The following is a 52,158-nucleotide window of genomic DNA, read 5'->3' as shown; positions in this document are numbered from 1 at the left end:
GATGTGCTTGCACTTGTTGACGCTGACTCTGATGCTGATGTCGATGCACTTGTGCTTGCTGATTCAGATGCTGATGTCGATGCACTTGTTGACGCTGACTCAGATGCTGAGGTCGATGCACTTGTTGATGCTGATTCAGATGCTGATGTCGATGCACTTGTTGATGCTGATTCAGATGCTGATGTGCTTGCACTTGTTGACGCGCTTGTGCTTGCTGACTCAGATGCTGAGGTGCTTGCACTTGTTGATGCTGATTCAGATGCTGATGTCGATGCACTTGTACTTGCTGACTCAGATGCTGATGTCGATGCACTTGTTGATGCACTTGTTGATGCTGATTCAGATGCTGAGGTCGATGCACTTGTGCTTGCTGATTCAGATGCTGATGTCGATGCACTTGTTGATGCTGACTCAGATGCTGAGGTCGATGCACTTGTGCTTGCTGATTCAGATGCTGATGTCGATGCACTTGTGCTTGCTGATTCAGACGCTGATGTTGATGCGCTTGTGCTTGCTGATTCAGATGCTGAGGTGCTTGCACTTGTTGACGCTGATTCAGATGCTGATGTCGACGCGCTTGTTGACGCTGATTCAGATGCTGATGTGCTTGCACTTGTGCTTGCTGATTCAGATGCTGATGTTGATGCGCTTGTGCTTGCTGATTCAGATGCTGATGTGGATGCACTTGTGCTTGCTGATTCAGATGCTGATGTCGACGCACTTGTTGAAGCTGATTCAGATGCTGATGTGCTTGCACTTGTTGATGCTGATTCAGATGCTGATGTTGACGCGCTTGTGCTTGCTGATTCAGACGCTGATGTGCTTGCACTTGTGCTTGCTGATTCTGACGCTGATGTTGATGCGCTTGTGCTTGCTGATTCAGATGCTGAGGTGCTTGCACTTGTTGACGCTGATTCAGATGCTGATGTCGACGCGCTTGTTGACGCTGATGTCGATGCACTTGTTGATGCTGACTCAGATGCTGATGTCGATGCACTTGTTGACGCTGACGTGCTAGCCGACGTACTTGCGCTTGTGCTTGCTGACTCAGAGGCTGATGTGCTTGCACTTGTGCTTGCTGATTCAGACGCTGAGGTGCTTGCACTTGTTGACGCTGATTCAGATGCTGATGTCGACGCGCTTGTTGACGCTGACTCAGAGGCTGATGTTGACGCGCTTGTTGATGCTGACTCTGACGCTGATGTCGATGCACTTGTTGATGCTGACTCAGAAGCCGATGTGCTTGCTGACTCTGACGCACTTGTTGACGCTGATTCAGATGCTGATGTCGATGCACTTGTTGACGCTGACTCAGAGGCTGAGGTTGACGCGCTTGTTGAAGCTGATGTACTTGCTGACGTACTTGCACTTATTGACGCTGACGTGCTAGCCGACGTACTTGCGCTTGTTGAAGCGGACGTGCTTGCTGACGTACTTGCACTTGTTGAAGCCGATGTGCTTGCTGAAGCACTTGCGCTCGTTGATGCCGATATGCTTGCTGAAGTACTTGCGCTTGTTGAAGCGGACGTGCTTGCTGAAGTACTTGCGCTTGTTGAAGCCGATGTGCTTGCTGAAGTACTTGCGCTTGTTGAAGCGGACGTACTTGCTGAGGTGCTTGCGCTTGTTGAAGCGGACGTACTTGCTGAGGTGCTTGCGCTTGTTGAAGCGGACGTACTTGCTGAGGTGCTTGCGCTTGTTGAAGCGGACGTACTTGCACTTGTTGAAGCAGATGTACTTGCTGAGGTACTTGCACTTGTTGACGCTGACGTACTTGCACTTGTTGAAGCAGATGTACTTGCTGAGGTGCTTGCACTTGTTGAGGCTGATGTGCTAGCCGATGTACTTGCGCTTGTTGAAGCGGACGTACTTGCTGACGTGCTTGCACTTGTTGAAGCCGATGTACTTGCTGAAGTGCTTGCGCTTGTTGAAGCGGATGTACTTGCTGATGTGCTTGCTGACGTGCTTGCGCTCGTTGAAGCTGATGTACTTACACTTGTCGAAGCAGACGTGCTTGCCGATGTACTTGCGCTCGTTGAGGCAGATGTGCTTGCTGACGTGCTTGCACTTGTTGAAGCCGACGTGCTTGCTGAGGTACTTGCGCTGGTTGAAGCCGATGTGCTTGCTGATTGGCTCGCACTGGTCGATGCTGACTGGCTAGCTGATGTGCTTGCTGATTGACTTGCGCTTACTGACGCTGATGTCGATGCACTAGTCATTGCACTTACTGATGCACTGGTTGAAGCAGACACTGACGCACTGGTTGAGGCTGATGCTGACTTATGATCCGAATCTGACAAATCAGGAGTTACTGTGTTTTTGGTTCCATCTTTGTAGGTAATCGTTACAGTGCCATTGCTAGCAATCTCATACGATTTAATACGGAAATCTGACGCTGGATTAGACGTCTTCACTGCATCTAGAATCTTATCAAGATCTTTTTGAGTCAAGGAAGTTAAATTAGAAACTTGAATAACTCCGTTTGGTTTAATACCTGGGAATTTTTCATTCAGTTTACCTTGTGCAACTACAGTTGTGACTCTACCTGTATTATCTGATAAATCTGTAGCACTAGTTCCACGGGTCCATTTGTTTTTATCATTATATTGGACATTTTCTCCGTAAGTAGCCGTATACTCCAATACTTTTGGATTTGTTGCTGAAGCTTCAGTAGGTGTATCCTTAAGGCCTTCTGCTGTATCATCTGAAGAATAACCATCTTGGAAAATACGATTTATATCAGAAATTCCATCATTTAATTTTAGAGTTTTAATCTTACCACTATTATCTTTAGCAGTTAAAACAACTTTAATCTTGTCGCCTGCGAAGACTTCGTAACCACTGACTCCTGGACGAACATTATTCTTGATCGTTTGTTTTTCCCATTGGCCAGTCTTATCATTCTTAATATGAAGTTCAAAAGTTACTTCAGGTGCTACAGTTTCTTTGGTAATAGTTGCAGTCGTTGTAGACGAACTCAAGGTTTCAGTTCCACCACTTGGAAGTGTTACTGTTTTTTCTTGCTTAGCTGTCACATCTCTAGTCGGAAGGAGACCATTGTTGCCATCATAAGCATCCTGCAATTTTGTTGGTTCAAATGTGACGCTTGTTTCATTGTCCTTAGCAGTCTTGGTGAATGTATGACCAGCTAATGTTAATGTTACAAGAGCTCCAGGTGTGACATTCGTAACAACGATCGAACGATTTGGCAAGCCGCCAGTTTCATTGGTAGAATTAACTGAGATAGCTGGCGCTTGTGGGTTTACCTTAATAGTCACGTCTACTGTTCTACTATTTCCAGGAGCTCCACTATAGGAACCTTGCGGAAGAGTGACTGTAACTTTTTTCGTATAAACCCCAGGGTTTGCCAGCATAGCGTCATCAGGAGCCTGGACCCAACTAAAGGTTGTTCCTGTTGGGAAAGCTACACTTGTATTCGAATTTTTAAGCGCCTCTCCTGGCTTCGCAATAATATTTGCTAATGGAGCCTTATTTCCCACAGTTGTAACATACTCTTGTTTAGCTACAGGATCAACAACTGTATAATCAAAGCTTGTCTGACTTGTCAAGGCTGGATTGCTTGTTGAAACATCCCCAAAACGTCCTTTTGGATATGTGGCAATTAGCGTATAGGTTGTATGGTGACTGACAGGTTCCAGATTCACAACCTCTTTAGTCGTATACCATACTTCACCAAAAGTCGGGGTTCCAACAGCAGTTGTTTGCTCAGCCCCTGTGTTATTTAACTTATATTTATAAGACCATTTGGTTCCTGTTGGAAGTTCATTAAGATTGGTATACAAATAAGAATCTCTACCAATATTATTAGCCCAATCTCCTCCAGAAACTTTACTTAGCTTATCACCTAGCGTTCCTTTAAAGGCATAGAACTCCCCTGTCACACCATTGTAAGTCTTGGCTTCAACTTTCGGATAAACAGTATAGTTAACTGTTACATCATCAGTAGAGCCATCAGAATAAGTAACCCGTGCAACTGCACTTTTTGTCCCAGCAGATGTGTTGTCAATGCGACTAACCCATGAAACAGTCGTTCCTTGAGGGAGCTGTCCTCCACCATCAAGCTGGACAAAGTTCGTAGCATCGTTTAAATCTGTTGCCGTTTCACCAGTATAGGTATAAATAGTCGACGCCTTCGCTACAGCAGTATATTTATCAGTCTGGCTTTTGATTACAAACTTGACATAACCATTGTCGGTAATACCATTTTTAGCATGGTCACTATCAGATGTGTTTTTATCATCTGTTGCCATTAAATAGCGTTCAAATGACCCTAACGGTACAGTTTTACCTAGAGTTCCTGTAAGGGTAATCCTTGCATCCGCTTGATTCGTTAAGCTAGTGATCGGATTTGAACGATTGAGACCAGTATATCCTGCGTAGTTGTTTCCGTTTGCACTATCCGCAGTTCCTTGCATTTCAAACTTCAATGAAGAAATCTTGCCAGAATCATCAGTTGCTCTAAAGGTTACATTAACTTCTTCCCCACGGTATAGATAGATTTCCTTAGTTGTAGCATTATCATAATGAATCTCCAGTTTTGGTCGTTCATTGACTGTAACATCTCGAGAAATAGTATTGCTTGTTAAATCCTTATAAATAATCTTTGCAGTTCCATCGCTTGCAACTTCAATGTCTTTGATGCGGTGAACTGTCTTATCATTCTTAGCGTAGATGGCATTCTTGACATCTGTCTTTTCGTTATCTGTTAAACTGTTTTTATTTACTACAGGTGTAAAGTCAGGATTTGTTACTTTAAGACGGTCTTTCAGTTGTCCTTGGGTGATACGAACATTGCCAGTACCATTCACTCTGTTGAAGTTGCCTACTTGGTCAGTTGCAACTGCATTCCGTTGCCAAGTATGTCCTGAGTTCCACTCCAGATTATCATTCATATGAGCGTCGACTGTGATAGTCGCAGGACTTTCTGGCGTAGCTGTGATATTTCCTGTCAAGAGCCCTACAGTTCCTGTACCATAGTTAGAACCTTCAAAGTAGTTTTCTCTCAACCCTGGTTGGTTCCCATCTGCTCTAGGTACAATCTTGAACTCTCTTAATTTACCACTATTATCAGTCGCAGTAAATTTAACGGTGAAATCATCACCTGCATAGACAATATGTTCCATCCCACGACTAGAGTCGGGACTTTGAGTAGCTGTAATCTGCTGACCACCACGTGTCACGGTTACAGCAGGTACAGGCACCTCAGTTTCCGCTCTTACGTTAGCTCGAACGACATCCACAGTGTTATCACGATAAGTAATAGTGATTTCACCCGTATTAGACACCGTTATTTCATGATTACCTTCAGAATTTTTCTTGTAATCAGAACTGTTGAGGATAGTGGCATTTTTACTATTGTTCCTAAAGTTTGCAAGGATTTGAGTTTTCTCAGTCTCGCTCAAAGATGACGGATTATTTACCGTAACAGTATCACCACTCACAGGCTCGTTACGCTCGTTGAAACCTTTGATGGTGAGAGTCATATGTGCCGTATCTGTTTGACCGTCACTATCTGTTACAACATATTCAAGAATGTGCGCGCCAGTAGCAAACGGCTTCCATGTTCCTTTGTCTCGACCAATGGTACCTTGCATATTTACCGTATAAGTAGTTGGATAATAGGCAAACCTACCATTTTGATACACACCAAAATCACCAACGACATTTCTTGCATTTCTTGGATAATCAGGCGCATATAAGCCAGTGATAATTGTATTATTAGATCCTGCAGCTAATGTTTTCAAGCCCCTATCATCACTCATTTTCATCTTGATTGTGGTAATAGAGTCGTCATTATAGTAGGTAACATTTGCAGGCAAAGTAATCGTAGGGCGCTTAGATGTTCCACGGTTATGACCAGCTTCTCCAGTCGAAACAGTTGAGCTCATTGAGCCACTATAATTCCCAGAAGTGTTGGCGCTTGTGAACGGTTGACTACTTGTCGCCACTCGCGCACTCAAAGTAGCTGCATTAGACTTATTGTTCACAGTCGCATAAACCAATATAGTCGCCTCAAGGTTTCTATTCAAGTCATGGTGCTTGTTGAATATATACTCATTACCAGAACCACCACGTTTTTCCATTGGTTGTCCATTAAAAAGAACACGAGTGATGGTTGTATTTCTATCCACTTGCGCGATCAGACCAGCATAATTAAGCGGACTCTGCGAGTGCATTTTGATTTTCCAGACAACCTCACGATTAGAACTTGAATAACTTCCTTGCCCAAGTTCAGCTGTGGTGTGACCGTTTATCGAAACACCTCTGAGATTTCCCCCTGTTGGCATCGCTTGCCCGTTACGGCTGTCACGTTGACCAGAGGTTGCACGTGAAACCGCATTAGCGATAGAGTTGCGAGCTGAAGTGGCAGAATTGATCACTTCTCCTAGATCTGCGTTTGGATCCTTGAGAGCAGACTCAATCTCAGCAACCACGGTTTTAACCTTGATAATTGCTGCATCTGTATCAGGTAAATTAACTGCTTTAGCTAGATATTCACCCATTTCTGCTGAAAGAGTTGCCAGTTTCTTACGGTCTTCTGCTTGCTTTTTAGCGCTTGTTTCTGCTGTCGTTGTCGCAGCAAGAGTCGCTGTTGTCGTAGCTGTCAGACTCGCATTTTGACTTGTAAAGTTTTCTGCTGTTGAAAGAGCACTAGAAAGATTAGGATTGACCTGAGCATCGCTAGCCTTAACTGTGGCTCTGGATGTTCCGTCATTACTGATAGCATCTTCGCTAGGAGCCGTCTGTGAACCTTCTACATGCGAAGTCTCAGAGTGAGAACTGCTTGCAACAGTTGAAGCACTATCTGATGTTGAAGCAGAATCGTTCAATGAAGACGAGGTGCTAGCTGAAGTTGAAGATGAAACACTGGTGCTCGTGCTAGCTGAGGTCGAAGCACTTACGGACTCAGATAGACTTGTTGAGACTGAGGTCGAGGCACTTGTAGAATCTGATAGCGAGATACTCTCACTGATAGAGTTAGATGTTGAAACAGACGTTTGCTGCTCCTCATCTTTATTGACAGTTCCCAAAACAACCTGATCAGAATTCACTAGATTGTCAGTACCATCCACGACTTTCTCTACAGCCAGCTGTTCATTGGCATGGACTTGCGTATGAGTGACCACTCCACCACCAACAACAGCCCCCGCGGCAGCTATCCCCTTGAGGACATCTATCCCGGTTAAAGAAGTTGAGACACGATCTTCCACAACTTCAGTTGTCACCTGAGCAGTATCAATACCACCACGAAGAACCTTAAATAGCCCGAATAAAGACGTTGAGGCACGCAACCAATGTTTCCCTGACTTAATCAGTTTGTATCTAGTTACACGATCGGTTTCTCGATACTCTCCTTCTTGACGTCTAAAAAACATGTTTTTCTCTCCTTGAGTTCAATATTTATAAAAAACTAAATACCAAAATAATGTATAAGATACACAGCCATGTTACATGGATATTTTCTCTTTTTTCACCCTGACAAGCAATGGTCTACTCTTCAAAAATTTTGATATAAAGCTCAATCTATAACATCTTATTATAGCACATTAGAGCCTGCTTTGTCCAAAGATTTGTGTAAAAAATATATTAATACAAATGACTTGTTCTTTTTGTAGATTTTACCTGAATTTAAGATTCTTTTTTTATCCAATAATCATCTATTTAGCTTTAAAAAATCAAATATTATTGTAAAAAATCAGTAGGATGAAATAAAATATAAACAAATTGACCAGAAAGAAAAGTCAGATCAATTTATAGCAATGTTTTAAAATCCGTAGCGTACTATTCTAGGTTCAATCTACTATATATCGAATCATCGCTCCATCAAAAAAAAGCCGCCTGATTGGGCGACTTAATTTTTTTATAGGGAGATTATTATGAAAAAGTTTTAGGAGTATAAGTTAAGGTCTTTTTAACTTATGAGATAAGTATACAGCTCCTATCTTAAAGTTTCCTTAAGTATTTTTAAATGTGAGATTTTTCCATTTCTCCTGCCAATTTTTCTTTGCTAAACGCTTTTGATAGAGCTTCATTCGGTCTTCATTTTCTAAGAAATGAGGAGTTGGACGAACCTGAAAGTTCAAAATATCCTCTAAACCATAAGGAGAAAAGAGCTCTAAAGTTGCGTCAGCATGCAAGCGAAGTCCTATCGCCGTACAACGTTCGGGATACTTACTCATGGCATCGCAGGAATTCACATAGGGAGGCGTATGGGGACTATGCTGATGCATATAGACTTGATTCTTCAGCTCCCATTGATACTGGGGAAAATCCTCTCTCAACTTACTTTCTATAGCCAGCGTTTCTTCATAACTCACCTCTGGGTCAAAGAAAATCACATCCACATCCGTTTCACGGTCAAAGAATGGCTTATCTGACAAGAGATTCCAGATGAAATTTCTGACAGAACCTGCTGCCAACCACGAGTCTTTCAGACCAAGGTTTCGGATGATAGTCAGAATAGCCCTCATGTCAGGATTTTCTCTGAAAGAGTCTAAGATTTCAGCCTTATTTTTCAATGTATTCATATCCTAAATGCTCATAAGCCTTGGCTGTCGCAACTCGTCCTGAACGAGTTCGCATGATAAATCCTTTCTGGATCAGGTAAGGCTCATACATATCTTCGACCGTCTCACGCTCTTCTGCGATATTCACCGAAAGAGTTCCTAAACCAACAGGACCCCCACCGTACATCTCAATCATGGTGCGGAGAATTTTCTGGTCCACATAGTCCAAGCCCTCATGGTCTACATCCAGCATAGTAAGAGCCTTATCCGTAATGACATCATCAATCAAGCCATCGCCCATAATCTGAGCAAAGTCACGCACGCGCTTGAGGAGACGATTGGCAATACGAGGAGTTCCACGACTACGCAGGGCTAACTCAGACGCTGCCTCATGAGTGATTTCCATCTCAAAAATATCTGCCGTCCGCTCGACAATCTCTGTCAAATCATCATGGGCATAATACTCCATATGCCCAGTAATCCCAAAACGTGCCCGTAGAGGATTGGAAAGCATACCAGCCCGAGTCGTCGCACCAATCAAGGTAAAAGGTGGCAACTCCAAATGAACACTGCGACTGCCTTCACCAGCCCCAATCATGATATCAATGTAGAAGTCCTCCATGGCACTATAAAGCACCTCTTCCACCGACATAGGCAAGCGATGAATCTCATCAATAAAGAGCACATCTCCAGGCTCCAAGTCATTTAAAATCGCTACCAGATCGCCCGCTTTTTCGATGACAGGACCAGACGTTTGTTTGAGATTGACTCCCAGTTCATTGGCTATGACAAAAGCCATGGTTGTTTTCCCGAGACCTGGAGGACCAAACAAAAGAACATGGTCCAGCGCCTCATCACGCATTTTTGCTGCCTCGATAAAGATTTGAAGCTGATCTTTGACCTTGTCTTGTCCGATATATTCACGTAAATATTGGGGACGGAGGGTACGTTCTACCAACTCCTCATCGCCCATGATTTCATTATCTAAAATTCTACTCATGTTCCTATTATAGCAAAAATCCAGCCTACAAACAAAAAAGCCACCTGATTTGGTAGCTCCCGAGTTTAGATATAATATTCTACGGCACTGCTACACCGCCTGCGAAAGGAGATAAAATAGTCCATGATGGAACTAGTACTCAAAACTATCATCGGACCAATTGTGGTCGGTGTCGTTCTTCGCTTAGTTGATAAATGGCTAAACGAGGATAAATAGTGTCAAAAAAGACCCCAAGCTTAATGTGGAAGTTAGCTTGGGGTCTTTTCTAGTCCATGATATAGAACTAATCCTTAATTCCTCTCCATTATCGCACAGTTCGCGATTTTTGTCAAAGTTTTACTCCCTTGTCCAATAAGACTTTCAACATTAAGAGAACCTTAGGAATTATCAAAGAAAACAAAAGATTACATCACTATCAATGAACATGGACGCTCATCAACTCAAATTAGTCAAACCAACATTTTAATCCATTAAATGAAACGACAGACTTTCATATGATGTACCACTTCCTCACATTATTTCACGAGTTCCAACCTAGCAGTTCGGTCAGGCACTAGGTCATACAAAGATCTATATGACAGATCGTTATAACCAAGTTGAGGATAACTCGCTGAAACGACTACAGACCTATTTCTTAGTCATATTCGCTAAAAAGTCCCCGACAATTCCCCGACCAAAATCCGAAAAATACCGAAATTTATCGGAAAACGACGTTTAGGAAACTCTCTAAAAGCCTGAAATAGAGCAAAAAAACTCCACCTGATTAGGTGGAGTTAAGGGAGATTATTATGAAAAAGAAAAGTTTAGGATTTCTATTAAATAAAGTTAGGAGGTCTTTATTTAATGATTACATAATACACAAGCAAACTTAAAGTTAGCTTAAGATTTTCTAGTTTTTACTTTTGTTCAAAAATAATAAATACTAATTAAAAACTGCTAAAAGCAAACAAGAAAAAAGCCACCAAATTGGGTGACTTTATTAGGAGATTATGATGAAAAAAAGTTAGGAGGTCTTTATTTAATAACTAAATGATACAGGATAATACTTAAAGTTAGCTTAAGATTTTCTTGTTTTTACTTTTGTTCAAAAATAATAAATACTATTTAAAAGTTGCTGAAAGTGAACAAAAAAAGCCACCAAATTGGGTGACTTTATTAGGAGATTATTATAAAAAAGAAAAGTTTAGGATTTCTATTAAATAAAGTTAGGAGGTCTTTATTTAATAACTAAATGATACAGGATAAGACTTAAAGTTAGCTTAAGATTTTGAACTTTTTTTATTGTCTTTTTGTAGCAAGGTGACATAGTCACTCTTGGTATGAAATAAATGGGAGAGAAAAACAGTCTGTTGTGTCTGATCAATAAAGTAAAGCAAAACGTATTGATCTATAATTTTTCCTCGTGTAGGATACTTACTATTAATCTTTACACCGATTTTCACATCAGCATCAAAACCAGCCTCAGGAAAGACTTCTAGACTTTTTAAGCCATCTAAAATTTTTGTCACAGTATTTTTAGCAGATTGAGGGGATAAAAGTACCGTAGCTATATAGTCGTGTATATTGTCGATAGCTTGTTCAACTTCTTTTGAAAGGATCACTTTATAAGCCATAGCGTGCCCTCACATTGTCTAGAGAAGCTCCTTCGCCTGCCTCATATTCTCTCAAGGAACGTTCAGATTGGGCTTGTAATTCAGCAATTAACTGCTCTCTATGCAAATCTTCGGCCGTCTTAATAGGCAAATCTTGCTCTAGGACTATTTGCTCTACAAATAAAGAAATAGCATCTGTCATTGTCATGCCCTTTTCCTTGATAATATTTCGAGCTTGTTCCATAGTAGCTTCATTCAGTTTAAAATTGTATTGTTTCGACAAGTTTATAGCCATGATATATCTCCAATCTATACGTTATAGATTGATTATATACTAGATATAGATTTTCATCAAGAAAAAGTGTTTTTTCCATAATCTTACTTCCTCACGAAATACTATATTGTTACACGAGATTTCCTCGACAATCTTCTTTTTGAAAAATTTAATTGTTTCATATTTCGATACCTTTTGATAAAACCACGATAAATCAGATACTTTTTATCAGGATCACAAGTAGGTCATTAAAAAGTTTAATAACACCAATTTTAAAGGCATCAAGTTTCTAAACAATAGAAGATACGGCGATCTTTGTATCATATGGATATCCGCATTACCCTTGACACGAACTTTTACTTTTGTTCAAAACAACGAATACCAATGAAATATCGCTGAAAGTCACATAACAAAAAAGTCACCAAATTGGGTGACTTCATTAGGGAGATTATTATGAAAAAAAGGTTAGGATTTCTATTAAATAAAGTTAGGAGGTCTTTATTTAATGGTTACATGATACAGGACAAGACTTAAAATTAGCTTAAGAGAAAAAAATTATTGTAATTTTTTTCGATTTACCCAAATCATGCCCGTACACTGGAAGCTAGACAAGGTTTCAAACCCCAGAGAACGATAAAATTCCAAGGTTTTTTCTGTTTGTTCTGTCGCTAGTTGTACTTGGTAGGTATCCTTATAATCAGCTAAGGATTTTTTCATCAAGTGACTACCAATCCCTTGGCGCTGATAGGTAGGCAAGACGATCAAATCCTGGACAAAAACCGAAGAAAAACCGTCTCCAATCAAGCGAACTAGACCAACGATTTCCTCACCATAACGCGCTAGATAAATGGCCAGTGAATGAGATAAAGCTCGGGACAACATTTGGGGCTGATTTGTATAATTTGTCCAACCAACTGCCTGGTAGAGATGCAAAACATCATCAAGTGAAACAGATGTTTCTTTTGTAATCTTAATCATAGCAAACCTTCCTAACATTCTCGTAGAGATTTAATCTGTTGTCCATTTTCATCAAAATTATCTTGCTTCAACCACGATTCAAAACGAGCTTTAACCCTTGGCCAGTCCTTATCAATCATAGACATCCAGTCCGTATCCCTAGTACGCCCTTTATAAATAACAGCTTGGCGAAAGGTGCCTTCGTAGATAAAACCCAAACGTTCTGCTGCTTTTCTAGAAGGTAGATTTAGTGCATCACATTTCCACTCATAACGGCGATAGTTAAGCTCTTCAAAGACATAACGAGCAAGCAAATAGTGGGCTTCTGTTCCCATCCTGGTCTGTTTGAGAGACGGAGAAAAGGTCACCGCGCCAACTTCAATGGTGCGATTGGCTTGATCAATACGCATGAGAGAAAAAGTCCCCAACACCTTTCCAGTCACTTTATCGATAATCGCATAATAGAAACGATCCTTACGCTCAAGCATTTGCTTCAAAGCTACGATTAATTCTTCGAGATTTTCTACTGGCTCCTGAAAGAGATAGGTCCACATATCACGAGGGCTATCTGGACCATAAACAGCCAGCAAATCCTCCGCATGCTTTTCCACCGAAAGAGCTTCTAGAATCGTATACTTTCCTTCTATCCGTACAAGCGAGGGTAAAACTCCAGGTGTATTATCTACAGGTTCACCAATTATCTGACCATATTCATTTACTGGCATAGTATTCTCCTTATCTCACTTTTATAAGTTTAAAGATGTGAATAGTATATCACATCTCACAGGTAATCTACAAAAAATCCTCCAGAACTTAGCTCTGAAGGACTTTTAAATTTATTTCACAACAATATTTACAAGTTTGGTTGGCTTCAATAGTCCAGTGGACTATTGAAGGTGGCAGATAGGGCTAATAAACTCGTTATTTCACAACGATATTAACGAGTTTGTTAGGTACCGCAATCACTTTTACGATTTCTTTGCCATCAATCTCTGCTTTAACTTTGTCGTTAGCCAGAGCCACTTCTTGCAATTCTTCGCGTGAAAGGTCTTTAGCGACCATAAGTTTAGCACGGACTTTCCCTTTGATTTGGACGACGATTTCGACTTCGTCTTCAACCAATTTGCTTTCGTCCCATGTTGGCCAAGCCACATAAGAGATAGACTCGCCAGTTGCTGCGACTGTTTGCCAGAGTTCTTCTGCCAAGTGAGGCGCAAATGGAGCGATCAATTGTATAAAGCCTTTGGCGTAGTCTACATAAAGTTTATCTTCCTTGTTAGCCGCATTGACAAAGACCATGAGCTGAGCAATGGCTGTGTTGAATTTCATAGACTCGATTTGCTCAGTGACAGCCTTAACAGTTTCGTTGTAAACCTTGTCTAGAGCGCCATTGTTTTCCGCAACGATTTCTTTACTTGTAATCAAACGGTAAACACGGTCAAGGAATTTACGGCTTCCTTCCAAGCCTTCTTCAGACCAAGCAATGGAAGCATCGAGTGGTCCCATGAACATTTCATAAACACGAAGGGTATCAGCACCGTATTGTTCCACCACATCGTCTGGATTGACAACGTTCTTGAGAGATTTAGACATCTTGGCTGGGGCTTGCTCCAGCTCTTCCCCTGTTTCCACATGGAAGAAGGAACCGTCACGTTTTTCAACCTTGTCAGTCGCCACAAGAGCTCCACGGTGGTCACGGTAGCTAGTTCCCAAGATCATTCCTTGGTTAAAAAGTTTTTGGAATGGCTCCTTAGTTGGAACGACACCGATATCATAGAGGAATTTGTGCCAGAAACGAGCGTAAAGCAAGTGAAGCACAGCGTGTTCAGCACCACCCACGTAGATGTCTACTGGCAACCATTGTTTGAGGAGGTCCTCATCAGCCAATTTTTCTGTGTTATGTGGATCGATATAGCGGAGGTAGTACCAGCTTGAACCTGCCCATTGTGGCATGGTGTTGGTCTCACGACGACCTTTGACGCCATCTTCACGCGTCACTTCAAGCCAGTCTGTCAAGTTAGCTAGCGGACTCTCACCAGTACCTGAAGGGCGGATGTCCTTGGTTACTGGCAAGACAAGTGGCAATTCACTTTCTGGAACGGCTGTTGAAGTTCCATCTTCCCAATGAATAATTGGGATTGGCTCACCCCAGTAACGTTGACGGCTAAAGAGCCAGTCACGAAGACGGTAGGTAACCTTTTCTTGACCAAAGCCTTTTTCTTCTAGCCAAGACACGATTTTAGCAATCGCGTCTTCTTTGTTGAGACCGTTCAAAAAGTCAGAGTTGACGTGAAGTCCATCTTCTGTGTAGGCAGCCTCTTCAACGTTCCCACCTTCAAGTACTTCTACGATTGGAAGTCCAAATTGTTTAGCAAATTCCCAGTCACGCTCATCGTGGGCAGGTACAGCCATAACAGCACCTGTACCATAGCTAGCAAGAACGTAGTCCGCAATCCAGATTGGAATTTCTTTACCGTTAACAGGGTTGATAGCATAAGCACCAGTCCAAACCCCTGTTTTTTCCTTGGCAAGGTCTGTACGAGCTAGGTCAGATTTCAAGCTAGCTTGGTGTTTGTAGTCAGCCACAGCCTCAGCTTGTTCAGGTGTCGTGATGGCATCTACTAGTTCATGTTCAGGCGCCAAAACAGTGAAGGTAGCACCAAAAAGGGTGTCAGGACGAGTGGTAAAGACTGTGAATTCCTTGTCTGTTCCTTTCACCTTGAAAGTGACATTGGCACCAGTTGATTTCCCAATCCAGTTGCGTTGCATGTCCTTGATAGATTCTGGCCAGTCAAGGTCATCCAAGTCATTGAGCAAGCGCTCTGCATAGGCCGTGATTTTAAGCATCCATTGGCGCATTGGTTTACGGACAACTGGATAACCACCACGCTCAGATGTTCCATCTGGAAGAACTTCTTCGTTGGCGATGGCTGTTCCCAATTCTTCAACCCAGTTTACTGGCACTTCAGCTTCATAAGCTAAGCCTTTTTCGTAAAGCTTAGTGAAAATCCATTGAGTCCACTTGTAGTAGTTTGGATCTGTTGTGTTGACTTCACGATCCCAGTCGTAAGAGAATCCAAGCGCATTGATTTGGCGTTTGAAGTTGGCAATGTTTTCTGCTGTGAATTCCGCTGGGTCATTACCTGTATCCATAGCGTATTGCTCTGCAGGCAAACCAAAAGCATCCCAGCCCATTGGGTGAAGGACATTGTAGCCTTGCGCACGTTTGAAACGGCTGAGGATATCAGTCGCTGTGTAGCCTTCTGGGTGTCCTACGTGAAGACCCGCTCCAGATGGGTAAGGGAACATATCAAGCGCATAAAACTTAGGTTTTGAAGCGTCTGTTCCTGTCTTAAAAGTGTGATTGTCAGCCCAGTAGCCCTGCCACTTAGGCTCGATTTCTTTATGATTGTAAAAACTCATAGCGTCTCTCCAATTTTCGTGATGCTCCTATTATACCATTTTTAGGGGGAATATTGTTTCTCTTTTCGTGATTTTATTGTTTTGACCCATGAACACCCTATTATTCTACTGTCATTTTTTCAATTTCTTTCTCAGATACATAAATAGTCTGACAAAAATTTCTTAATGAATTCTATAGATGCATGATAGGGCTTTTTATGGTAGAATATAAGAAAGTGCTTTCTCAGAAGGAGGAAAATATGGACAAACAAACCATCGCTGTTTTAGGGCCTGGTTCATGGGGTACTGCACTGTCACAAGTTCTTAATGACAACGGACACCAAGTGCGTATCTGGGGAAATATTCCTGATCAAATTGACGAAATCAATACACAACATACTAACAAACGCTATTTTAAGGATACTGTATTAGACGAAAAAATTGTTGCCTATCATGATTTGGCAGAAGCCTTGAAGGGTGTTGATGCTGTCTTGTTTGTGGTGCCAACCAAGGTGACCAGATTGGTAGCTCAACAAGTGGCTGCTGTTTTGGATCATAAAGTGGTGGTCATGCATGCTTCAAAAGGCCTCGAACCCAATAGCCACAAACGCCTTTCAACCATTCTAGAAGAAGAAATCCCTGAAGAATTGCGTAGTGAGATTGTGGTTGTATCTGGTCCTAGCCATGCGGAAGAAACGATTGTACGTGACATCACCTTGATTACGGCTGCATCCAAGGATTTACAAACTGCTCAATATGTTCAGACACTCTTTAGTAACCACTACTTCCGCCTTTATACCAATACGGATGTGATCGGAGTGGAAACAGCTGGTGCTCTTAAAAATATCATCGCTGTTGGTGCAGGTGCCCTTCATGGACTTGGATTTGGGGATAATGCCAAAGCTGCTATTATCACGCGCGGGCTGGCAGAAATTACCCGTCTGGGAGTTAAACTTGGAGCAAATCCATTAACTTACAGTGGACTTTCTGGGGTTGGAGATTTAATCGTTACCGGAACTTCTGTCCACTCACGTAACTGGCGTGCAGGAGATGCTCTTGGGCGTGGCGAAGCCTTGGCAGATATCGAAGCAAATATGGGAATGGTCATTGAAGGAATTTCAACAACCAAAGCTGCTTACGAATTGGCGCAAGAACTCGGAGTTTATATGCCTATTACCCAAGCCATTTACCAAGTTATTTATGAAAATGTTAATATTAAGGATGCCGTTTCTGAACTCATGAGCAATGAGTTCAAGGCAGAGAACGAGTGGTCTTAGTCACCGTTAGAAAGGAAGCTCATGAAGCAAAAAGTTAGAAAAGCCGTTATCCCTGCTGCGGGACTTGGAACTCGTTTCCTACCTGCAACTAAAGCTTTGGCCAAAGAAATGTTGCCAATCGTGGATAAACCAACCATCCAGTTTATCGTTGAAGAAGCTCTCAAGTCTGGAATTGAGGACATTCTTGTGGTAACAGGAAAGTCAAAACGTTCTATCGAAGATCACTTTGACTCAAACTTTGAACTAGAATACAACCTCAAGGAAAAAGGAAAAACAGACCTTTTGAAGCTAGTTGATGAAACAACTGGTATGCGTCTTCACTTCATCCGTCAAACACACCCACGTGGACTCGGAGATGCCGTCTTACAAGCAAAGGCTTTCGTCGGAAATGAACCTTTTGTGGTCATGCTTGGAGATGACCTCATGGATATCACTGATGACAAAGCTGTTCCATTGACCAAGCAACTCATGAATGATTATGAGAAGACTCACGCTTCTACTATCGCCGTAATGCCTGTCCCACACGAAGAAGTTTCTTCATACGGTGTTATCGCTCCTCAGGGTGAAGGAAATGACGGTCTTTACAGTGTTGAAACCTTCGTTGAAAAACCAGCACCTGAAGACGCACCAAGTGATCTAGCCATTATTGGCCGTTACCTCCTCACACCAGAGATTTTCGGTATTCTTGAAAATCAAACACCAGGAGCAGGAAATGAAATCCAGCTAACAGATGCTATCGATACCCTCAACAAAACCCAACGAGTATTTGCTCGCGAGTTTAAAGGCTCACGTTACGATGTTGGAGATAAGTTTGGATTTATGAAGACTTCCATCGAATACGCTCTCAAACATCCACAAGTCAAAGACCACTTGAAGGACTACTTGATTGATCTTGGAAAAGAACTTTCAGGAGACAAATAAACAATTTACCAAACAGTCAGATTTAGTTTAAATCTGGCTTTTTTGATGTCTAAATCCCAAGAACCAATCCCTATCTAACCCCCATTCTAAGCCTAATTTCTTGCAAGAGATGCTTTTATGGTATAATAATAAAGAGTGAGGAATTCTATGAACAAACATGTAACAAGAATCAAACAAAAAGGACTGGCCTTACTTCGGTCTCTAAAATTAACAACTTCCAAAAAAAGTCCAGATAAAAATAAGAAAGTCAAAACAAAGCTGACCATTTGGACTATTTTGGCCAAGATTTTACTTGGAATAAAAGCAACTTTTAACACTCTTTTTATCCTAGCTTTTATTGGCGGTCTCCTCGGGACTGGGGTTGTTTTGGGGTATGCGGTTTCTCTTTTTGATCAGGTTAGTGTCCCTCAAACGGAGGATTTGGTTAAACAGGTGAACGATATTTCATCTATTTCTGAGATTCGCTATGCAGATGGTTCCATGATTGGGGCTATCGAGAGCGATCTTTTGCGAACATCTGTCGCATCCGATGCCATCTCAGAGAATCTCAAGCAAGCTATCGTTGCAACCGAGGACGAACACTTTGCAGAGCACAATGGTGTCGTTCCTAAAGCGGTCATTCGTGCCAGTCTAGGAAACTTTATCGGCCTTGGTTCTTCGAGTGGTGGTTCTACCCTAACACAACAGCTCATCAAACAACAAGTAGTTGGTGATGCTCCTACTCTTGCTCGTAAAGCTAGTGAAATCGTAGATGCTCTAGCCCTAGAACGTGCTATGAATAAGGATGAAATCCTGACTACCTATCTAAATGTTGCACCTTTTGGTCGCAATAACAAGGGGCAAAATATCGCAGGTGCTCAGCAGGCTGCAACTGGGATTTTCGGAGTGGATGCTAGCAAACTAACCATTCCTCAAGCAGCTTTCCTAGCAGGTTTACCACAAAGCCCTATTTCCTACTCACCTTATGAGTCTACTGGTGAGATGAAGAGCGAAGAAGATATTGAACTTGGAATCAAGCGCTCAAAAGATGTTCTCTACAATATGTACAGAACTGGAGTCCTTAGCCAAGAAGATTACGAAACCTATAAAGCGTACGATATTAAGAAAGACTTCTTGCCAGCAGAAAATGTCAACGTAACTGCTAAAGGTTTCCTCTACTTCTCTGCCCTCGATGAAGCGACGAACCTCATGTATGATTATCTAATCAAAAAAGATAACGTCTCTGCACCAGAACTAAAGAACGAATCTATCCAAAAATCTTATCATGAATTGGCTGAAAAAGAGATTCAAAATGGTGGCTACCGTATCATAACTACAATTGATAAAGCTATCCATACAGCCATGCAAGGTGCAGTTGCAAACTATGGCTACCTTGTCGATGATGATACTGGTCAACCAGAAGTCGGAAATGTCTTGATGGATAACCAAACAGGCGCCATTTTAGGATTTGTCGGTGGTCGTGATTACCAAAGTAATCAAAACAACCACGCCTTTAACACTAAACGGTCTCCTGCTTCAACTACTAAACCTATCCTAGCCTACAGTATTGCGATTGACCAAGGTTTGATGGGAAGTGCAAGCATCTTATCTAACTACCCAACTAACTTCTCTAACGGAAATCCTATCATGTATGTCAATAGTTCTGGTACTGCCATGATGAGTCTGAAAGAAGCTCTGAACTATTCTTGGAATATCCCAGCCTACTGGACCTATCAGTTACTTCTTCAAAAAGGAGTTGATGTCCGTTCCTACATGGAAAAAATGGGCTACGAGATCCCAGAATACGGCATTGAGAGTCTTCCTATGGGCGGAGGAATCGATGTCACTGTTGCCCAGCATACAAACGGCTACCAAACCTTGGCTAACAATGGTGTTTACCATAAGAAATACATGATTTCAAAAATCGAGAAGACCAGCGGCGAGGTTATCTATGAGCATAAAGACGAACCTGTACAAGTCTACTCTAAAGCAACTGCAACCATTATGCAGAGCTTACTAAGAGATGTGATTTCTTCCCAAGTGACTTCAAGCTTCCAGAGCGATCTTGCTGCAATCAACCCAAGTTTGGCAGGTGCTGACTGGATTGGTAAAACTGGTACGACCAATGAAGATGGCGATATGTGGCTCATGCTTTCAACTCCAAGATTAACCCTTGGTGGTTGGCTTGGTCACGATGATAACCGACCACTTGGTAAAGGTGCAGGACACTACCGTAATGCAAAATACATGGCTCATCTGGTAAATGCCATTCAACAAGCAGCCCCTTCTTCTTGGGGTTCAGAACGTTTCAAACTCGATTCAAGTGTCACTTCATCACAAGTCCTCAAATCAACTGGTCAAAAACCAGGTAAGGTTACTATCAATGGTAAAGAGATTAATGTGACTGGTGAAATGGTAACAAGTTACTGGGCTAACCAAAATGGTGCTCCGACTACCACTTATAAATTCGCTATTGGTGGAAGCGATGCAGACTACCAAAATGCTTGGAACACCATTTTAGGAAGTCTGCCTAAAGCATCTTCTTCCTCATCAAACAATAGCAATAGTAGTAACAATAATAATCGTAATAATACTTCTAATAGTAACGTGAGCAGTAGCTCTAGTTCCAATAATAGAAGCAGCAATCAACAGCGCTAACTAGCACAATCATTGAGAGTGGGAAAGAAATGATTTTTCTCCACTCTCTTTTTTCTTTTTTCATTTCATGGTACAATAGCAACATGAATAAATATCAAAAGAATATTTTTAAGGGAACCATTTATTCTCTCCTATCTGGCTTGATCTGGGGGATCTGTGGAATCTTAGGAGAGTACTTTTTTTCACATTATCAAGTATCTTCAGGGTGGATTACTTCTATGCGTCTACTCGTCGCAGGTGGTTTCGTAATCGTCTTATCTAGTCTTAAACTCCGGTCCCAGCTCTTCGAAATCTGGAAAAATCGAAACAATTACCTTCCTTTTCTCGCCTATGCTATCTTAGGGATCTTCTCCGTACAATTTTTCTTTTATCTCTGTGTGGAGTACTCCAACGCTACAACTGCAACCATCCTACAATTTATCAGTCCTGTCTTCATTCTTATCTACAACCGCATTATCTACAAAAAAAAAGCTTCTAAAAAAGCGATCTTCTATGTTCTGACTGCTATGCTTGGGGTCTTTTTGATGGCTACCAAAGGCGATTTGGCTAAGCTATCCATCACTCCTCTTGCTTTACTGACAGGTCTTCTCAGTGCCCTAGGTGTTATGTTCAATGTCATCTTACCCCAACGCTTTGCAAAAAAATACGGATTTGTGCCAACTGTTGGTTGGGGAATGATTATCGCGGGCCTTTTTAGTAATTTTCTCTACCCTGTTTATAAGATTAGCTTCCAGGTTGATGCCATCAGTATCTGTATTTGTTTGACTATTGCCTTTTTGGGAACTGCCTTTGCCTTTTTCCTATCGATGAAGGCTGTCTCTCTCGTTTCTCCCTTGGTGGTGTCAGTCGTCAGCGCAAGCGAACCGCTATCCTCTGCTATTCTAAGCGTTCTTTTCCTTGGCATGGTTCTGGATAGTTTCTTGGTACTGGCCATGATTTTGATTATCGTTCCTATGGTTTTCTTGTCCATCGAAGAATCTAAATCCAAGAATTAAACACCTTCTTTTAACACTTAAGGCTTCAAAATTGAAGCCTTTTTTGGTAGAATAGTAAGCATTACAAAGAGTGAGGAGACACCTATGACTGCTACAAAAATGAATGCACAAGAAATTATCCAATTTATCGCAAATGCTGAGAAAAAGACAAGTGTAAAAGTGACCTTTGAGGGGCAACTTGCTGGAGCTATCCCTGCCTCTGTTATCAAGCTTGGGAATGTTCTTTTTGGAGACTGGAAAGATATCGCTCCACTTCTTGAAGGACTTACAGAAAACAAGGACTATGTTGTTGAACAAGATGCTCGCAACTCTGCTGTGCCTCTCCTTGATAAACGTGATATCAATGCGCGTATCGAGCCAGGTGCTATCATCCGTGACCAGGTTGAGATTGGCGACAACGCTGTTATCATGATGGGGGCTGTTATCAATATCGGTGCAGAAATCGGATCTGGCACTATGATTGATATGGGAGCTATCCTTGGTGGACGCGCTATTGTCGGTAAAAATAGCCACGTTGGTGCAGGTGCTGTTCTTGCAGGCGTTATCGAGCCAGCTAGTGCTGAACCTGTCCGTGTCGGTGACAATGTTCTCATCGGTGCTAACGCTGTAGTTATCGAAGGTGTTCAAATCGGTAGTGGTTCTGTTGTTGCAGCAGGCGCTATCGTCACTCAAGATGTTCCTGAAAATGTTGTGGTAGCAGGTGTCCCAGCTCGTGTTATCAAGGAAATCGATAGCCAAACCCAACAAAAAACAGCGCTAGAGGATGCGCTTCGCACCTTGTAATTAGTAACAGAGGCGGAAATATTTCCAGCCTCTTTCTCGTATCAATAGAAGGAAATTAACTATGTTAGATTTGATTCAAACTCGACGCGATCTTCACCAAATTCCTGAGATTGGTTTAGAAGAATTCAAGACTCACGCTTATTTACTCAATGTTATTGAAACATTAACAGCTGGTAAGGATTTTGTTCAGATTCGTACCTGGCGAACAGGTATTTTAGTTTACTTGCAAGGAAGTCAGCCAGAACGTACCATTGGTTGGCGAACAGACATCGACGGACTCCCGATTGTTGAACAAACAGGTCTTCCTTTTGCCTCTCAGCACCCAGAACGCATGCATGCTTGTGGACATGATTTTCACATGACCATTGCCCTGGGAAGTCTCGAACGTGCTTTAGAAAACCAACCAAAAAACAATCTCCTCTTTCTCTTCCAACCTGCAGAAGAAAACGAAGCAGGTGGTATGCTCATGTATGAAGATGATGCTTTTGGCGACTGGTTGCCTGACCAATTCTATGGACTTCATGTTCGTCCAGACTTAAAAGTTGGACAAATTGCGACCAATACCCATACACTCTTTGCAGGAACATGTGAAGTTAAGATTCGCTTTAAGGGTAAAGGCGGTCACGCTGCCTTTCCACATGAAGCCAACGACGCTCTGGTTGCAGCTAGCTATTTTGTGACCCAAGTTCAGTCGGTTGTCAGCCGTAATGTCGATCCTATCGAGGGAGCTGTTGTCACTTTCGGTGTTTTTCAAGCTGGTACAACCAATAATGTCATCGCTGATACAGCCTTCTTACATGGAACCATTCGAGCTCTTACACACAATATGAGTCTCTTGGTTCAAAAACGTGTCAAAGCTATCGCAGAAGGTGTGGCAGCTGCCTTTGATATGGAAGTGGAAGTTGAACTCAAGCAGGGAGGTTATTTGCCTGTCGAAAACAACCCTGAACTAGCCCGTGAATTGATGACCTTCTTTGATGAAAAAGAGGGCATTGAACTAATCGATATTGAACCTGCCATGACAGGAGAAGACTTTGGGTATCTTCTTTCAAAGGTTCCTGGCGTCATGTTCTGGCTAGGTATTGATAGTCCCTACGCCCTTCACCATCCAAAGATGAGTCCTAAAGAAGAAGCTCTAGCTATCGGTGTCGAAGCTGTATCAAGCTTCTTAGCAAAGAAAGTTGCGGAGTAAACTATGAAAAAAAGCTTACGCAAGCAGGTCTTACAAGAACTCAAGTCTCTATCTAAGGAAGAAAAGCAGAGCATGAACGATTGGCTCACAGAGCAGTTCTTTCAACATCCTTTTTATAAGGAAGCAAAAACTATTGCCACTTACCTATCTTTTCCTCATGAATTTCAGACAGCTAAACTTATCGAACAAGCTCAGAAAGATGGAAAGACGATTCTCATTCCCAAAACTTATCCACATGGGAAAATGGACTTTGTTCTATATGAACCAGAGAAACTCGAACGAAATTCTTTTGGACTTCTTGAACCCAAAGGAAACTTCTCAATCATTGAACCCTCTCTGATTGACTTGATTCATGTTCCTGGTTTGGCTTTCAATCCTTCTGGCTATCGGGTTGGCTACGGTGGTGGCTACTACGACCGCTACTTGGAGCATTTCCCAGGCCATACCATTAGTACACTTTATCCTTGTCAGATTCAGGACTTTCAACCTGAGCACTTCGATATTCCTGTTGAGGAGGTACTCATCTATGAAAAAGATTTTTGATCGTCGTTATCCTGTCACGAGCTTCTTTCTCCTCGTGACAACCCTAGTTTTTATACTCATGTTTCTAACTAGCGGTTTCAATTACACAAGCGCAGCCACCTTGTATCGGTTTGGAGCTGTTTATCCTCCTGCTATCAAGGCCATGCCTGAACAAATCTGGCGCTTATTCTCCGCAACCTTTGTACACATTGGCTTGGAGCACTTTTTAGTCAATATGCTATCCCTCTACTTTTTGGGACGTCAGATGGAGCAAATCTTTGGCTCCAAACAGTTTTTCTTTATCTACCTTCTATCAGGTATGATGGGAAATCTCTTTGTCCTAGTTTTTAGCCCTGATGCCATTACCGCAGGTGCTTCAACTGCCCTCTACGGCATGTTCGCATCTATTGTCGTCCTTCGGTATGCTTCACGCAATCCCTACCTCCAACAGCTTGGTCAATCCTATCTCTCCCTCTTGGTCATCAACCTAGTAGGTAGTGTTTTAATACCTGGTATCAGTCTTACTGGACACGTAGGTGGAGCTGTCGGTGGCGCATTACTAGCTATCGTCTTCCCAGTTCGAGGCGAACGAAAAATTTACAGTCCAGGCCAACGTGGTCTAGCAAGCCTAGCTTTCATTGTTTTATCAGCCTTGATGCTTTTTATCGGACTATTATAAAACAAGAAAAACCATTGGAAACTCTCAAATCGAGGAGTTCATTTCCAATGGTTTTTTTGAATCTATTTGAAAAGTAGCTTAAAATCCATTATTGTCGCTGAGTTCTTTGAACCAGTGGCCTGATTTTTTCAGGCGACGTTCTTGCGTTTCAAGGTCAAGCTCGACCAAACCATAACGGTTTTTATAGCTATTGAGCCATGACCAGCAATCGATAAAGGTCCAGATCAAGTAGCCTTTACAGTTGGCACCGTCTTCGATAGCACGATGAAGCTCACGCAGATGACCTTTGACAAAGTCGATACGGTAATCATCCTGGATCATTCCATTTTCACGGAATTTATCTTCACCTTCAACGCCCATCCCATTCTCTGTCAGCATCCACTCAATATTGCCGTAGTTTTCCTTGATATTTTGGGCAATGTCATAAATTCCTTGCTCATAGATTTCCCAACCGCGGTGTGGATTGATCTTACGACCAGGCATGACGTAAGGTTCATAGAAATGCTCTGGCAAGAGCGGACTGTCAGGATGCTTAGCAAAACGCGGCGCCATAACACGCAAAGGTTGGTAGTAGTTGACTCCTAGGAAGTCAACGGTGTTCTCACGAATGAGTTCCAATTCTTCGGCTGTGTATTCTGGCAGCAAATCATGCTCAGCTAAAATCTCCACCAATTCTTCTGGATAAGCTCCTAAAACAGACGGATCTAGGAAAGATTGTGCCTGGAAGAGGTCAGCAATGCGAGCAGCTTTCACGTCTGCAGGATGTTGGCTACGTGGATAGGCTGGTGTCAAGTTGAGGACGATCCCAATCTTAGAACCAGGCAAGACCTCATGGCAGGCTTTGACCGCAAGAGTGCTAGCTAGCTGGGTATGATAGGCAACCTTAACCGCTGCTTTGGCATCTACCTTATGAGGGTAATGGGCATCATAGAAATAGCCAAACTCTACAGGAACGATAGGCTCATTGAAGGTAATCCATTGGTCCACAAGGTCACCGTAGGTCTCAAAACAGAAACGAGCATAGTCTTCATAAGCTTTAATAGTTGCTTTATTTTCCCAACCATCTCCATCTTCTTGAAGGGCAAAAGGCAGGTCAAAGTGATAGAGATTGACTAAGAGGCGAATACCCTTGGCCTTGATGGCTTCAAATACCTGACGGTAGAAAGCCACCCCTTGAGGGTTGACTTCTCCACGGCCCTGTGGGAAAATACGAGACCACTGGATAGAAGTTCGAAAGGCTGTGTGGCCAGTTTCTAACAAGAGTTCGATATCCTTTTCCCAGTTTTCATAGAAGGTCGACGTTTTGTCTGGTCCAATACCATTGTAGTAACGGTTTGGCTCTACTTGGTACCAATAATCCCAGAGATTATCTCCCTTGCCGTCACCAGGCACTCGTCCTTCTGTCTGTGGTCCAGAAGTTGAGGACCCCCAGACAAAATCCTTTGGAAATTTTAGCATAGTACTACCTCTTTTTACGCTTTTAATGTTTATACTCTTCGAAAATCAAATTCAAACCGCGTCAACGTCGCCTTGCCGTATATGTGTTACTGACTTCGTCAGTTCTATCCACAACCTCAAAACGGTGTTTTGAGCAACCTGCGGCTAGTTTCCTAGTTTGCTCTTTGATTTTCATTGGGTCTTACTTTCTCTCATTATACAGAAAAAACAAGGCAAAAACTAGTTACATTTTTGTCTTGTTTTTCTTCTGATTATAGATTTTATTTGTTTGTTAGGATTTCAAGGGTTTCAAGCAGGTTATCTGCATGAACTTCGATTGTATCTCCTGTTGCTTTAATCTTGACTTCTACGATACCGTCGGCTGCTTTCTTACCAACAGTGATACGGATTGGAAGACCGATCAAGTCGCTATCGCTGAATTTAACCCCAACACGTTCGTTACGGTCATCTGTCAAGACTTCGTAGCCTTTGTTGACCAAGGCTTCTTCGATACGGTTGGTTAATTCAAGACTTGCTTCATCCTTAACATTGACTGGAATCAAGTGAACATCAAATGGAGCCAATTCTTTAGGGAAATTGATTCCCCAAGCGTAACGGTATTCACCTTTAGGCGTTTTGTTAACAAAGAGACGAGCGTGTTGCTCCATAACTGCTGAAAGGAGACGGCTGACACCGATACCGTAGCAACCCATGATGATTGGCACAGCACGGCCATTTTCATCCAAGACATCTGCACCCATACTTGCTGAGTAACGAGTACCCAGTTTAAAGATGTGACCAATCTCGATACCACGCGCAAAGTTAAGAATACCTTGTCCATCTGGAGAAATTTCACCTTCACGAACTTCACGGATATCCACATACTCGGCAGTGAAGTCACGACCTGGGTTGACACCAGTCAAGTGGTAACCATCTTGGTTGGCACCAACAACAGCATTGCGGCTATCTTGTACCTTGCGGTCTGCGATAATCTTGACATTTTCTGGAAGATCTACTGGGCCAAGTGAACCAAAGTCCGCTCCCAACAATTCTTTCACTTCTGCCTCAGTTGCAGGTTCCAAGAAATCTGCTCCAAGGTAGTTTTTCAATTTGACTTCATTGAGCTGGTCATTGCCAACGAGTAAAGCCACAACTGGCTCCTCATCTGCGATATAAACTAAGGTCTTGATTGTTTGCTCTTCAGAGACATTCAAGAAGGCTGCGACTTCATCAATCGATTTGACACCTGGTGTTTCCACACGTGCCACTTCTTCTTCAGTCACAACACGGTTGCTTGGTTTGTACTCGTTGGTTGCCATTTCCAAGTTGGCTGCATAGCTTGACTCGCTTGAGTAGGCAATAGTATCTTCACCAGAAACCATCCATTTGAGCAATTCTGCCTTGATTTCTTCTTGCACTTCTGCAGGAATCTCGTCAAATGATGCGACAGACTTGTCTAACACCACCCAACGATCAAGGTCTGTACGAGCAGGTGTGATGGCCATAAACTCTTGGCTATCCTTACCACCCATAGCTCCACCGTCTCCGATGATGGCTTTAAAGTCCAAGCCACTACGAGTGAAGATACGCTCGTAAGCTGCCTTGTACTCATCATAAGTTACATCCAAACTATCGTAGTTAGCGTGGAAGCTATAACCATCTTTCATGATGAACTCACGGGTACGAAGAAGTCCATTACGTGGACGTTTTTCATCACGGTACTTAGGCTGGATTTGGTACAAGTTCAGTGGTAATTGCTTGTAAGACTTAACAGAATCACGGACAATAGCTGTGAAGGTTTCTTCGTGAGTTGGACCCAAGATAAAGTCTGACTTCTCACGGTTTTTCAATTTATATAAGTCTTCCCCGTAGGTTTCATAACGACCAGATTCACGCCAAAGGTCAGCACTGAGAAGGGCTGGAGCCAACATCTCAACAGCACCAATCTTGTCAAATTCTTGACGCATGATCTTCTTGGCTTTTTCGATAACACGGTTAGCAAGTGGTAGGTATGAGTAAACACCTGCTGATACTTGACGAACATAACCAGCACGCAACATAAGGGCGTGGCTGATAACTTGAGCATCGCTTGGCATTTCGCGAAGCGTTGGGATAAGCATTTTACTTTGTTTCATAATTACTCCTCTAATTCTTAAAAGAAGGTTCGCATGATGTCGTTCCATGTTACAGCGAGCATCAATACGACCATAATGACAACTCCAACCAGAGTGACATAGGTTTCAATTTCTTGTTTTAGTGGTTTGCGACGGATCGCTTCTAGGATATTGAGCACGATTTTTCCACCATCTAGCGCAGGGATTGGAATCAAGTTAAAAATCCCGATATTGATGGAAATCATAGCCAAGAAGAACAAGACATTCTCAAGACCATTTTTAGCAGCATCACTACTTGCCTTAAAGATAGCAACAGGACCGCCTAGCTTATTCAAATCTGGTTGGAAGATCAAGCTTTTCAAAGCATTGAGAATACGCAAGGCTGAGTCAGCCGCACTTGTAAATCCACCCATAAACATGGACCAGATATCTGATTTGAGTCTTGGCTGAACACCCAGGATATAACGACCTTGACTTTCTTCAGGTGCCACACTCACTTGTTTTTCAGTTCCACTCTCAGCAATAGTCACATCCAAAACAGGCGCTGTTTTATCCTTGGTTTCTGCATCAACAGCCTGAATTAAATCTGCCCAGTTTGAAATCTCGTGACTGCCGACCTTAGTGATTTGGGCCGTATTTTCAACACCAACCTTAGCCAAAGCGCTATCTGGAATAATATTGAAGTTATTCGTTTGCGTATCACGAACACCGCCTTGCATGAAAATCAAGATCCAAAAAACGATGACTCCTAGAATAAAGTTATTCATAGGGCCAGCAAAGTTGGTGATCATTTTACCCCAGACAGTCGCATTTTGATATTGGACGTCTAAGGGAGCGATACGAACTTCCGTTCCATCAGCTTCCACAATGGTTGCATCATGGTCAACTGAGAAAGTCTTTTCCTCTTCCAAGACCAAGCCTCTAATAAAGAGTTTATCCTCAAAATCAAACTGAGTGACCTGCATGGGTAAAGCAGTCTGGTCAACCTTTTTACCAGAGAGATTGATACGCTTGACCTTACCATCCGCTGCCAATGTTAGACTTGCAGGGGTTCCAGTCTTAATCTCTGTCGTATCTTCACCCCAACCTGCCATACGAACGTAACCACCCAGTGGCAGGAGACGAATGGTATAAGCAGTTCCATCTTTTCCGATGTGGGCAAAGATTTTGGGGCCCATACCGATGGCAAATTCACGAACTAAAATCCCAGACTTCTTAGCAAAGTAAAAATGCCCGAACTCGTGAACTACCACGATAATCCCAAAAACTAGGATAAATGTTAGTAATCCTATCATTTAATTTCTATTTACCTTTCCTTAAAATAAGCCAAAGAGGTGCATAATAGGGAAGACAGCCAGCATGCAATCAAAACGATCCAATACCCCACCATGACCTGGGATAAACTTGCCTGAGTCTTTGACACCAAAGTGACGTTTCATAGCACTTTCAATCAAATCGCCCAACTGACCAGCTATACTAAAGAAAATAGCAAAGACCATCATTTTGTAAATTCCATAAGGTAAAGCAACGGTACTATCAACTAGCATAAAAATCAAAGTCACTAGCATAGCAGCCACGATACCCCCCATAGCACCCTCTATGGTCTTGTTAGGGGAAACTCTCGGAGCTAGCTTTCTCTTACCAAACTTCATCCCTACCAGATAAGCACCACTATCGGTTGCCCAGACCATACACAGTCCCAAAAGCGCCTTATCCAAACCTGCAATACGAGCATCGACCAAAGCATTAAAACCAAAGCCAACATAAAAACTCATGGCAATCGGAAAAACAGCATCCTCAATAGTATAGTTCTTGCTGAAGACTGTTGCCCCTAGTAAAATCAGTATCACGACACTATAAGCTACAACATTCCCATCTACAGGTAAAAACTTCCAGTAGTTTTCCAAAGGTACGGTCAGAGCAAAAGTCGCTAGTAAAGTCAAGAGACCTTCAGGCGTCATGGTATTTAAACCCTTCATGCGCAGTAACTCATGTACTCCCAACATAGCCACAACCCCCATGGCAATCTGGAGCCATAAGCCACCAATCGCCAAGATTGGGATAAAGATAGCCAAGGCCAAGATAGCAAAAAGGGTTCTCTTTTGTAAATCCTGTATCATAATATCTCCTAAACTCCTCCAAAACGACGGTTGCGACGATTGTACTCGATGATAGCATCTTTCAAGGCTTCCTCATCAAAGTCAGGCCACAAGACATCCGTGAAATAGAGCTCGCTATAAGCAGCCTGCCAAGGCAAGAAATTACTCAAACGAAGTTCACCGCTGGTCCGAATAATCAAGTCAGGATCACGCAAGACTTTTGGCAAATGTCCCGTAAAGAGGTATTCCCCAATCAATTCCTCTGTGATATCACCAGGATTGATCTTAGCATCTAAAACATCCTGTGCAATCAACTTGACCGCTTGTGTAATTTCAGCTCGTCCACCATAATTAAGGGCAAAATTGAGAATCAATCCTGTATTTAACTTAGTCAGCTCTTCTGCCTTTTTAAGAGCATCAAAAGTCTGCTTCGGCAAACGATCAGTCTCCCCAATCATTTGAATCTTCATGTTCTTCTGATGCAATTCGGGAACAAACTTATCATAAAATTCAACAGGTAAGTTCATGATAAACTTGACTTCCTGGTCTGGACGTGTCCAATTTTCAGTTGAGAAGGCATAGACCGTCAAGGCTTTGACACCCATATCACTAGCAGCAATCGCTACCTTTCTCAATGCATCCATCCCAGCCTTATGCCCAAAGACACGTGGCTGCATCCGTTTTTTAGCCCAACGGCCATTCCCATCCATAATAACACCGATGTGGTCAGGCACCATTGTGGGGGCTTCTGTTGCTTTATCTTTTTTTAAAAATCCAAACATGATTGTATTCCTATTCAAAAATCTATCGTTTCATTATACCATATTTTTCATTTTTCTTCTATTATCGTCTATCATTCTACGGTGAAATTTCCCATATATCTCCTATATTTCCAGTATACCAAGCCTTGCAATTCCTAAAGAAAGTTGATACAATAAAACCATAGAGATTCGATCCTTGTTCAGCCACAGGGATTTTTTATTGAAAGGATTTTATCATGTCAAAGACACTCCAACGTAAAAAACAATTGAGAAACAGCCTACGTCGCTCAGGTGCATTTTCAAGCACTGTAAACAAGGTTGTCGAAGAAACAAAGAAAGTCGTTAAACATGCAGAAAATGCAGCAAGCGAGGCTGGAAAAGCTGTCTCTAAGCAAGTAGAAAAAGCTGTAGAAGCAACTAAAGAGCAAGCCCACAAGGTTACGACTTCTGTTGAAGAGTTCGCATCTAACCTAGGCGGACTTCCACTTGACCGTGCTAAAACTTTCTACGATGAAGGTATCAAATCTGCTGCTGACTTCAAAAACTGGACAGAGAAAGAACTCCTTGCCTTGAAAGGAATCGGTCCAGCTACGATCAAGAAATTAAAAGAAAACGGCATCAAGTTCAAGTAATCTTTCTTGTCCCTTGCATTTCCGTCAAAAACTTGTTAAAATAAAGCCATTAGAGGTGTTTTGAATCCCACATTATACAGAAAGTGGCGGTGCTGAGAAGTCCACAAATGTGTCAAAACTGGTTGCTAATGGATGAAATTAAAAATTGAAATATAAATCTTTTTGTTTCCTTTTAGGACTAGACAGCGAGTTGCAGGCTGTACTCAAGTAGGCCAAAGCGAACTAAGCCGTCATAACAAAAGAGAAACAAGAAGATTAAAGTTGCGGGCATCTGCCCGAAATTGGGTGGTACCGCGGATTAACACATTCGTCCCTGTCAGATTGATGGCAGGGGCGATTTTTATTTTAGACCCCTAGCCAAAGGAGGTTGTCATGAAACAATCTTTTAACACCAGCAAGCTCTACTATGGTTTTCCTATCTTTATCTTGGGATATCAGGACAAGAACTTTGGGCACAATATCACGACCTGCAGTTCCTCTTATAGCCTGGGAGATTGGCTGGTCATTGGTGTTGGCGCTGAGGAAAATGCGGCTGACCAGATTAAGCATTATCAACAGTTTACCGTAAACATCCCTGATGAAAACTTCATGCTCGAAATGGAGCAGGCTGGTTTTATCAGCCATCGGGAAAAGTTAAAATACCTAGGGCTTGACTACGAGATTTCTGTACGGACTCAGGCCCCGATTTTAGAGGCATGTCCAGTCGTATTGGACTGTCAGGTAGATCGGATTATCGAGGAAGATGGCATCTGCCATATCTTTGCCAAGATTCTCGAGCGACTGGCTGATCCAGAGCTCTTGGACGATAAAGAGCATTTTAAAAATGACCGCTTTGCCCCAACTTACTTTATGGGGGACAGTCATCAACGCGTTTACCGTTATCTGGATGACCGAGTCAATCCCATGGGGAGCTTCATTAAGAAAGCGAGGAAGAAGGATGACAAGAGCTGAACTGCCAGAAAAAATCGAAACGGAGCGACTGGTCTTACGAGTCCGTACCGTGCCGGATGCTGAGGATATCTTTGACTATGCTAGGCGTCCAGAAGTCTCTTACCCAGCAGGTTTTCCACCCGTCAAGACCTTGGAAGACGAGATTTATTATCTGGAGCATATCCTTCCTGATCGCAATCAAAAGGAAAATCTCCCAGCTGGCTATGGAATTGTTGTCAAAGGGACGGATACAATCATCGGCTCTGTTGACTTCAATCGTCGCCACGAAGACGATGTGCTGGAGATTGGCTATACCTTGCACCCAGACTATTGGGGTCGAGGTTATGTGCCAGAAGCAGCCCGTGCCTTGATTGACTTAGGTTTTAAAGATTTGGGTCTTCACAAGATTGAGCTGAATTGTTTTGGTTATAATGTCCAAAGTCAACGAGTCGCAGAAAAACTTGGATTTACCCTCGAAGCTCGAATCCGAGACCGTAAAGATATTCAAGGAAACCGCTGTGACAGTCTGATATATGGTTTGCTGAAGAGTGAGTGGGAGGCGGATTGATGCATGTTTTCATTATTGGAGCACCAGCCTCAGGGAAAATGACCATTGGTCAGGAACTTTCGAAACTCACCGGTGCGACTCTCTTTTTCAACCATCAACCCATTGATTTTGCACTCGAAATCTATCAAGATTTTTCAGAGGAAATGTGGGAACTTGTTCGTAGAATTAACTTTTCTTTTCTTGAAACGAGTGCTAGATATCATCGGTCGGTGATTTTAACAGGTGTAACTGATTTTTCAAATCAATACCATCTGATGTATTTGAAGGATATTCAAGATTTGTTAAATGAGTATCATCAAGAGATTCTTTTTGTCGAATTAGAAACGTCTCTTGAGGAGCGCTTACGTAGAAATCGGACGGAGAATCGGTTGAAATACAAACCCTTGAAACGGTATTTTGAAGTATCTGAAAGAGAAATTTTAGAGACTGATAAAACGAATCAACTTAATTCTCAAAAGCAACCGAGTGGTCTTCACCACTACCTTAAAATTGATAATACGAATCTGTCCGCAGAAAAAGTTGCAAAGCAGATTCAAGAAAAAATGAAAACAATAGAGAAAGGACAAACACATGTCTAAAGAACTTTCACCTAAATACAATCCAGCCGAGGTTGAGGCTGGTCGTTACCAAAAATGGCTTGACGCTGATGTTTTCAAGCCTTCAGGAGATCAAAAGGCTAAGCCTTATTCAATCGTTATTCCACCACCAAACGTAACTGGGAAACTCCACCTTGGTCACGCTTGGGATACAACTTTGCAAGATATCATCATCCGTCAAAAACGGATGCAAGGTTTTGACACCCTTTGGCTTCCTGGTATGGACCACGCTGGGATTGCAACTCAGGCTAAGGTTGAGGAGCGCTTGCGTGGCGAGGGCATCAGCCGTTACGACCTTGGTCGTGAGAAATTCCTCGAGAAAGTCTGGGAATGGAAAGACGAATATGCCACTACCATCAAGGAACAATGGGGCAAGATGGGGCTCTCTGTAGACTACTCTCGTGAGCGTTTCACGCTTGACGAAGGTTTGTCAAAAGCCGTTCGCAAGGTCTTTGTGGACCTTTACAAAAAAGGCTGGATCTACCGTGGTGAGTTTATCATCAACTGGGACCCAGCAGCTCGCACAGCCCTTTCCGATATCGAGGTTATCCACAAGGACGTCGAAGGTGCCTTCTACCACATGAACTATATGCTAGAAGACGGTTCACGCGTCCTTGAAGTTGCGACCACTCGCCCGGAGACCATGTTTGGGGACGTTGCGGTTGCAGTCAATCCAGAAGACCCACGTTACAAGGATTTGATTGGTAAAAACGTCATCCTTCCAATCGCTAATAAACTCATACCAATCGTTGGTGATGAACACGCAGATCCTGAGTTTGGTACGGGTGTCGTGAAAATCACGCCTGCCCACGATCCAAATGACTTCTTGGTTGGTCAACGTCACAACTTACCACAAGTCAACGTCATGAACGACGACGGGACTATGAATGACTTGGCCTTCGAATTTGCAGGCATGGATCGTTTCGAAGCTCGTAAGGCCGTCGTTGCTAAGTTGGAAGAAATCGGTGCCCTCGTCAAAATCGAAAAACGTGTCCACAGTGTTGGTCACTCAGAACGTACAGGTGTAGTGGTTGAACCACGCTTGTCTACACAGTGGTTCGTCAAGATGGACCAATTGGCTAAAAATGCTATTGCCAACCAAGATACAGAAGACAAGGTAGAATTCTACCCACCTCGTTTCAACGATACCTTCCTCCAATGGATGGAAAATGTCCACGACTGGGTAATCTCTCGTCAGCTCTGGTGGGGTCACCAAATCCCTGCTTGGTACAATGCTGAGGGTGAAATGTACGTCGGTGAAGAAGCACCTGAAGGTGACGGATGGACTCAGGATGAAGACGTCTTGGATACGTGGTTCAGTTCTGCCCTTTGGCCATTCTCAACCATGGGCTGGCCTGATGTCGACTCAGAAGACTTCAAACGTTACTTCCCAACGTCAACCTTGGTAACAGGTTACGATATCATCTTCTTCTGGGTGTCTCGTATGATCTTCCAATCATTGGAATTCACTGGCCGTCAGCCATTCCAAAATGTCCTTATCCACGGTCTTATCCGTGATGAGCAAGGACGCAAGATGTCTAAATCTCTCGGTAACGGGATTGACCCAATGGATGTCATCGAGAAATACGGTGCCGATGCTCTTCGTTGGTTCCTTTCAAACGGTTCTGCTCCAGGTCAAGACGTGCGCTTCTCTTACGAGAAAATGGATGCTTCATGGAACTTCATTAACAAGATTTGGAACATCTCTCGCTACATCCTCATGAACAATGAAGGATTGACTCTTGAGCAAGCAACTGCCAATGTGGAAAAAGTTGCCAACAAGGAAGCTGGAAATGTTACAGACCGCTGGATTCTCCACAACCTCAATGAAACTATCGGAAAAGTCACTGAAAACTTTGATAAGTTTGAGTTTGGTGTTGCCGGACACATCCTCTATAACTTCATCTGGGACGAGTTTGCGGACTGGTATGTTGAGTTGACCAAGGAAGTCCTTTATAGCGATAACGAAGAAGAGAAAGTCATCACACGTTCTGTTCTCCTTTACACTTTGGACAAGATCCTACGTCTCCTTCACCCAATCATGCCATTCGTGACAGAGGAAATCTTTGGACAAATCTCAGAAAGCTCTATCGTTACAGCAGAATACCCTACTGTTAACCCAGCCTTTGAAGACCTTGCTGCCCATACTGGTGTCGAAAGTCTCAAAGACTTGATCCGTGCTGTTCGTAATGCGCGTGCGGAAGTAAACGTTGCACCAAGCAAGCCTATCACCATCCTTGTGAAGACAAGCGATAGCGACTTGGAAGCCTTCTTTAACAGCAATGTCAACTACATCAAACGCTTCACAAATCCAGAACACTTGGAAATCGCATCAAACATCCCTGCACCCGAACTCGCAATGTCAAGCGTCATCACAGGAGCAGAAATCTACTTGCCACTGGCTGACCTCCTCAATGTCGAAGAAGAACTGGCTCGTCTCGACAAGGAACTGGCTAAATGGCAAAAAGAACTGGACATGGTTGGTAAGAAGCTCTCTAACGAACGCTTCGTATCCAATGCCAAACCAGAAGTCGTCCAAAAAGAACGTGACAAGCAAGCCGACTACCAAGCTAAATACGACGCGACCGTCGCACGTATTGATGAGATGAAGAAGTTGGTCTAGGGCATCGTAAATAACATTAGTTAAGATATATAGGAAAATAAGATATGATAAAAATTTCTCAAATAAAAATTAGTAATTTTAGATCATTTACTAATGAAGAAAATATTATTAGGGAACTTGATGTTTTAAATATTTTTGCGGGTCGAAATAACGTTGGAAAAACAAACGTTTTAAGAGCTATTAATTTATTTTTTAATCCTAAGTCCTACAATCCAAGTATTGATAGAAATGCTATTAAGGAAATTACTAAAGGTGCTAGTAAAGATCCTGTTATTACCGTAGACTTTATTGATGATGAATTAGAAACTGGTAAAGAAAGTAAGTATCAAATTTATTGCAATCTTAATAAAGAAGAGTCGGAACTTTACAAGACGAATTCAAAACATGCAAAATTAAACTCGAGTAGCAAAATAAAAAAATATCTAAACACCAAATTTAAATGTGTGTATCTAAGTACAACAGACCAAGACTTGTCTAGTCAGGCATTTTCTTTGTTAAACGATATGGTACTAGAGTATTTTAAGAAAAAGCATAAAAAAATTAAACAAACTGTAGAAGAGTTTGAAAGACAGTATGATTTGTTACTAGGTACTTTTAAAGAACATATTAATGATATCGAGTCGGATTTAGATAATGAGTTTAAATTATTTAGAGAAAATCATATTGAAATAAAGCCAAAGTTAGTAATTGATGATCAAGCAAAAATCACAGAATTTCTCCTGAAAAATATTTCGTTGAAGTTAGATGATGATTACGCTCAGATTATTGATGCTAAAGGAGCAGGGGTACAACGAACATCTGTCATTTTGTTAACATTCTTTTTACTAAATGAGATTTTTCAGAAACATAATAAAATAATTCTATTAGATGAACCTGAAGCTTTTCTATACCCACTTTTAACAACAGGTTTAAAAGATTCTATTTTAGAACTAGTGAATAATGAAAACAATAAATCACAGTTATTCATAACTACTCATTCACGAGAATTTTTAAAAGAAGTGAATAATCCTATCTTTAGATTTTATAACATTCGGCAGAGTAAAAGGAAGCAATCATATCAACGAAGTAAGAATGATTTTGATATTGTGAAAAATTCTGTAGTTAGCAAGTTTACTAATGAAATTAAAAATCAAGTATTAAAAAATTATGGTTTATTAGATGAAGTAGATGACCACAGAGAAATTATAATATGTGAAGGAAAGACGGATAAAAATTATATTGAATATATTTTAGAGTCAAAACCATATCGACCGCAAATACGATATGAAAAATATAAGAATGATGAAAATGATTTAGATTTTAATTTTGTCGGAAGTGGAGCAGAATCAGTAGTATCAATTCTAGTGTATTTAGATAAAGTAAGTCAGGTACATAGAAAGATATTTATCTTGTTAGATGGTGATCCAGCAGGGGAGAAAGCAAAGAAAAAGATTAATAGTGAAATAAGTAAATTTAGAAATTTTGAAATTGAAGTTTATAGTATTGATAGTGGTAAAGAAATTGAAGATATGGTATTTGACGAAGATTTACTGGTTGAAACATTAAAGAAGACTTCTGAAGATTTTTCTGCAAAACAGCAAGAATTTGTTAGGTTTTTGTCTAGCAAACATGGACAGAAAAACCTTATGGATTTAACTAAAGAATTTATCTCGTATCACAGTATTAATTATCCAGAAGGAAAAATGAAAGGTGACCTTTCTCAAAATATAGATAGAGAAAGAATGAATAAAAGTTGGCTTTTAGATAGACTTAATTCATTTTTTTATTCTGATGAGGTATTTTAGTGATGGGAACAACTCGATTAAAACCTATTTTAAAATGGGCAGGAGGGAAAAGACAGTTACTAGATGTAATCAGAGAGCATTTACCTACTGATATTACTGTTTATGTTGAACCTTTTTTAGGTGGAGGTGCCTTATTATTTGATCTACAGCCTAAGCGTGCGATTATTAATGATTACAATTCAGAATTAATGAATGTTTATAAAGTTGTTAAGGAAAATCCTCAGGCTCTCATTGATAATCTTTATAATCACAAAAATAATAATTCTAAAGATTATTTTTACAATATTCGAGAATTAGATAGGTTGGAATCTTTTAGTGAATTAACAGATATAGAAAGAGCTTCTCGAATTATTTACTTAAACAAGACATGTTACAATGGCCTTTTTAGAGTAAATCAACTGGGGCAATTCAATACCCCTTATGGTAGACATAAGAATCCCCAGATAATAAATGAAGAAATGATTAATGGTATTTCTTATTACTTCAATACAGCTGATTTAAAAATGATGACGGGAGATTATAAGTTGGCACTAAAGCATCTAAGGAAAGGAAGTTTTGTATATTTTGATCCACCCTATTTACCACTTAATTCCTCTTCATTCACGGGATACACAGAATTAGGATTCCCAATTGAAAAACAAAAGGAGTTAAGAGATATTTGTATCAGGCTTCATAAAAGAGGAATTAAATTTTTAGTATCTAATTCCTTTACTGACGAAATCTTGGATTTATATAGTAATGATAGTATATTTAAAATTAAAAAAATTAATGTCCCTAGAAAAATTAATAGAAATGGATCTTGTCGAGTTCCAGCGAGCGAATTAATTATTTATAATTACGACATATAATTATCACTTTATCATTTAAATATATTATTTCACAAGATATCTCTTTAATATAACCAAAGGTAAAATTCTAGAAAGCAGGGTACTACATAACAAATTTTTTCAATTCAAACCCGCACGAAAACAACATTGTAGCTTTCTTATCAGGTGTTGGGGGAATTGAGTTGGGATTTGAACAGACCAACGAGTTCAGAGTGGTGTATGCCAATGAGTTTGATAAGTATGCACGCTAGAATTATTCGTTTAATCAAACCATTCATCCAAAGGACATTCCGGATGAGCGCATGGGATGTTGGGTATAACTTATTGTGAATGCTTTTTATAATTTAAAACAGTTCCTACTAAATTTCACCCTTTACCGATGATGCAGAAAAAGAATTGAAAGGACCTTTCTATGCAACCAACTTACAACATTGACAATCCAAACTTGTCTTATGAAGCTAAGCGTGATTTATGGCAGATTGGTTTTGGTCTACAGAAGGTTGATAATCTAGTCCCATCAGCTTATATGGAATCTTTGGCTGAGAAGCAGGCCCAGGGTGAACTGACTTACGAGCAGGTTTATGAAGATGCAACGGCTTATCATCATACTATTGATGCAAGCACGGAGGAGGCAGACTTGGTTTCTCTTCGTATAGTGGAACTATTATCTCGAAGAGGCTTTAGCTTCAGTCCTGCAACCCTACTTGCTATTCATAAGGAATTGTTTCAGGATATATTTGAAGCCTCTATTCCAGTGGGGCAATTTCGTCAGACAAATATTACAAAGAATGAACCTGTTTTGAATGGTGAAAGTGTTGTGTACTCTGATTACCCCATGATTCAAATGACCTTGGATTATGATTTTAATCAGGAAAAACAAGTTGCATATGCGACATTAACCCAGGCGGATATGGTTAAACAAATCCAACATTTTATTTCAGGAATCTGGCAGATTAATCCATTTCGCGAAGGAAACACTCGGACGGTAACGGTCTTTTTGATTCAGTATCTTCGTGAGTTTGGTTTTGATATTGATAATACACCACTTCAGCAACATGCCAAGTATTTTCGTGATGCCTTGGTATTAGATAATGCAAGGATCTTACAGAGACGTCCTGAGTTTTTAACAGCTTTTTTTGAAAATCTCTTGCTCGGTGCTCAAAACGATCTGTCTTCAGAAAAGATGTATCTAGAACTTGATCTCTCAAAATCCTAATACTAAAATTTCAGGAGAAAATGAAATAAATATTTCTAGTTAAATACATATTATCATATGGAAGATTGGCTAAGACTAACCCCACTCACACCATGGTACATGCCGTTCAAGGTAGTAAACCAAGTAAGAAACCAGTCCGCGCTTTTCGAGGACTGGTTTTGATATATCACGTTTAAGTACCGACCTTTGAGCCCTAATTGATAGTGGTCACCCCAGCCAGATACCTTATCTGCTATCCATTTAGGAATTCCTAACTTAAGTAGGACCCACAGTTACCTAGGTTTCTTCTTCCATTCCTTTCAGATAATCACTCATAGGTGAGTACGCAATTGCTCATCTATGCTGGTGACGATGTTCTTTATATATCCCAATGAGAAATAGTTTATCCATCCCCGAATGGACAAATTCAGTTGCTCAAAAGTTCACTGGTAGCGAGGAGCCCACGGAGGACTTCCTACTCAGATGTACGACATGACCATCGTAACAAAAATAGCAAATCCCTCAAATTGAGATTTGCCGTTTTTTATATATTTTCATCTTGCAAATCGAGTTGCTTCACTCTAGCAATATAGTAGGACATGATCAAAAACAAATTGAAGCTGACAATCCAGATAGACCATTCATGAAAAAAATGCATAGATACAGCCAAGCTAATGGCACCCACTACGAAACTTCCTACAACAATTCCATAGTTCAAGGATTGGCGACGATATTCTTGAACATCTCCTTCTCCTCTAACGATGCGATACAAAGCAGTCAACATTTTTCGGTAATTTCCAGAGGTCATAAAAATGACATAGGGATGATCTTCAATCAAACTACCCGTAAATGTTAGCATCATCATGCCTGTTCCAAAAGCAATAAAAGGAACTTCTAATAGAGGAAAGCGAGAAAAGAAGGGAAGTACAAGGGTCCCGATAAATAAGGGAAGTAGCATCTTAACCCGCCAGTAGGCTGTTTTGCGATATTCTTTCATGTGTAAGGCAAAAAGAAAGCCTAGGGAAAAGAATATAATCGAGCAGAATCTCAACATAGTATTGATGACATGTGAATCGTGCCAATCTGATATCAGTAGGAGAATGTTCCCTGTCTGCGTTGCCACCAAACTATGGTACTGGATGTGACAGAATACATCCAAAGAACCACCGATAAAGCCAAGGAACACTCCCATGAGTCGTGTGTTTTGAGGTAAAATTAATTTATCTGGCATTGATTCATCACTCGTTTCCCTTTGATTTTTTCATTATACCACTTTCTCTGAAAGAAACTAAGTGAAAAACGGTTAGTTCAGGTAGATATGATTAGATATACTCCCAAGTTAGTCTCATCTCTGGAGTTCATTTATGACGTCTTATCAACTTCAAATGCTGTAGGCACTCATCAACTAAACTATTTTTAAACAAATTATGTCAGTACTGGAGTCTATGGCTTAATCAAAGTAACACTTGAAACAGTGCCATCTGCGCCTGTTATAATTTGAATGACTTTTCCACCACCAATTTTGGCATTATATTTACCATCATCAAGAGTATAGGCATAGCCTTGGATAGAGTAGTTTTCTTTCTTACCATCAGCAGATTCTACTGTAAATTGACCACCTGATGAGACAGTGATAGTCTCGCCATTAGCCCCCTTCCAGTTGCCAGCTGCGGCAGAGAAATCTCCATCAACCATGGTTAGAACACCCTTGTAACGTTTGTTGTGTTCTGCTTGCTTATCTTGAAGTTTGCGGTCAGTAGTTGGGTCATAAGTCGACTGGCTAGTCTGTGCTTGAGAACCTTGTTGATTTGAGGGAGTTTGCGAAGATGCCTGTTGGTTAGAAGCTTCTTGACTCTGTCTTGTTTCTGGTGCTGGTGTTGCTTGCGATTGATTAGCAGTAGTCGTTGACTGATCGGAAGATGATGATTTAGCTTTTTCTGATGAAGCTGAACTTGAGGACTTCTGAGTCTTGTTCTCTTTACTTGAAGAACTTGCCTTAGAACTAGAAGATGCTTGTGTTGTCTTGCTAGAACTATCACTTGTGGTATTTTCTTTCTTATTACCACAAGCCCCCAATAGTAATGTTGAAGCGAGTACAGTTGCGGCCATTAATTTGATAGAAGTTTTATTTTTCATTTTTTGCTCCTTTGTAACATTTTTGAAATGTTAAGAAATGTTTTTGTAACATTATTGTAATGTTTGTTTTAAAATCTGTCAACTATTTATCTAAAATTTTTTAGAATTATTTTTTAGTACATTTATTTTCTTACTCCTCCTATATCTTTTATTCGTAAAGAATTTAAAAAAACACAAAAGTTCTTCCTGACAAAGTGCTATATTTCAAAGTGTAATCGCTTGCATTTTTTTCTTGAAAGACTATAATAAAATTGAAATAGGATATTGGAGGTGTAGGCTTATGTTAAGCAAATATTACAAGTATCTTCCTTGGTTGATTTTAGATGCTTTCTGCTCTTATCAGTCTGCAAGTCGCTACGCCCAGACCACATTTGATTTGTTCTACTTAACCACTATTTTCATGATTGTTTATGTGTCTCTAATGTACTTACACGAACATTATTTAAAATATAAATACAAAGATTTATTCATTCGAATCATGAGCAATTCTAATAAAGATAAACATCCTTAAACAACAAGAGGTCGGGAAAAAATCCCGACCTCGTTTTTTTATGACTAATAAGTCTTTGACACGATAGCTGAATTGACTTTTGACACAAACTGTATTTTCTCTATTCTCAAGCTCAACCAGCCATCGGATTTGTTGAAACTTCTCAGGACTGAAACTAGGAAACCAAGACTTGGGCTATCGATTTCGAACCCCAATCTTTTTATTTTAATCGATAGGTTTTTCTTGGTTTCTTTTTAGGCACTCGTTTGAGCCCAACTTCTTCTACATATTCACCGTATTTTACGAGAAAGTTATTGCTGACGATTGGTCGTCCTGGGTTGATGAGATTGACTAATTCGGTTCCTTCATAGACAGTGAATTTCTCCTCTAGCAGATAGAGGAAGGTCGGATTCCAGTCAAGACGTCCTTGGATTCGTTTAATAGACTCTTGGATAATGGCATAATGGTCAAAGGCGAAGTCTTGCTCCCCCAGCTCTAGTCCCTCTAAGAAGCACTTGCCCGTCTGAAAATCGACATCGACAAAAACCACATCCTTGGCATCATCTCCAGCTTGAACGAGATCAAGTGCGCGGCTAGGTAGATACACCAAATGGGCGATAGTAACCGTCCAGCCCCGCGGATCACGACCTGGAGTAGACACTGTCATCAACTGTTCGATTTTTTCCAAAGGAAGGTCGAGGTTAACCTCCTCTCGCACCTCACGCTGGCAAGCATGCCTTGCATCTTCACTCTTATCCATAAAACCACCGACCAGAGCCAAGCAGTTTTGATAAGGATGAGCCTTGCGACGAATCAGCAAGAGTTTGATTTTCCCTTCCACAAAGCAATAAGCTACCATATCCACCGTCACGCTCGGTTTTTCATACTGAGGAAGATCCTGTTTGCAGTACCAGTCTAAAAATTCCTTCTCAGTCGCATGAATCTCAAAATATTCTCTCTCTGTCATTCCAGCCGGGATTATCGTTTCAGCCATCTTATCCCTCCTTGACAGCCTTAGTCCATTGGTACCAACCGACTAGACTATTGATGGTGTAGACCCAGTACATCCCTTGGATATGGATATTTTCACCCCACCAGAGGTAGATACTAAAGAGATTGGTTGCAATCCAGAAAATCCATTGCTCACGGTAAAGACGTGTCATCAAGAGCTGACCAACACCATTGGTCGCATCGGTAACACTGTCACGGAAAGGACGAGCACTGCTGATACTTTGGTAGGCTAATCCCATGCCAATCCAGATGATAGCAGTCAAGGCCAAGTACTTGAGCCAATCAATCAGACCGAGTTTCTTAGCTTCAAAGTGAGACTCCTCTGGTCTTCCTTGCTCATTGATCCGATTAGACAACCAAGTATAGAGACCAATAGGCTGCATCACAAAGAAATAAACTGTGGTCAATACTTCACCATAGAAAGTGGCATCCATGGCCAATACCAAGTAGATAGCAGAGTTAATAGCTCCAAAAAGGTAGTTGCTTGCCCGACCTTCAGCTACCAAGATAACGCAGACAATCCCTGTCCAAGAGGCCAAAAGGCCAACCCAATCATGACTTTCCGTGTTTTGTGTAAACTCCAGAATAAGAGGGACACTTGATAAAACAATCAAATAGAGCCACTGGAAAAGACTGCGTCCCACAAAGAGGTCTTTCCAAAGCAAACGCATAACTCCTGCAAAACCAATTTTACGAGCTTCTGCGTGAACATTTTTAAAGTTTGCGATAAATCGAGTAATTTTTTCAGTTATTTTTTTCATTTTCTTCTCCTAATCTGCTTGGTAAATAGCATCGATAGCTACTTTTGCTGCTTCATAATTTCCTAGATAGTCATCAGCTAGATAAACATGAGGGATAGTAGGCAGATATTGCTCCCTCATCATATCCAAATGCTGAGAAAAACTATGACGGATATGGTCTTCTGCCATGGTCATGTCTCGAAAACCATCATTGACATAAGAGCCAACAGGTTGCACAAAGAGGATTAAATCCCACTTTTCCTTGGCTAAGATGGAAACGAAGAGATTATCAAAGGTTTCTACGGACAAGTCCCCCTGCTCTTCAGTTTCCATGTAGTAATCGTAGTAACCCTTGGTTACCAATGAGTTGGTGTCTGCAATGACCAAGCCTCGATTGGCATTGCTATCGATTAACTTGGAAGTTTGGTCATATTGGCCCAAAAGAAGGTAATAATAATCTTTTGGGGTAAGCTCATCATCTCGGACATTATTTTTTATCTGATACTCACGAGCATATTCCAGACTGACTGGCGCATCATAGAAGCGAGCTAAATCCTTTGCTAGAGTTGTTTTCCCATTACTAGCACTTCCCATAATCAACACTTTTTTCGTAAACTGACGGCGGAATGGTTGAGCGATATATTTCCAATATTTACTTGGATTTTCTCGAATCATGGTAGCCGAAATTCCAAATTTTCTTTCCTGTAGAACAGTCTCAAAACCACGTTTTGACAATTCTTGTTGGTATTCGGACTCTCCTACAAAAAAGATAAGCTCCTCACTAGTATGGTCATAGGAAATGGCCTGCAACATCTGATCCAACCACTCCTGCCAGCCCATCGGATAGCGTGGAATATTGCTTTCGTCAAGTTTACAAACAGAGGTCAACTCATCATCTCGAAAAGCTTCACGAATATAGCGAAATCTCTTTTGTAGTGTAAGCCCTACCTGTTCACCACGATCCCCCTTATAACCTGAAACTACCACCCATACAGCATCACATTGACGTTTTGCTCTTTGGATTAAATCAATATGCCCTTGATGTAAGGGAGCAAAGGTGCCAAAAACCACCGCTATACTCTTTTTCATATCTGTTCAACCTTTTTATAACTTTTTATATTTTTTATTATAATTCATCCTTCTGTCTTTGTCAACACTTTTTTATTATTTTTTATAAAAACATTGCTACATGATAAGATTTTTTTACTTGATATGCAAAACCTGATCAGGAGAATTCTGTTTTGAAATCCTTAAAATAAATGCACAATCCAAGTAGCTATTTGGGCAACAACTTTTCAAAAAAGAGGCTGAAACAATCTGTTCCAACCTCACATTTTTAAACAATTTCAAATTTTAATTGACCAGCTTTAACACCAATTTTCAGAGTCTTGCCAGCTTCCAATTCACCTTTAAGAAGAAGCTCTGCAAGTTTGTCTTCCACTTCCGTTTGCAAAGTTCTACGAAGTGGACGAGCCCCCATCTCTGGATCATAGCCTTGCTGAGCTAGAAGTTTAAGGGCAGATGCTTGGAGTTTCAAGTCAATTCCTTTTTCTGCCAGGCTTGCAATCAATGGTTTGACCATAATCTTAACTACTTCCTGCATATCTTGACTTGACAAGCTATGGAAGACTACCTTCTCATCAATACGGTTGATAAACTCTGGACGATAAGCCTTTTTCAGCTCCTCAAACATACGTTTTTCCATATTTTCTTGGTCAAAACGAATATCCTTAGCTCCAAATCCAACTGTTTTATCATCACGAAGGGCTGTCGCACCAAGGTTTGACGTCATGATGATAATGGTATTAGAGAAGTCAACCTTGCGACCTTTACTGTCCGTCAAGACACCATCATCCAAAACCTGTAAAAGCACATTAAAGATGTCTGGGTGAGCCTTTTCAACCTCGTCAAAGAGCAGAACTGAGTAAGGTTTATTGCGAACCTTCTCAGTCAACTCTCCGCCTTCTTCGTAACCTACATAACCTGGAGGAGCTCCGTTAAGACGGCTGGCCGCGAATTTCTCCATATACTCACTCATATCAAAGCGGATAAGGGCTGATTCATCATCAAAGAGAACTTCTGCTAGAGCCTTGGCCAATTCGGTCTTTCCGACACCCGTAGGTCCTAGGAACATAAAGGAACCAATCGGACGCTTATGACTGCGAATCCCTGACTGATTGCGGCGAATGGCACGGCTAATGCTTGAAACAGCTTGATCTTGACCGATGACACGTTTGTGCAGTTCAGCTTCCAGATTCAAGTATTTCTTGGCATCCGTTTGGGTAAGTTTTTGAACTGGGATACCTGACAAGCGACTCAAGGTGATCAAAATATCAGATTCTTCTACTACATCTTTATAAACAGGTATTTCCTGTTCTTTTGCAATGAGCTGAGCTGCTTGCTTCCATTTGCCATCCATCAAGGCCTTATCAGCTGGTGTTAAACCTGACTCTTCTTGTTTAGCGTGTTTCGATTTATTTTGCACTGTTGCTGCCGCTTCATCCAAAAGATCAATTGCTGAGTCTGGCAAATGACGACTCGTCAAATAACGATGTGCCATTTTGACAGCTGTTTCGACTGCATCGTCTGTAATTTGGACATGGTGGTGCTTCTCATAAGTTGCTTTCAAGCCCTGCAAAATAGCCATACTATCTGCTAAGCTTGGCTCCTCAATCATCACCTTTGCAAAGCGACGAGAAAGGGCTGCGTCTTTTTCGATGTGCTTTTGATACTCTTCCTGAGTAGTCGCACCGACAGTTCTCAGAGTTCCACGTGCCAAGGCAGGTTTCAGGATATTGGCCGCATCCAAGGTCGAATCAATCCCACTTCCTGAACCCATAATGGTATGAAGCTCATCGATAAAGAGGATGACCTGGCCATCTTCCTCAATATCTTTGATGATATTGTTCATACGTTCTTCAAAATCACCACGGAAACGAGTCCCAGCAACAACATTCATCAAGTCAAGCTCTAAAACTCGCATCTTAGCCATTTCAGCTGGAACATCTCCATTGGCAATACGTTGCGCAAGACCAAGTGCCAAAGCTGTTTTACCCACACCCGCATCTCCAACCAGGACAGGATTATTTTTGGTCTTACGACTCAAGATTTGAATCATACGAGAGATTTCTTGGTCACGACCGATGACTGGTTCCAATTTGCCTGAACGGGCTTGCTCCGTAAGGTCATGCGTATAATCCTCCAAACCTCCACTTGGGGTCTGTGGCATGCCCATCATATTAGCCATAGAATTTTGCTTGTCCGCTACCGTACGATGGCGTTGACGAAGGGCCTTCAAATCATCTCTAGTCCAACCAGCACGCGCTTCAAGACTACGACGAAGTCCAGCAATCTTGACCTGATCCTTCTGATCTTCGTAAGAAAATCCCGCTTTTTCTAGAATACGAGTAGCCAAGGCATTGCCATCATGTAAGATAGCATAAAGCACGTGCTCTGTTCCTAATACCTTGGCATGAACGACAGAAGCAACGTGCTCTGCTTCCAACAACAATACCTTCAAACGGTGTGAAAAAGGCAACTCCTGATAATTTTCCTTATCGCTATACTTTGTTTCAGTCAGCTCTACAGCAACTTCCTCCAGGCGATCAATCTCATAAGGAAATTCGTTTAAAGTCGCCCCAGCTACACTGTAACTATGATTGGCCATAGCAATCAATAGGTGCCAAGACTCTAGGTATTCTGCCCCAAAATGACTTGCGACCAGAAAGGCACTGTCTATACATTCTTTCAATGCTTTTGAATATTTCATTTAGTTCTATTTTCCTTTTCTATCTACCTCTTGTAATAACTGTCGGAGCATATTGGCACGGATAAGATTGGCATCCTCACCTAGAACTCGGTCTGTCGCCATCGCTAATAATAGATTCATCTCCTGACGAGTCACCAAATCCTGCTCAAACAAGAGTCTTAAAACATCTTCAAAGATAGCTAGGCTAACTTCTTCGCCCACCGAATACAGTAAATCGCGAAGCATTTCATGGTGGTTTGAGAATTCAATCCGACCTATACGAATGTAGCCACCACCACCACGCTTACTTTCAACCAAGTATCCCCTGCTTTCTGTAAAACGAGTCTTAATCACATAGTTAATCTGACTAGGAACAACCTGGAAAGTATCTGCCAACTGACTCCGTTGCAACTCCACAATACCAGATTGATCTAAAATTGCCTTGATGTAGGCCTCAATATGATCTGATGTATTTTTAAGTCTCATAACAAACCCACCTCTCTTTAAACCTTGACTATCTTTGACTATTATACCGAAATTTTTTCATTTTTAAAAGAAAAAGGGGCTGGTAATGAATAATCCTCACCAACTCCCTATCTTTCTACTTATCTAAGCCTAATTCTGCCAAGATTTGACGTTTGTAGGCAATCTTTTGGACTTCCTTGTCCTCGTCTTCAGACCAATCTAGTTCAATTTCTGAAACAATCTGCCCAGGGCGATTTTTCAAGATATAGATACGATTGCTAAGGTTAAGGGCCTCCTCGATACTATGCGTAATGATGAGTGTCGTCAGGCCTAGCTGTTTATGAATATCAAGATACCAGGCATGAAGCTCCATTTTGGTCATCTCATCCAAGGCACTAAAGGCCTCATCTAAAAGAAAGAGCTTGTGCCCAAATAGGTAAGTGCGAAGTAAGGCCACACGCTGGCGCATCCCGCCACTAAGCTCATGAGGATACTTGTCCCGTACAGCCGTCAACTGAAAGGTAGCAAGGATTTCATCTGCACGGGCAATGGCTTCTGCCTTATCCACCTTTTGGATCAAGAGGGGCAAGATGATATTTCCTAGCACAGTCTTGTGCTCCAGGAGCAGATCCTTTTGTAGCATATAACTCACGCGCCCCTTGGGATTTTCCTCTCCGTCAAGAATGATTCGTCCTGACTGGACTTCTAAAATGCCTGCAATCAGGTTAAAGAGTGTGGTCTTTCCTACACCACTGGGTCCTAGGATAGAGACCACCTCACCTGAAGTCACTTCTAGGTTGATATCCTCTAAAATCTTTTCATTGTCGTAGGCATAGCTTACGTGTTCTAGTCTAATTTCTGTCATTATTTTACAAATTCGTTGGTAAATCCTTTATCAGTCAAGTCTTCCTTGAGGATTCCATTTTCCTTATCCCATTTGTAGAAGGCATTCCAGCGGTCCGCATCAAATTGTCCCCATTTGTCCTTGTCGCTTGCGTATTCTTTTGACAAGTATTTCTGAGATTCGATGACAAAGTCACGTTTATCCTTGAGTTCAGGGGCATTCTTAATGAGGATATCTGCAGCTTCTTCTGGGTGCTCCATAGCATATTGGTAGCCTTTTTTGATGGCTTGGATGACTTTGCGAGCTTCTTCTTTGTTGTCCTTGAGATAATCGTTGTTAGCGATGATAACTGGTGAGTAGTAGTCAAACTCCTTGACATAATCTTTCAAGTACATAAAGTTGGCATCCACACCTTGCGATTTTGCAAGAAGTCCATCCCAACCATAATAAATCCAGGCAGCATCAAAAACGCCATTGGCAATCGGTGTGATTGAGTTTGAGTCGTTGTTTGGTACTTTTTCGACCTTCTCAAAGTCTCCACCCTGAGATTCTACCAAGGTTTTCAGCATAGCAAGCTCAGTTGGGTCATTCCAAGTTCCGTATTTCTTACCAACCAAGTCTTTTGGACTGTTGATATTGTCAGACTTACGAGAGATGATCCCTGATGTATTATGCTCTACAATCGCTGCAACGGCGGTAATGCCTGCTCCTTTTTCCAATTTCTTAGCCATGTAGTCTTGGAAATAGATAGCAAACGGCGCCTTGCCATTGATAACTAAGTCTGATGAGCTTTCTTCTGGTGGCAATTTCAAGTCAACATCCACCCCAGCTTCCTTGAAATAACCTTTTTCTTTGGCTACATAAAGCCCTGTATGGTTGGTATTTGGTGTCCAGTCTAGGATAAAGTCAATTTTTTTGAGTTCTGCTTCTTTGTTATCCTTAGAAGCAGTTCCTTGGCCGCAGGCCACAAGCAAAATAGCTACAAAAGCTGTTACAATCGTTAAAAACACTTTCCATGTTTTCTTCATTTTTATTTCCTCTTTTCTTTTTCCAAAACGCTCTATTTTAAGCACGTTTCCATTTAATCACATATTTTTCACTAATATCAACCAACTTCATACCCAAAAGGCTGATCAGCGATACCAAAATAATAATGGCAAACATGGTATCATACTGAAACAGTTTCTTGGACTGAATCATATAGACACCTAGTCCTTCAAAGCCTCCCAACCACTCAGATACCACTGTTGTGATAAAGGCGTAGGAAACACTAACCCTCAGACCTGCATAAAAGTAGGGCAGGCTAACCGGGATCTTAAAATGCCAAAGGATTTGCCAAGGATTGGCTCGCATCAGACTAAATAAGGTCAGCATATCCTTATCACAATGCCTAAATCCATCTAGAATACTGACAATAATCGGGAAGGTTGTCGTCAAGATAATCAAGACAATCTTGGGCAAAATCCCATACCCCAGCCATAAAACTAGAATGGGTGCTATGGCAATGGTCGGTATGGTCTGGACAACTACCATCATAGGATAAATCAAGTCATTGAGCCAGCCCAAACTATCCATAAGAACAGCCATGATACAGGCTATCAAGACTCCCAACACTAAACCTAGCAAAGCTACTCTCAAGGTTGCCCAACTATGGTACCAGAGAAATTCTCTGTCACGAACAAAAGACTGGAGGATTTCAAGTGGTGTCGGCAAGATGAACTTTGGTAAGAGTTTTAAGAATCCCGCCACCTGCCAAAGAGATAAGACACCCAAAAATCCTAGCAGACTAATATGCCGTCTCATTATACTTTTCAAGTTTCTCATCGATGCTTAAAATCTCTCCTATATTTATTTTCACATTGGCAAAAACATTGTCTGCTCCTTGCCCCGCCACTTCTAACGCTTCTTTGAGAATGCGCATAAGCTCATCAAACTCCCCCTCCAAGACCGTTTCAAATGGTGTCACCACCATGGTCACTTCTTGAGCTTGCAGATAAGCAATGACCTTATCAATTACAGCTATGCGGTCAATCCCCTGTGACAGGGGCAGGACTTGTAAAGCAATGCTTGCTTTCATTAAAACCTCCTTTTAATTTACAGTTTTTCTTTATGAAAAAAGAAAAACCTCTTTCATATATGAAAAAGGTGCATGATTCGGCTAAGTTTCGTTCCCTACGCTGGCATTACCCAGATCAGGTGCGGTCGAAGTTTAACACTTCCTCTCAGACTGTACACAGACTCCCATATATTATATGGACATATGATAACGTAAAACAAACAAGATGTCAAGGAAACTGCTTACAGAAAAAGAGACGGCAAACCGTCTCTCAGATTGAAGACAAAGTCCTTGGAAGTCAAGTTTCTAAGGGCTTTTCTTTGTGTAAAGTCGTATAATAGAGGTA

The 52,158-nt window shown here is 41.4% G+C and carries 42 protein-coding genes and 3 pseudogenes; 20 read left to right on the top strand and 25 right to left on the bottom strand.

Translation table 11 applies throughout. From position 1 onward, the window contains the following. From QEZ38_RS08780 to ruvB, 3 genes are all read right to left on the bottom strand, one after another. On the bottom strand, positions 1-7,394 hold a 7,394-nt coding region (locus tag QEZ38_RS08780), incomplete at its 3' end, for an accessory Sec-dependent serine-rich glycoprotein adhesin (protein ID WP_281335668.1). Positions 7,395-7,973: 579 nt separating this feature from the next. After that, on the bottom strand, positions 7,974-8,546 hold the full coding sequence (locus QEZ38_RS08775; RefSeq protein WP_281335667.1) for a nucleotidyltransferase family protein: 573 nt from the start codon (positions 8,544-8,546) through the stop codon (positions 7,974-7,976). Next, the gene (gene ruvB / locus QEZ38_RS08770; protein WP_083303327.1) at positions 8,527-9,525 is read right to left on the bottom strand and encodes a Holliday junction branch migration DNA helicase RuvB; all 999 of its coding nucleotides are present in this window, start codon (positions 9,523-9,525) and stop codon (positions 8,527-8,529) included. Before ruvB ends, QEZ38_RS08775 begins: the two co-directional genes overlap by 20 nt. A 123-nt stretch (positions 9,526-9,648) precedes the next feature. Between ruvB and QEZ38_RS08765 the strand changes: the two genes are divergently transcribed. Together QEZ38_RS08765 and QEZ38_RS09840 are read left to right on the top strand one after the other, a co-directional pair. Beyond that, positions 9,649-9,741: a type I toxin-antitoxin system Fst family toxin gene (locus QEZ38_RS08765; RefSeq protein WP_101782132.1), complete on the top strand. Its 93-nt coding sequence runs from the start codon at positions 9,649-9,651 to the stop codon at positions 9,739-9,741. Positions 9,742-9,890: 149 nt separating this feature from the next. Continuing rightward, positions 9,891-10,176, top strand: a pseudogene (locus tag QEZ38_RS09840) (tyrosine-type recombinase/integrase); the annotation flags it as partial. Positions 10,177-10,784: 608 nt separating this feature from the next. Here the strand turns inward: QEZ38_RS09840 and QEZ38_RS08760 are convergent. From QEZ38_RS08760 to leuS, 5 genes are all read right to left on the bottom strand, one after another. Further along, on the bottom strand, positions 10,785-11,138 hold the full coding sequence (locus QEZ38_RS08760) for a type II toxin-antitoxin system RelE/ParE family toxin (RefSeq protein WP_281335666.1): 354 nt from the start codon (positions 11,136-11,138) through the stop codon (positions 10,785-10,787). Further along, complete coding sequence (gene relB, locus QEZ38_RS08755) at positions 11,128-11,412, bottom strand: type II toxin-antitoxin system RelB/ParD family antitoxin (RefSeq protein WP_281335665.1); 285 nt, start codon at positions 11,410-11,412, stop codon at positions 11,128-11,130. The genes QEZ38_RS08760 and relB overlap by 11 nt, the downstream gene beginning before the upstream one ends. A gap of 534 nt (positions 11,413-11,946) precedes the next feature. Further along, a complete protein-coding gene (locus QEZ38_RS08750) occupies positions 11,947-12,369 on the bottom strand; it encodes a GNAT family N-acetyltransferase (protein WP_281335664.1) in 423 nt (140 codons plus the stop codon). Positions 12,370-12,380: 11 nt separating this feature from the next. Then, a complete protein-coding gene (locus tag QEZ38_RS08745) occupies positions 12,381-13,073 on the bottom strand; it encodes a GNAT family N-acetyltransferase (protein ID WP_248034998.1) in 693 nt (230 codons plus the stop codon). Positions 13,074-13,269: 196 nt separating this feature from the next. Further along, complete coding sequence (gene leuS / locus QEZ38_RS08740; RefSeq protein WP_248034997.1) at positions 13,270-15,771, bottom strand: leucine--tRNA ligase; 2,502 nt, start codon at positions 15,769-15,771, stop codon at positions 13,270-13,272. Between the two features lie 239 nt (positions 15,772-16,010). Here leuS and QEZ38_RS08735 point away from each other — a divergent pair, with 239 nt between their 5' ends. The 8 genes from QEZ38_RS08735 to QEZ38_RS08700 all read left to right on the top strand — a co-directional run bounded on the left by QEZ38_RS08735 (position 16,011) and on the right by QEZ38_RS08700 (position 24,756). Beyond that, the gene (locus tag QEZ38_RS08735) at positions 16,011-17,027 is read left to right on the top strand and encodes an NAD(P)H-dependent glycerol-3-phosphate dehydrogenase (protein ID WP_248034995.1); all 1,017 of its coding nucleotides are present in this window, start codon (positions 16,011-16,013) and stop codon (positions 17,025-17,027) included. A gap of 21 nt (positions 17,028-17,048) precedes the next feature. Continuing rightward, positions 17,049-17,948, top strand: a complete 900-nt coding sequence (gene galU, locus QEZ38_RS08730) for a UTP--glucose-1-phosphate uridylyltransferase GalU (protein ID WP_281335663.1) — start codon at positions 17,049-17,051, stop codon at positions 17,946-17,948. 147 nt (positions 17,949-18,095) lie between these two features. Further along, a complete protein-coding gene (gene pbp1b / locus QEZ38_RS08725; protein ID WP_281335662.1) occupies positions 18,096-20,585 on the top strand; it encodes a penicillin-binding protein PBP1B in 2,490 nt (829 codons plus the stop codon). A gap of 83 nt (positions 20,586-20,668) precedes the next feature. Continuing rightward, the gene (locus tag QEZ38_RS08720) at positions 20,669-21,580 is read left to right on the top strand and encodes a DMT family transporter (RefSeq protein ID WP_281335661.1); all 912 of its coding nucleotides are present in this window, start codon (positions 20,669-20,671) and stop codon (positions 21,578-21,580) included. An 84-nt stretch (positions 21,581-21,664) separates the two neighbouring features. Then, positions 21,665-22,363 (top strand): 2,3,4,5-tetrahydropyridine-2,6-dicarboxylate N-acetyltransferase, encoded by a 699-nt coding sequence (dapD, locus tag QEZ38_RS08715; protein ID WP_248034990.1) that lies wholly within the window; start codon positions 21,665-21,667, stop codon positions 22,361-22,363. 61 nt (positions 22,364-22,424) lie between these two features. Next, positions 22,425-23,555 carry an N-acetyldiaminopimelate deacetylase gene (locus tag QEZ38_RS08710; protein WP_248034988.1) on the top strand — a complete coding sequence of 377 codons (1,131 nt, stop codon included), beginning with the start codon at positions 22,425-22,427 and terminating at the stop codon, positions 23,553-23,555. Positions 23,556-23,558: 3 nt separating this feature from the next. After that, positions 23,559-24,098, top strand: a complete 540-nt coding sequence (locus tag QEZ38_RS08705) for a 5-formyltetrahydrofolate cyclo-ligase (protein WP_281335660.1) — start codon at positions 23,559-23,561, stop codon at positions 24,096-24,098. After that, positions 24,082-24,756: a rhomboid family intramembrane serine protease gene (locus QEZ38_RS08700; RefSeq protein ID WP_281335659.1), complete on the top strand. Its 675-nt coding sequence runs from the start codon at positions 24,082-24,084 to the stop codon at positions 24,754-24,756. The genes QEZ38_RS08705 and QEZ38_RS08700 overlap by 17 nt, the downstream gene beginning before the upstream one ends. A gap of 78 nt (positions 24,757-24,834) precedes the next feature. Here the strand turns inward: QEZ38_RS08700 and QEZ38_RS08695 are convergent, their stop codons facing one another. The 5 genes from QEZ38_RS08695 to QEZ38_RS08675 all read right to left on the bottom strand — a co-directional run bounded on the left by QEZ38_RS08695 (position 24,835) and on the right by QEZ38_RS08675 (position 31,188). Further along, the gene (locus tag QEZ38_RS08695) at positions 24,835-26,214 is read right to left on the bottom strand and encodes a glycoside hydrolase family 1 protein (RefSeq protein ID WP_281335658.1); all 1,380 of its coding nucleotides are present in this window, start codon (positions 26,212-26,214) and stop codon (positions 24,835-24,837) included. A gap of 260 nt (positions 26,215-26,474) precedes the next feature. Beyond that, positions 26,475-28,328 carry a proline--tRNA ligase gene (locus QEZ38_RS08690; protein ID WP_281335657.1) on the bottom strand — a complete coding sequence of 618 codons (1,854 nt, stop codon included), beginning with the start codon at positions 28,326-28,328 and terminating at the stop codon, positions 26,475-26,477. A 17-nt stretch (positions 28,329-28,345) separates the two neighbouring features. After that, positions 28,346-29,602: an RIP metalloprotease RseP gene (gene rseP / locus QEZ38_RS08685; RefSeq protein ID WP_281335656.1), complete on the bottom strand. Its 1,257-nt coding sequence runs from the start codon at positions 29,600-29,602 to the stop codon at positions 28,346-28,348. A gap of 21 nt (positions 29,603-29,623) precedes the next feature. Then, positions 29,624-30,427, bottom strand: a complete 804-nt coding sequence (locus QEZ38_RS08680) for a phosphatidate cytidylyltransferase (protein WP_153225267.1) — start codon at positions 30,425-30,427, stop codon at positions 29,624-29,626. Between the two features lie 8 nt (positions 30,428-30,435). After that, positions 30,436-31,188: an undecaprenyl pyrophosphate synthase gene (locus QEZ38_RS08675; RefSeq protein WP_075231150.1), complete on the bottom strand. Its 753-nt coding sequence runs from the start codon at positions 31,186-31,188 to the stop codon at positions 30,436-30,438. A gap of 215 nt (positions 31,189-31,403) precedes the next feature. Between QEZ38_RS08675 and QEZ38_RS08670 the strand changes: the two genes are divergently transcribed. The 9 genes and pseudogenes from QEZ38_RS08670 to QEZ38_RS08630 all read left to right on the top strand — a co-directional run bounded on the left by QEZ38_RS08670 (position 31,404) and on the right by QEZ38_RS08630 (position 40,343). Then, a complete protein-coding gene (locus QEZ38_RS08670; protein WP_281335655.1) occupies positions 31,404-31,799 on the top strand; it encodes a helix-hairpin-helix domain-containing protein in 396 nt (131 codons plus the stop codon). A gap of 372 nt (positions 31,800-32,171) precedes the next feature. Beyond that, on the top strand, positions 32,172-32,750 hold the full coding sequence (locus QEZ38_RS08665; protein WP_281335654.1) for a flavin reductase family protein: 579 nt from the start codon (positions 32,172-32,174) through the stop codon (positions 32,748-32,750). Further along, positions 32,737-33,297, top strand: coding sequence for a GNAT family N-acetyltransferase (locus tag QEZ38_RS08660; RefSeq protein ID WP_281335653.1), 561 nt, complete (start codon positions 32,737-32,739; stop codon positions 33,295-33,297). Before QEZ38_RS08665 ends, QEZ38_RS08660 begins: the two co-directional genes overlap by 14 nt. Further along, positions 33,297-33,875: an AAA family ATPase gene (locus QEZ38_RS08655; RefSeq protein WP_281335652.1), complete on the top strand. Its 579-nt coding sequence runs from the start codon at positions 33,297-33,299 to the stop codon at positions 33,873-33,875. Before QEZ38_RS08660 ends, QEZ38_RS08655 begins: the two co-directional genes overlap by 1 nt. Further along, positions 33,868-36,516 carry a valine--tRNA ligase gene (locus tag QEZ38_RS08650; RefSeq protein ID WP_281335651.1) on the top strand — a complete coding sequence of 883 codons (2,649 nt, stop codon included), beginning with the start codon at positions 33,868-33,870 and terminating at the stop codon, positions 36,514-36,516. The genes QEZ38_RS08655 and QEZ38_RS08650 overlap by 8 nt, the downstream gene beginning before the upstream one ends. A 44-nt stretch (positions 36,517-36,560) precedes the next feature. After that, positions 36,561-38,300, top strand: a complete 1,740-nt coding sequence (locus QEZ38_RS08645) for an ATP-dependent nuclease (RefSeq protein WP_281335650.1) — start codon at positions 36,561-36,563, stop codon at positions 38,298-38,300. 2 nt (positions 38,301-38,302) lie between these two features. After that, positions 38,303-39,148, top strand: a complete 846-nt coding sequence (locus QEZ38_RS08640) for a DNA adenine methylase (RefSeq protein ID WP_281335649.1) — start codon at positions 38,303-38,305, stop codon at positions 39,146-39,148. An 86-nt stretch (positions 39,149-39,234) separates the two neighbouring features. After that, positions 39,235-39,375 (top strand): annotated as a pseudogene (locus QEZ38_RS08635) (DNA cytosine methyltransferase); the annotation flags it as partial. 164 nt (positions 39,376-39,539) lie between these two features. After that, complete coding sequence (locus QEZ38_RS08630) at positions 39,540-40,343, top strand: Fic family protein (RefSeq protein WP_281335648.1); 804 nt, start codon at positions 39,540-39,542, stop codon at positions 40,341-40,343. A 75-nt stretch (positions 40,344-40,418) separates the two neighbouring features. Here QEZ38_RS08630 and QEZ38_RS08625 read toward each other — a convergent pair. The 3 genes and pseudogenes from QEZ38_RS08625 to QEZ38_RS08615 all read right to left on the bottom strand — a co-directional run. Continuing rightward, positions 40,419-40,759: pseudogene (locus QEZ38_RS08625) on the bottom strand (group II intron maturase-specific domain-containing protein); the annotation flags it as partial. 107 nt (positions 40,760-40,866) lie between these two features. Continuing rightward, the gene (locus QEZ38_RS08620; protein ID WP_281335647.1) at positions 40,867-41,553 is read right to left on the bottom strand and encodes a YoaK family protein; all 687 of its coding nucleotides are present in this window, start codon (positions 41,551-41,553) and stop codon (positions 40,867-40,869) included. Positions 41,554-41,765: 212 nt separating this feature from the next. Beyond that, positions 41,766-42,458, bottom strand: a complete 693-nt coding sequence (locus tag QEZ38_RS08615) for a hypothetical protein (protein ID WP_075231143.1) — start codon at positions 42,456-42,458, stop codon at positions 41,766-41,768. A gap of 280 nt (positions 42,459-42,738) precedes the next feature. Between QEZ38_RS08615 and QEZ38_RS08610 the strand changes: the two genes are divergently transcribed. Beyond that, positions 42,739-42,969, top strand: coding sequence for a hypothetical protein (locus tag QEZ38_RS08610; RefSeq protein WP_281335646.1), 231 nt, complete (start codon positions 42,739-42,741; stop codon positions 42,967-42,969). Between the two features lie 199 nt (positions 42,970-43,168). On the opposite strand, the gene QEZ38_RS08605 is transcribed toward QEZ38_RS08610, so the two are convergent. From QEZ38_RS08605 to QEZ38_RS08565, 9 genes are all read right to left on the bottom strand, one after another. Next, entirely contained in the window at positions 43,169-43,942 is a 774-nt protein-coding gene (locus QEZ38_RS08605; protein WP_281335645.1) for an NUDIX domain-containing protein, read from the bottom strand. 1 nt (position 43,943) lies between these two features. After that, positions 43,944-44,720 (bottom strand): nicotinamide riboside transporter PnuC, encoded by a 777-nt coding sequence (gene pnuC / locus QEZ38_RS08600; RefSeq protein WP_281335644.1) that lies wholly within the window; start codon positions 44,718-44,720, stop codon positions 43,944-43,946. 9 nt (positions 44,721-44,729) lie between these two features. Further along, positions 44,730-45,788 carry an AAA family ATPase gene (locus tag QEZ38_RS08595; protein ID WP_281335643.1) on the bottom strand — a complete coding sequence of 353 codons (1,059 nt, stop codon included), beginning with the start codon at positions 45,786-45,788 and terminating at the stop codon, positions 44,730-44,732. 247 nt (positions 45,789-46,035) lie between these two features. Continuing rightward, a complete protein-coding gene (locus QEZ38_RS08590; protein WP_281335642.1) occupies positions 46,036-48,468 on the bottom strand; it encodes an ATP-dependent Clp protease ATP-binding subunit in 2,433 nt (810 codons plus the stop codon). Between the two features lie 6 nt (positions 48,469-48,474). After that, entirely contained in the window at positions 48,475-48,933 is a 459-nt protein-coding gene (locus QEZ38_RS08585; protein ID WP_281335641.1) for a CtsR family transcriptional regulator, read from the bottom strand. Between the two features lie 115 nt (positions 48,934-49,048). After that, on the bottom strand, positions 49,049-49,777 hold the full coding sequence (locus QEZ38_RS08580; RefSeq protein WP_281335640.1) for an ABC transporter ATP-binding protein: 729 nt from the start codon (positions 49,775-49,777) through the stop codon (positions 49,049-49,051). After that, positions 49,777-50,784, bottom strand: coding sequence for an ABC transporter substrate-binding protein (locus tag QEZ38_RS08575; protein WP_281335639.1), 1,008 nt, complete (start codon positions 50,782-50,784; stop codon positions 49,777-49,779). The genes QEZ38_RS08580 and QEZ38_RS08575 overlap by 1 nt, the downstream gene beginning before the upstream one ends. Positions 50,785-50,821: 37 nt before the next feature. Further along, a complete protein-coding gene (locus QEZ38_RS08570; protein ID WP_281335638.1) occupies positions 50,822-51,580 on the bottom strand; it encodes an ABC transporter permease in 759 nt (252 codons plus the stop codon). Beyond that, complete coding sequence (locus QEZ38_RS08565; protein ID WP_049548796.1) at positions 51,543-51,833, bottom strand: thiamine-binding protein; 291 nt, start codon at positions 51,831-51,833, stop codon at positions 51,543-51,545. Before QEZ38_RS08565 ends, QEZ38_RS08570 begins: the two co-directional genes overlap by 38 nt. Positions 51,834-52,158 lie beyond the last annotated feature (325 nt).

This window comes from Streptococcus taonis (assembly GCF_029948085.1).
Taxonomy (GTDB): domain Bacteria; phylum Bacillota; class Bacilli; order Lactobacillales; family Streptococcaceae; genus Streptococcus; species Streptococcus taonis.
This window is presented reverse-complemented; position numbering and strand designations above follow the sequence as displayed.

Excerpts from the sequence above, each read along its gene's own strand:
- QEZ38_RS08775 (WP_281335667.1), bottom strand. The coding sequence starts at position 8,546 with ATGAATACATTGAAAAATAAGGCTGAAATCTTAGACTCTTTCAGAGAA.
- ruvB (WP_083303327.1), bottom strand. The coding sequence starts at position 9,525 with ATGAGTAGAATTTTAGATAATGAAATCATGGGCGATGAGGAGTTGGTA.
- QEZ38_RS08765 (WP_101782132.1), top strand. The coding sequence starts at position 9,649 with ATGATGGAACTAGTACTCAAAACTATCATCGGACCAATTGTGGTCGGT.
- QEZ38_RS08760 (WP_281335666.1), bottom strand. The coding sequence starts at position 11,138 with ATGGCTTATAAAGTGATCCTTTCAAAAGAAGTTGAACAAGCTATCGAC.
- relB (WP_281335665.1), bottom strand. The coding sequence starts at position 11,412 with ATGGCTATAAACTTGTCGAAACAATACAATTTTAAACTGAATGAAGCT.
- QEZ38_RS08750 (WP_281335664.1), bottom strand. The coding sequence starts at position 12,369 with ATGATTAAGATTACAAAAGAAACATCTGTTTCACTTGATGATGTTTTG.
- QEZ38_RS08745 (WP_248034998.1), bottom strand. The coding sequence starts at position 13,073 with ATGCCAGTAAATGAATATGGTCAGATAATTGGTGAACCTGTAGATAAT.
- leuS (WP_248034997.1), bottom strand. The coding sequence starts at position 15,771 with ATGAGTTTTTACAATCATAAAGAAATCGAGCCTAAGTGGCAGGGCTAC.
- QEZ38_RS08735 (WP_248034995.1), top strand. The coding sequence starts at position 16,011 with ATGGACAAACAAACCATCGCTGTTTTAGGGCCTGGTTCATGGGGTACT.
- galU (WP_281335663.1), top strand. The coding sequence starts at position 17,049 with ATGAAGCAAAAAGTTAGAAAAGCCGTTATCCCTGCTGCGGGACTTGGA.
- pbp1b (WP_281335662.1), top strand. The coding sequence starts at position 18,096 with ATGAACAAACATGTAACAAGAATCAAACAAAAAGGACTGGCCTTACTT.
- QEZ38_RS08720 (WP_281335661.1), top strand. The coding sequence starts at position 20,669 with ATGAATAAATATCAAAAGAATATTTTTAAGGGAACCATTTATTCTCTC.
- dapD (WP_248034990.1), top strand. The coding sequence starts at position 21,665 with ATGACTGCTACAAAAATGAATGCACAAGAAATTATCCAATTTATCGCA.
- QEZ38_RS08710 (WP_248034988.1), top strand. The coding sequence starts at position 22,425 with ATGTTAGATTTGATTCAAACTCGACGCGATCTTCACCAAATTCCTGAG.
- QEZ38_RS08705 (WP_281335660.1), top strand. The coding sequence starts at position 23,559 with ATGAAAAAAAGCTTACGCAAGCAGGTCTTACAAGAACTCAAGTCTCTA.
- QEZ38_RS08700 (WP_281335659.1), top strand. The coding sequence starts at position 24,082 with ATGAAAAAGATTTTTGATCGTCGTTATCCTGTCACGAGCTTCTTTCTC.
- QEZ38_RS08695 (WP_281335658.1), bottom strand. The coding sequence starts at position 26,214 with ATGCTAAAATTTCCAAAGGATTTTGTCTGGGGGTCCTCAACTTCTGGA.
- QEZ38_RS08690 (WP_281335657.1), bottom strand. The coding sequence starts at position 28,328 with ATGAAACAAAGTAAAATGCTTATCCCAACGCTTCGCGAAATGCCAAGC.
- rseP (WP_281335656.1), bottom strand. The coding sequence starts at position 29,602 with ATGATAGGATTACTAACATTTATCCTAGTTTTTGGGATTATCGTGGTA.
- QEZ38_RS08680 (WP_153225267.1), bottom strand. The coding sequence starts at position 30,427 with ATGATACAGGATTTACAAAAGAGAACCCTTTTTGCTATCTTGGCCTTG.
- QEZ38_RS08675 (WP_075231150.1), bottom strand. The coding sequence starts at position 31,188 with ATGTTTGGATTTTTAAAAAAAGATAAAGCAACAGAAGCCCCCACAATG.
- QEZ38_RS08670 (WP_281335655.1), top strand. The coding sequence starts at position 31,404 with ATGTCAAAGACACTCCAACGTAAAAAACAATTGAGAAACAGCCTACGT.
- QEZ38_RS08665 (WP_281335654.1), top strand. The coding sequence starts at position 32,172 with ATGAAACAATCTTTTAACACCAGCAAGCTCTACTATGGTTTTCCTATC.
- QEZ38_RS08660 (WP_281335653.1), top strand. The coding sequence starts at position 32,737 with ATGACAAGAGCTGAACTGCCAGAAAAAATCGAAACGGAGCGACTGGTC.
- QEZ38_RS08655 (WP_281335652.1), top strand. The coding sequence starts at position 33,297 with ATGCATGTTTTCATTATTGGAGCACCAGCCTCAGGGAAAATGACCATT.
- QEZ38_RS08650 (WP_281335651.1), top strand. The coding sequence starts at position 33,868 with ATGTCTAAAGAACTTTCACCTAAATACAATCCAGCCGAGGTTGAGGCT.
- QEZ38_RS08645 (WP_281335650.1), top strand. The coding sequence starts at position 36,561 with ATGATAAAAATTTCTCAAATAAAAATTAGTAATTTTAGATCATTTACT.
- QEZ38_RS08640 (WP_281335649.1), top strand. The coding sequence starts at position 38,303 with ATGGGAACAACTCGATTAAAACCTATTTTAAAATGGGCAGGAGGGAAA.
- QEZ38_RS08630 (WP_281335648.1), top strand. The coding sequence starts at position 39,540 with ATGCAACCAACTTACAACATTGACAATCCAAACTTGTCTTATGAAGCT.
- QEZ38_RS08620 (WP_281335647.1), bottom strand. The coding sequence starts at position 41,553 with ATGCCAGATAAATTAATTTTACCTCAAAACACACGACTCATGGGAGTG.
- QEZ38_RS08615 (WP_075231143.1), bottom strand. The coding sequence starts at position 42,458 with ATGAAAAATAAAACTTCTATCAAATTAATGGCCGCAACTGTACTCGCT.
- QEZ38_RS08610 (WP_281335646.1), top strand. The coding sequence starts at position 42,739 with ATGTTAAGCAAATATTACAAGTATCTTCCTTGGTTGATTTTAGATGCT.
- QEZ38_RS08605 (WP_281335645.1), bottom strand. The coding sequence starts at position 43,942 with ATGGCTGAAACGATAATCCCGGCTGGAATGACAGAGAGAGAATATTTT.
- pnuC (WP_281335644.1), bottom strand. The coding sequence starts at position 44,720 with ATGAAAAAAATAACTGAAAAAATTACTCGATTTATCGCAAACTTTAAA.
- QEZ38_RS08595 (WP_281335643.1), bottom strand. The coding sequence starts at position 45,788 with ATGAAAAAGAGTATAGCGGTGGTTTTTGGCACCTTTGCTCCCTTACAT.
- QEZ38_RS08590 (WP_281335642.1), bottom strand. The coding sequence starts at position 48,468 with ATGAAATATTCAAAAGCATTGAAAGAATGTATAGACAGTGCCTTTCTG.
- QEZ38_RS08585 (WP_281335641.1), bottom strand. The coding sequence starts at position 48,933 with ATGAGACTTAAAAATACATCAGATCATATTGAGGCCTACATCAAGGCA.
- QEZ38_RS08580 (WP_281335640.1), bottom strand. The coding sequence starts at position 49,777 with ATGACAGAAATTAGACTAGAACACGTAAGCTATGCCTACGACAATGAA.
- QEZ38_RS08575 (WP_281335639.1), bottom strand. The coding sequence starts at position 50,784 with ATGAAGAAAACATGGAAAGTGTTTTTAACGATTGTAACAGCTTTTGTA.
- QEZ38_RS08570 (WP_281335638.1), bottom strand. The coding sequence starts at position 51,580 with ATGAGAAACTTGAAAAGTATAATGAGACGGCATATTAGTCTGCTAGGA.
- QEZ38_RS08565 (WP_049548796.1), bottom strand. The coding sequence starts at position 51,833 with ATGAAAGCAAGCATTGCTTTACAAGTCCTGCCCCTGTCACAGGGGATT.